Genomic DNA, 53,886 nt, shown 5'->3' with positions numbered 1-53,886 from the left:
GCCGTCCGCACCCGTTGACCACCAGGGCCGCCGCCCGTCACCAACTCCCGTAGCTCCGGCGGCCCCACGTACCGGTACGCCCGCCCGAAGCCCTCCTCGACCTCCGCCGCGACACCCCGCTCACCCGGTCGCACCCGCCAGTACGCCATCTCGACGGCCGTTCCGCTCGGCCCGAACTCTCGGAGCTCCGCCAGCAGTTCACGAGACCGCCCGAGCGACACCCCCGCCCCTCCCGCAGCACCCGCAGCGCGGCCACCGGATCGCCGAGCGGTCCCGCGAGCCGCAGCCGGGCCGGGCCGTGAGCGATCGGCAACGCCTCGCGGACGTCCGCCGGCGCCGCCTCCGGGCCCGCGTGCTCGCACTGGGTGATGCCGCAGGACGGGCACGGCGTTCGGCGTCCCACCACAACTCCCGCCCACCGTGCAGGAACTGCCCGACGCTCCGGACGGCAGCGTCCCCGCAGTCCGCACACCGGACGGTCACTATCGCGCCCTGACCCGCCCACGTCATGCCGGCCCGCCGGCCTCCCGGGCGGCCTGCTCCACGCGGTCGCGGTGGGCCTGCCACCAGTCCTTGTCGCCCGGGGCGGTGTTGGCGCCGTCCGAACGCTGGCCGGTGGCGCCGTCGATGAGTTCACGGACCAGGTCGGCGTGGCCGACGTGCCGGTGGGTCTCGGCGATCATGTGGACGAGCACCCGGTGCAGGGTCTGCTTGTGGCGGTCGCCGAACGGCACCTGGCCGACCGCGTCCAGCGGCAGCGCCTCGATGGTGGCGTCCGAGTGTGCCCAGACCCGCCGGTAGCGCCCGATGATCTCCTCGGTGCTCTCGTCCGCCCGGGCCCACAGGTCGCCGTTGGGCTCGGCGGTGCCGACGATCCACAGCGGGGTCGGCTCGGGGAAGGGCCGCCCGAAGGTGTCGCCGAAGTACAGCGCCTCGGCCCCGGTGACGTGCTTGACCAACCCCAGCAGGTTGGTCCCGGTGGGGGCGAGCGGGCGCCGGAGGTCGTACTCGGAGAGGCCGTCGAGTTTCCACAGCAGGGCGTCGCGGGCGTCCTGGATGTAGATCCGGAGATCGTTCTTGTCGTCTGTCTCGCTCATGGGATCAGTCTGTTGATCGCAGGGAGGCTGTCCATCGAATTCGCCTCCTGACGATGGATCGGGCCGTGTCATCATCGGGACCGCAGATCGAACCCCCACGACAGGAGATCGGGCATGACCGACGACTGGACCTGGGACGAGACGCTGTTCGCCGGAACGTCCGCCCACTACACGCGCGGCCGACTGCCCTATGCACCCGGCCTGGCGGAGGCCCTGACCGAGGCGCTGGGCCTGGACGGCACGGGTCGGCTGCTCGACGTGGGGTGCGGACCGGGGACGCTGGCACTGGGGCTGGCGCACCTGTTCGCCGAGGTCGTCGGGGTGGACCCGGACGACGGGATGATCGCCGAGGCGCGCCGGGCGGGCGCGGGGGAGCGCCGGGTCACCTGGGTGCGGGCCCGGGCCGAGGAACTGCCGCCGGGCCTCGGCACCTTCACCGTGGCGACCTTCGGCCAGTCCTTCCACTGGATGGACCGCGGCCTGGTGGCGGCGGCCGTCCGGCGCCTCCTGCGTCCGGGCGGCGCGGTGGCGCACATCTCGGACCTGAAGGCCGAACCCCGCCCCACCGAGGGCCTGCCGCACCCGCCGGTCCCGTACGCCGCGATCGCCGGACTGGTCCGGCAGTACCTCGGCCCGGTCCGCCGCGCCGGCCGGGGTCTGCTGCCGCAGGGCACCCCGGCCGGTGAGTCCGCCGTCCTCGCCCGGGCGGGCTTCACCGGGCCCCGGCGGCTGGTCGTCCCCGGCGGGCGGCCGCTGGAGCGCTCGGCGGACGACGTGGTCGCCGGGGTGTTCTCCCTCTCCTCCTCGACCCCGTACCTCTTCGGCCCCGACCGGGACGCCTTCGAGACCGACCTCCGCCGCCTCCTCGGGCCGGGACCCTTCTCCGAGCGCCAACCGAGCACCGAGGCCGTCATCTGGCGCACCGAAACCGGGCGCTGACCACCGGGCGCTGACTACCGGGCGCTGGCCATTGGGCTCCGACCACCGGGCGCTGACCCCGGGGCGCGCAGGAAGCCCTCGGCCCTCCTGGGCCACCTGGTCGGCTCAGCCCGTTCGAACCGGACAGCGTGTGCGGGCTGCCCGGCAGCGGTGTGATCACGTGCCCCCGTTCGTGTCGCCCAGCCCGGTACCCGCAGCCGCTGTCGCGGGGGGAGCGGGCCCGGCGGCAGCCCGTCAGTGGCCTGTAGTGGCCCGTCGGCGGCCGGACGGCCTGCCGTGACCGGCACGGAGAGTGACGGGCGGGGTGGAGGGAGCGGACTTGAATCTTTGCGAACAGATGTTCGATCCTGGGGCTGTGCCCGTTTTCGAATCTGTTTTCGAATCTGCCGCCGAGCAGCCCGACCGCCCCACGTTCCGGCCGGTGGCGCTCCCGGCTGCCCTGGCGGGGCAGCAGGGAGCGCCGGGGGAGCAGGGGGAACCGGGGGAGGCAAGGGCGAAACCGGTGACACTCCGGCCGGTGGCGTCGGCCGTCGCCCCCGAGGGCGGGCAGGCGGCGGTGCGTGGGCTGGTGCCGGTGGTGCCCGCGTTGCGGGAGGTGCTGCTGGACGGCGGGCTGCGGCGGGGGACGGCGGTGTCGGTGGCGGGCGGGGACGCCGGGCTGCTGCTGGCGCTGGCCGCCGGGGTACGGGAGACCGAGGGCGGCTGGGCGGCGGCGGTCGGGCTGCCGGACCTGGGGCTGGCCGCCGCCGAGGGGTACGGGCTGGACCTGCGCCGCCTGCTGGTCGCGGACGACCCGGGGGCGCACTGGCCCGAGGTGGTGTCGGTGCTGGCCGGCGCGGTGGAACTGATCATGCTGCGCCCGGACGGCCCGGTGCCGCCGAAGCTGGCCGCCCGGCTGGCCGCGGTGCTACGGCGCAGCGGCTGCGTGCTGCTGGTGGCCGGGCCGTGGCCGGGGGCGGTGCTGCGGCTGGGTGTGCGGTCCGGGCGCTGGTTCGGGCTGGGCGACGGCTACGGGCAGCTCGCCGGGCGGCAGGTGGAGGTGGTGGCGGAGGGCCGAGGTTCGGCGGTGCGCGGCCGGTCGGCCCGGCTCTGGCTGCCGGACGAGCACGGCGCGGTGCGCCCGGTCCGGGAGCAGCCCGTCCAGGCGGAGCGCCCACAGGCAGTGGCGGCGGTGGTGTGACGTGCCGACGATGTCCGACAGTGACCGAACCCCCCGGGTGCTGGTGGTCTGGTGCCCGGACTGGCCGGTGGTGGCCGTCACCGGCGACGACCCGGTGGCGGTGACCGAGGGCGGGCGGATCCTCGCCTGCTCGGCGGGCGCCCGGGCGGCCGGGGTGCGGCAGGGGCAGCGCCTCAAGCTGGCCCAGCGGCTCTGCCCGGAGCTGGAGCTGCGCGACCGCGACCCGGAGGCGGAGACCCGCCGCTTCGAGCCGGTGGTCGCGGCGGTGGAGGCGTTCACGCCCCGGGTGGAGGTGATCCGCCCGGGTCTGTGCGCCATTCCGGTGAAGGGGCCGGGCCGCTACTTCGGCGGCGAGGAGGCGTTGGCGGCCAAGGTCGGTGCGGCGGTGGCGGAGGCGCTCGGCCGGCCGCCCGTCCCGGACGCCGTCCCCGGCGCGGTGGCGGTCCCCGAGGCGACCGTCGAGTCCTCCACGGAGCCGGCAAAGCCAACAGGACCGACTGAACCAGCGGGACCAGCGGGACCAACAGGACCGACAGAACCACAGACCGTCCCCCAAGCCCGGATCGGCGTCGCCGACGGCCTGTTCGCCGCCGTGCTCGCCGCCCGCGCCGGGGTGCTGGTGCCCGCCGGTCGCACGGCGGAGTTCCTCGCCCCGTACCCGGTGGGCGCGCTGGGCGACGAGGCGCTGGCCGAGCTGCTCGGGCGGCTGGGCCTGCCCACCGTCGGGGCCTTCGCCGCGCTGCCCGCGGAGGCGGTCGCGGACCGTTTCGGCCCGGCCGGAACGGTCGCGCACCGGCTGGCCCGCGGCCTGCAGCCGCGCCCGCTGGTGCCGCGCGACGAGGAGCCGGACCTTTCCGTCGAACAGCGCTTCGACCCGCCGGAGCCGCTCGCCGAACCGCTGGTGTTCGTCGCCCGCACGCTGGCCGAGCGGCTGCACCAGCGGCTGGCCGGGGCCGGGCTGACCTGCCGCCGGGTGGCCGTCGAGGTGGCCTGCGCGGACGGCCGGACGGCTTCGCGGCTCTGGCGGCACGAGGGCCGGCTGTCGGCGACGGCGCTGGCCGAGCGGGTCCGCTGGCAGCTCCAGGCCTGGCAGAGCGCGGGCGCCTTCGAGGAGGGCCGAACAGGCGGCCGACCCGGCGACCGAGCAGACGGCCAGGCGGGCAGCGGCCAGGAGGGCTTCACCCTGCTCCGCCTGGCCCCCGACGGCCTCTCCCCGGACCAGGGCCGCCAGCTCGCCCTGTGGGGCCAGGCCGTCGCGGACGACCGGGTGGAGCGCGCGGTGGCCCGGGTGCAGGCGGTGCTCGGGCACGCCGGGCTGCGCCGGATCGAGCCGGCCGGCGGGCGCGGCCCGGGTGAGCAACAGGTCAAGGTGCCGTGGGGTGAGCCGTACGAGGCGGCGGCCCCGGCCGACGCGCCCTGGCCGGGACGGCTGGCGGACCTCTGGCCGGCCGTGGTGCTGCGCGAGCCGGCGCCGGTGCGGGTGCTGGACGAGACCGGGCAGCCGGTCACGGTGGACGGCCGGGCGGGGGTGTCGGCCCGGCCGGCCCTGGTCGTGGTCCGGGGCCGGGAGGAGCGGGTGTCGGGCTGGACCGGGCCCTGGCCGGCGGTCGAGTACTGGTGGGACCAGTCGCTCGCCCGCCGCCGGGCACGGTTCCAGATGGTGGTGGACGGCGGCCGGGCGCTGCTGCTCACCGTGGAGGGGGGTGCGTGGTACCTGGAGGCCGGCTACGACTAGCGGCCCCGGAACCCGGGAGCAGGGGGGAGCAGGACGAGCACGAGAACGACGAAGGCAACCCCCGATGGGCTTCACCAGCCACCCCACCCTCCCCTGGAGCGAGCTGCACCGACGGCTGACCGGCGCTGCGCCGGACCGTACGGTCGTCCCGCTGCGCCGCCCCGCCGGGGAGCGCCCCACCGAGGAACTCCCCGCCGTAAGGACCGACAGCGACGAACCCTGGGCCGAACTGCACGTCCACTCCGCCTTCAGCTTCCTGGACGGTGCCAGCGACCCGGAGGACCTGGTCGCCGAAGCGGCCCGGCTGGGTGTGGAGACCCTCGCGATCACCGACCACGACGGCCTGTACGGCGCCGTCCGGCTCGCCGAGGCGGCCCGGGGGACGGGCGTGGCCACCGTGTTCGGCGCCGAGCTGACCATCCGCCACGAATCCGCCGGCACCGAACACCTGTTGGTCCTCGCCCGCGACCCGGCCGGCTACCGTCGCCTCTCCGCCGCGATCGCCGCCGCCCAGCTGGCCGGCGGCGCCAAGGGCCGCCCGGTGTACGACCTCGCGACGCTGGCCGGGGCGCACGACGGCCACTGGGCGGTGCTCACCGGCTGCCGCCTCGGCCGGGTCCCCGCCGCGCTCAACGGAACCGCGCTCAACGGAGCCGCGCCCAACGGAGCCGCACTCAACAGAATGCAGCGCCCAGAACACCAACTCCACACCCTCGCCGAGGCGTTCGGCCGGGAGAACGTCCACGTCGAGCTGATCGACCAGTGGCTGCCCGGCGACGACCGGCGCAACGACGCCCTCGCCGCGCTCGCCGCCGAGGCACGGCTGCCCGTCGTCGCCTCCACCAACGCCCACCACGCCGGCCCCGCCCAGGGCCGTCTGGCGCAGAGCCTGGCCGCGCTGCACGAGCGCCGCACCCTGCAGGAGGCGGCCGGCTGGACCCGGGCGGCCGGCACCGCGCACCTGCGCTCGGGCCGGGAGATGGCCGCCCGGCTGGCCCGCTTCCCCGGGGTGCAGCGGGCCACCGTCGAACTCGGCCGGGCCTGCGCCTTCGACTTCGCCAAGCTGGACCCGGAGCTGCCCGGCTACCCCGTCCCCGAGGGCGAGACCGAGATCAGCCACCTGCGCGCCCTGGTCGCGGCCGGCGGCCCGGCCCGCTTCGGCCCCGGCAACGCCGCCGCCCGCCGCCAGCTCGCCAGGGAACTGGACGTGATCGAGGACCTCGACCTGGCCGGCTACTTCCTGATCGTGCACGACATCGTGGACTTCTGCCGCCGCGAGGACATCTGGTGCCAGGGCCGTGGCTCGGCGGCCAACTCGGCGGTCTGCTTCGCCCTCGGGATCACCGCCGTCGACCCGGTCCACTACAAGCTGCTGTTCGAACGCTTCCTCTCCACCGCCCGGGACGGGCCGCCCGACATCGACCTGGACATCGAGAACCGCCGCCGCGAGGAGGTCATCCAGTACGTCTACCGCCGCTACAGCCGCGAGCACGCCGCCCAGGTCGCCAACGTGATCACCTACCGGCCCCGGCTGGCGATCCGCGACGCCGCCCGGGTGCTCGGCTACCCGCAGGGGCAGGTGGACGCCTTCAGCCGGCAGACCGACTTCCGCTCCGCCCCCGGCGCGGACGCCGTCATTCCCGCCGACGTGCTCTCGCTCGCCACCCAACTCCACGGCCTGCCGAGGCACCTGGGCATCCACTCGGGCGGCATGGTGCTCACCAAGGAGCCGATCGGCGAGATCTGCCCGACCGAGTGGGCCCGGATGCCCGGGCGTTCCGTCCTGCAGTGGGACAAGGAGTCCACCGCCGGCGCCGGGCTGGTGAAGATCGACCTGCTCGGCCTCGGCATGCTCGCCGCACTGCACGACGCCTGCGACCTGGTCGCCGAACACCACGGCCTGCGCTACGACCTGGCCACCATCCCGGACGACGACAAGGGCGTGTACGCGATGCTGCGCCGCGCCGACACGGTGGGCGTGTTCCAGGTCGAGTCCCGGGCGCAGATGGCCACCCTGCCCCGGCTCAAGCCGGACCACTTCTACGACCTGGTGGTCGAGGTCGCGCTGATCCGCCCCGGCCCGATCCAGGGTGGCTCCGTCCACCCGTACCTGCGTCGCCGCGCCGGGGTGGAGCCGCCCGGCTGCCCGCACCCGCTGATGGAGAACGCCCTCGGCAAGACCCTCGGGGTGCCGCTGTTCCAGGAGCAGATGATGCAACTCGCCATCGACTGCGCCGGGTTCACCCCGTCCGAGGCCGACCGGCTGCGCCAGGCGATGGGCGCCAAGCGCTCGCACGAGCGGGTCGCCCGGCTGCGCGAGCGGCTGCTCGGCGGAATGGCCGAGCGCGGCATCCCGCCCGAGGTGGCCGAGGACGTCTACGGCAAGATCGAGGCCTTCTCCAACTACGGCTTCCCGGAGAGCCACGCGATCAGCTTCGCCTACCTGGTGTACGCCAGCGCCTGGCTCAAGTACCACTTCCCGGCGGCCTTCACCTGCGCCCTGCTGGCCAACCAGCCGATGGGCTTCTATTCGCCGCTCAGCCTGGTCACGGACGTCCGGCGGCACGGCGTGCGGGTGCGCGGGGTGGACGTCAACGCCAGCGGGCCGCGCCCCACCCTGGAACCGTACCGGGGCCCGACGCCCAAGCCGCCGCTGACCGCCGGCCGCCCGCAGCCGGCGATCCGGCTCGGCCTGGAGACGGTGCGCGGCATCGGCACCCCGCAGGCCGAGGCGATCGCGGCCGGGCAGCCGTACGCGGACCTGGAGGACTTCGCCCGCCGCACCGGCCTGCCCGCGCCCGTCCTGGAGGCACTGGCGACGGCCGGGGCCTTCGACTGCTTCGGGTTGACGAGACGTCAGGCGCTGTGGGCTGCAGGAGTGTTCGCCGGAATCTCGGCCGATCTGCTCCCCGGCACCACGCCCGGCACCGAGGCGCCGGAGCTGCCCGAGCTGAGCCCGGTCGAGGCGACCATCGCCGACCTGTGGGCCACCGGCACCTCCGCCACCAGCCACCCGCTCCAGCACCTGCGCACCCACCTGGAACGCGGCGGCGCGCTCTGTGCCGCCCAACTCCCGGACGTGCCACCGGGAACCGCGGTGGTGGTCGGCGGCCTGGTCACCCACCGGCAGCGGCCGCCGACGGCCGGCGGGGTGCTCTTCCTCAGCCTGGAGGACGAGACCGGCCTGATCAACGTGGTCTGCAACCGTCCGGTCTGGGAGTCCCAGCGCCGCACCGCCCTGGACCGGGCCGGCCTGCTGGTGCACGGCCACATCGAGCGCGACCGGGGCGCCACCAACCTGATCGCCACCCGGCTCACCCCGCTCCGGATCGGCCTGTGAGCACCTTCGTCAGCTCAACGGATAGCCGATCTCGACGAGGTCCTCGGCCAGTTCCTCCAGCTCCGTGGCCGGGTTGAGCGCCGCCACCACGGCCGCCGTGAGCGGGCGCAGCGCCAGGACGTGCCCGATCGCGCCGAGGTCCAGCTCCTGCTCCGGCTCGAAGTAGTCCTCGGCCCAGGCCCGGTAGGCCTCGGCCGAGCCGTCCAGCAGTAGCTCGAAGAGCTCTCCGCCGCCCGGTGAGGCGGACGCGCCCTGCCAGGCCCGGTCCCCGGACGCTCGCCAGAAGCAGGCGGTGACGGTCGGGCCGTCCACGTCCCCGAAGGCCGGTTCCTCGGTGAACCTGCGGAACACCGACGGGACGGCGTCCAGCAACTCCGGGGCGTTGGGCGCCTCGTGGTCGAAGCCCCGCCCGTAGACGCCGGCGGGGGAGAAGACGACGAACCAGTCGTCCCCTTCCTCGTTGCGCACCCAGCTCAGTTCCTCGCCGGGCGCCCAGGCGGCGGTGAAGGTGTGGTGCCGCGACTCCCAGTCGTCCGGGCTGAGGATCGCGTCCAGCGTGGCGAGGGCGCGGCAGCGGTCACGCAGGTCGGGGACGGCGGGCAGGCGGCTGAGCAGGTCGTTCATGACCGCCATTGAACCCCAGGGGTCCGACAGCCCCTACGCCTGGGGCTGTCGCCCCGTGCCGGGCGGTCCGGCGAAGGCCTGGGCGATCGGGAGCCAGGCGGCGGCGACCGGGCCGGTGGCGGTGAGGGCGAGGTCGTCCCGGTGGCGGCGCTGGGTCACCAGCAGGCAGAAGTCCAGTGCCGGGCCGGTCACCACGTCCGGCGCGGCGGCCGGGCCGAGGGCCCACAACCCGCCGTCGGGGGCGGTCAGTTCGAGCCGCACCGGGTGCTCCGGCGCGGGCAGCCCGTGCGCGGCGAAGGCGAAGCCCAGGGTGCGTAGCCCCAGGTGGGCGATGTGCCGCAGCCGGGCGCTGGGTTCCCGGGTCACGCCGAGCGCGTCCGCGACGTCCTGGCCGTGCGCCCAGGTCTCCATCAGCCGGGCGGTCGCCATCGAGGCGGGCTTCATCGGCGGGCCGAACCAGGGCAGCCGGGCGTCGGCCGGGGCGGCGGCCAGCGCGGCCAGCACCTCCTCCCGCCCGGCTCGCCAGCGGGCGAGCAACTCCGCGGGCTCGGCGGCCGCGCCCGCCCGCGCCCCTTCCTCGACCGGGTCGGCCCCGGAGGCCAGCAGCTCGGTGAAGCGGCTGCCGAGCGATGCGGTGAAGCCCTCCGGGTCGCGTGCGGCCAGCGCCGTCCAGTCGTCGGTCCACGCAAGGTGGGCGATCTGGTGGGCGACCGTCCACCCCTCGGCGGGGGTCGGCCGGGCCCAGTCCCCGGCCGCGAGGTCGGTGACCAGGCCGTCCAGGACGGCGCTCTCGGCCCGCAGGTCCGCCAGCAGCCCGCGCAGGACGTCGCCCGGGGCGTTCGGGTCGGTCATCGGCTTCCCCTCCCGAGGAGTTCCGTCAAGGCAGTTGCTACCCGCCGGTAGCACATGGCCGCACCCTACGCCGAGCCGGCCGCGGGCGTCCGCCACTCCACGAAACACGCATGTCAGGACTCTCGCCACCGGCCCCACCGCGTGTGACAATTCCGCGATGACCAGGGCCGCGGACCCCCACCTTGCGCAACCCGTCGACGGCGCCGGCCGAGCCGATGACGCCGTGCGACCCGATGACGCCGTGCGCCCCGACGGCGTTGTGCGCCCCGACGACCCCGAACTCGCCGCGCGCGCCGCCGAGCTGGTCCGGGACGCCGTGCTCGGCGACCTCGCCCGCCGAGTGGTGGCCGAGTGCGGCGCCGACGTCGGCCTGGTCGGCGTGCTCGAGCCGCTGCCCGGGAGCCGCCCCGGCAGCGAGGGCATGGTGCTGCGCCACTGGGCCGGCACCCGGGCGGACCTGCTGCACGACGTGCCCGTCCCGGCCGGAATCGGCCTCGGCGGTCGGGCGCTCGCCGAGCGTGCGCCCACCTGGGTGCCCGACTACCGTGCGGCGACGACCATTTCGCACCACTACGACGCGGCCGTGGCCGCCGAGGACCTGTACGCGATGCTCACCGTCCCGCTGATGGACGGCGGCACCGTGCACGGCGTGGTGTACGCCTCGCTGCGCACCGTCGTCCCGTTCGGGGACGTCCGGATAGCCGCGGTCGGCAAGCTGGCGGCGGCCGCCACCCTGGCCCTCGCCGGAGCGGCGGCCTGGAACCGGACGATGCCCCGACCGGACGCTCCGGTAAGGCCGTTGACCCCGCGCGAGCACGAGGTGCTGCGCTGGGCGGCGACCGGCCGGACCAACCCGGAGATCGCCGCCCGACTGGGTCTGACCCGCAACACCGTGACCGGCTACCTCAAGGCCGCGATGCACAAGCTCGGCGTCCGCAACCGGACCGAACTCGCCCTCGCGGCCCGGGAGTCCGGCCTCCTCGGCTGAGCCCCCACCTCAGTTGACCTGACGCTCCCGCCCTGTCCAGTACGGCTCGCGCAGCCGGAACTTCTGCAGCTTCCCGGTGGCGGTGCGCGGCAGCGCGTCCCGGAGCTCCACCGAGGTGGGCGACTTGTAGCCGGCCAGCCGCTGCTTGCAGTGCGCGATCAACTCCGCTTCGGTGACGGACCCGTGGCCCTCCCGGAGCACCACCAGCGCCTTGACCGTCTCGCCCCACTTCTCGTGCGGCACCCCGATCACCGCCGCCTCGGCGACCGCCGGGTGGCTGTACAGGCAGTCCTCCACCTCGATCGAGGAGACGTTCTCCCCGCCGCTGATGATGATGTCCTTCTTCCGGTCGGAGATGGTCAGTTGGCCGTCGGTGAGGGTGCCACCGTCGCCGGTGTGGAACCAGCCGTCCCGCAGCGCCTCGGCCGAGGCCTCGGGCTGCCGCCAGTAGCCGTCCAGCACGGTGTTGGAGCGCACCAGCACCTCGCCGGAGGGGTCCACCCGCAGCTGGGTGCCGAGCGACGGGGCGCCGGCCTGCACCAGCTTCTCGGCCCGCTCGGCGGCCGGCAGGGCGTCCCACTCGGCGCGCGAGCGGTTGACCGTGACGATCGGGGAGGTCTCGGTCAGGCCGTAGAGCTGCATGAACTCCCAGCCCAGCTGCTCCTCGACCTGCTGCACCACCGAGGTCGGCGGCGGCGCACCGGCCACGATCATCCGCACCCGGTCCCGGCCGGGCACCGGGCCGTCCCAGTCGGCGGCCGCGTCCAGCACCATCTGCACCACGGCGGGCGCGCCGGACAGGAAGGTCACTCCGTGCCGCTCGACCCGGCGCAGGATCTCCGCGCCGTCCACCTTGCGCAGCACGATGTGCCGGGCGCCGAGCGCGGTGAGCGAGAACGGCAGGCCCCAGCCGTTGGCGTGGAACATCGGCAGGGTGTGCAGGTACACGTCCCGGTCGTTCGCGCCGTAGTGCAGGCCCATCAGCGTCGCGTTCAGCCAGATGTTACGGTGGGTGAGCTGAACGCCCTTGGGGCGGGCGGTGGTTCCGCTGGTGTAGTTGATGGTGGCGGTGTCGTTCTCGGACATCGCGTACCGGCGGGGCGCCTTGTCGAAGTCGTAGAGCACGGCGTCGCTGTCCGCGCCGAGCACGAACTTGTGCTTGGCCACCACCCCGTCCAGCGCGTCGGCGAGTTCGGGGTCGACCAGCAGCACGGAGGCGCCGCTCTGCTCGACGATGTACGCGACCTCCTCGGCCTTCAGTCGGAAGTTCACCGGCACCAGTACCCGGCCGTACCCGCTCACCCCGAAGAAGGCGGTCAGCAGCCGGGCCGAGTTGTGCGAGACGATCGCGACCCGCTCGCCCGGCCCGACGCCGAGCCGGTCCAGCCCGGCCGCCTGGGCCCGGGCGAGCTCGGCGATCCGGCGGTAGCTCAGTTCGCCCCAGGATTCGGCCGGTTGCACGGGTTCGTCGACGATGCCGACCCGGTCGCCGTAGACCAGCTCGGCCCGGTCGAGGAAGTCCATCACGGAGAGTGGAATCTGCATGCGCCCACTGTCCTATCCCGTGCGCCCCCTGCACACCCCCGATCGGGGGTGTCACCCGTCCGTAGGACTCCCGGCGGCCGCCAGCGCCGCCACCAACCGGTCCCGTGCCTCGGTCTGGGCGGCGATCCGGCGCTCCAGCACCGCCAGCCGCTCCCGGACGATCCGCAGCACCCGCTCGGACGGCGGGTGCGCGAGCACGTCCCCGTCCAGGCAGCCCAGCAGCGGCCGGAGGTCCGCCAGGGTGAGCCCGGCGCCCACCAGCGCGCGGATGTTGCGCACCCGCACGACCGTGGACTCCCCGTACTCCCGGTAGCCGTTGGCGGCGCGCTCGGAGTCGATCAGCCCGGCCTGCTCGTAGTGCCGCAGTGCCCGGGCGGTACTGCCCGCCCGCCGCGCCAGTTCACCGATCCGCACCCGTACCCCGCCCGCCCCACTGCCTAGCCCACCAGGGCACCCCCGTCGACCGACAACACTACGCCGGTCACGAAGGAGGCCTGCGGCGCGGCGAGTCGGGTGATCGCCCAGGCCACCTCCGCCGGTCGGCCGATCCGGCCCAGCGGGGTGTGCTCGATCTGCCACTTGCGGATCGCCGCGAGCTGCTCGGGGCCGTACCCGGAGTGGTCGCCGATCGGGGTGTCGATCGCCCCGGGCGCCACCGCCACCACGCGGACGCCGCGCGGGGCCAGTTCGACCGCCCAGCTGCGGGTGACGGTTTCCAACGCGGCCTTGCTCGCCGCGTACACCGAGTTGGTCGGCCAGCCGCGCTGTCCGACGGCGGTGCTGACGTTGACCACCACGCCCCGGCTCTCGGTCAGCGCCGGGAGAGCGGCCTGCCCGAGCAGCACCGGGGCGACCAGGTTGACGGCCAGCAACGCCTCGACACCCGCCGCGTGGTAGCTGCCCAGGCCCTGCCCGCTCGGCACGATCCCGGCGTTGTTGACCAGCACGTCCAGCCGCCCGTACGTCTCCAGCGCCGCCCCGACGATCGCCTCCGGCGCGTCCGGCCCGGTGACGTCCGCGACCAGCGGCTCGATCAGGCCCGGGTGGGCGGTCGCCGTCTCCGCCAGCGGCCCGGGCCGGCGCCCGACCGCCAGTACCCGCGCCCCCTCGGCCGCGAAGGCCCGCGCCGTCTCCCGCCCGATCCCCGTCCCGGCCCCGGTGACCACCACGACCCGCTGCTCCACCGCGTTCTCGTTGCTCATGCGGACAACCCTCCGACCCTGCCGTCAGCGTCAGGGTCAAGCCGGGCTCGTCGGAGCCGCGAACGACGGGCCCGGAACCGCGGTGGAGCCGCCGACCGTCCGTCAGGAAGATCGCAACGCACGGTTCCGAACCCAGGGGGAGACACCACCCATGAGCGACCAGCGGCCCGACGCCCTCCACCGGGAGGGCCTCCGATGACCCTCGCCGTGACCACCCACCCGACGGCCGACGGCCTGCTGCTGCGCCCCTTCGAGGACACCGACGCCCCGGCCCTGATCGAGGCCTACCGGGACGAGACACTGCGCCGCTTCACCCGCACCCCGGTGACCGACGCCGAGCAGGCCGCGCACTGGCTGGGCCTGCAGTACGAGGGCTGGGCGGCCGGCACCCGGTACAGCTTCGCCGTCCTCGAAGCCGGTGAACTGGCCGGCAACGTCGCGCTCAAGCGCGGCGCCCCGGGCGGGGAGTCGGCCGAGGTGGGCTACTGGACGGCGGCCCCGGCGCGCGGCCGGGGCGTGGCCCCGCGCGCGGTGGAGGCCCTCACCGCCTGGGCCTTCGACACCTTCGCCGACGACGGACTGCTCCGGATCGACCTGCTGCACGAGGGCGACAACGACGCCTCCTGCCGGGTCGCGGAGAAGAGCGGCTACGCCTTCGCGGAGATCGTCCCGGCCTTCCCGCCGTATCCGCTGGACGGCCACCGGCACTCCCGAAAAAGGCTGGACGCGTCCGAACGGCGCAGGCCAGAGTAGGCGCATGGCTTCTCTGGTACGACATGTGACGATCGACTGCGCCGACCCGTTCGCCCTGGCGAGCTTCTGGGCGCAGGCGCTGGACGGGACCCTGGCCGACGACGACAACCCGGGAGAGCCGGAGGCGGTGGTGGACTCCGCCGGGGCCTCGCTGCTCTTCATCAAGGTGCCCGACGGCAAGTCGGTGAAGAACCGGGTCCACCTCGACCTCCAGCCGCAGGACCGCGACCGGGACGAAGAGGCGGAGCGCCTGGTCGCACTGGGCGCCACTGTGCTGGCCGACCACCGCCGGCCGGACGGCACGGGCTGGATCACCATGGCCGACCCCGAGGGCAACGAGTTCTGCGTGGAGCGCAGCAAGGCCGAGCGCGTCGCCACCGCGCACGCCTGAGCGAGCGCCCTGCTCCGACCACCCGCCCACGGCCGCCCGCCGGTTCCACGAGGACGCGCGCGGGCGGCCGGGCCGCCGCTGCGCGTGATCACTCCTTCGACGGGCTGTCGCACGAGACGGACCGTCACACGAAAGGCCCAGGCCCCGAGCCGCCACCGGACGCAAGTCCGATAATCGACCCTGTCTGACGCCATCCCCCCGACACGAGCAACCAGGCAGGTACCCCATGGCCAGAATCGCCGTGATCGGCGCCAACGGCAGCATCGGCAACGCCGTCGTCGCGGAGGCGGCGGCCCGTGGGCACGAGCTCACCGCCGTGGTCCGCGACCCGGACCGCTACCGGGGCGAAGCAGCCTTCGTGGAGCGCGCCGACGTGCTGGACCCGGCCGACGTGGCCCGGGTCGCGGGCGGCCAGGACGTCCTGGTCAGCGCCGTCGGCGGCGGCGACGGCCCCGGCCACCTGGCGCTGATCGAACCCGCCGCCCGCTCCCTGGTCGAGGGCCTGCGCGCGCTCGGCGACGGGGCGCCCCGGCTGGTCGCGGTCGGCGGCGCGGGCAGCCTGGAGACAGCGCCGGGCGTTCGGGTCTGGGACACCCCGGGCCTGCCGGAGCCGCTCCTGCAGATCATGCACGCCCACGGCGCGGCGCTGGACTACTACCGGACGGTCTCCGACATCCGCTGGACGGTGCTCAGCCCGTCCGCCGAGATCGGCCCGGGGGAGCGGACCGGCCGCTACCGGACCGGCCTGGAGCAGCTGCTCACCGATTCCGAGGGCCGCAGCCGGATCTCGGTGCCGGACTACGCGGTCGCCCTGGTGGACGAGATCGAGCAGCCCGAGCACATCGGTGAGCGCTTCACCTGCTGCTCGCTGTAGCCCTCGGTCAGCCCAGCTGGATCGACCGCTTGGCCAGCCCCATCCAGAACCCGTCGATGACGCTGCGCTGGCTGCCGAGGTCGGCCTCGCCGGCGCCGAGGGTGACGAACAGCGGGGCGAAGTGCTCGGTGCGCGGGTGGGCCAGGCGCCCGGCCGGGGCCTTGTGCTCGAAGTCGAGCAGCGCGTCCAGGTCGTGGGCGTCCAGGGCGCGCCTGCCCCAGTCGTCGAACTCGGCCATCACCGAGGCGACCCGGCCGTCGTTGCTGAGCGCCCGCAGGTTGTGGGTGAAGAAGCCGCTGCCGATGATCAGCACGCCCTCGTCACGCAACGGGGCGAGCCGGCGGCCGATCTCCAGCAGGCGCTGGGGGTCGAGGGTGGGCATGGAGATCTGCAGCACCGGGATGTCGGCCTCCGGGAACATCTCCACCAGCGGCACGTACGCGCCGTGGTCGAGGCCCCGGTCGGGGATGTCCTGGACGGGTGTGCCGGGGGCGCGCAGCAGCTTGCGCACGCGTTCGGCGAGCTCCGGCGCGCCGGGGGCGGCGTACTGCACCCGGTAGTAGTGCTCGGGGAAGCCCCAGAAGTCGTAGACCAGCGGGACGGTGGTGACGGCGCCGACGGCCAGCGGGGCCTCCTCCCAGTGGGCGGAGACCATCAGGACGGCCTTGGGGCGCGGCAGGTCGGCCGACCAGGCGGCCAGCTCGCCCGGCCAGACCGGGTCGTCGGCGAGCGGCGGCGCGCCGTGCGAGAGGTACAGGGCGGGCATGCGCTCGGGGGCCGCGGCGCTCATGGCGTCCTCCTCGGGATCGGACCGGGACCGGACCGGGACCGGACCGGGAATCGGGGCTCGAATGACGGGGATAGTTCAAATTTGAACCTCTGCGTTCGACGGTACACCTTCGTTCGAATTTGAACAACAGGAGTAGGCTTCACCCATGTCCTCACTGAACGAACCCCGCTGGCTCGACCAGGACGAGATGGCCGCCTGGCGGGGCTTCGTCGTCGCGAGCAACCTGCTCAACCGCCGGCTGGAGCGCCAGCTCAAGGACGACTCCGGCCTCTCGCACCAGCAGTACGAGATCCTGGTGCACCTGTCCGCCGCCCCGGGCGACTCGCTGCGGATGACCGAGCTGGCCGACAAGCTGGTCACCTCCAAGAGCGGACTGACCTACCAGGTCACCCAGCTGGAGCGGATGGGCCTGGTCGCCCGCCGCTCCTGCCCCAGCGACGTGCGCGGCGTCATCGCCGAACTCACCGACCAGGGTCGGGAGATGATCCGCCAGGCCGCCCCCGGGCACGTCGCCCTGGTGCGCGAGCTGCTGATCGACGTACTCACCCGCGAGCAACTGGCCGTCCTCGCCGAGGGCCTCGGCGCGGTCAGCGCCCGACTGCGCCAGGACGAAACCCCGTAGTTCCCCGGCGAGTCGGCTCCTCGGTGAGTCAGTCTCCAGCGGGTCGGTTCCCCAGCGAGGCCGCCCGCTCCCGCAGCAGCTCCCGCTCCCGCTCGTTGCGGGTCAGCCCCGCCGCCCGCTCGAACTCCGCCCTGGCCTCCGCCGCCCGCCCCAGCCGGGCCAGCAGATCACCCCGTACGCTCGGCAGCAGGTGGTAGTCGCGCAGGGCCGGTTCCGCTGCCAGCGCGTCCACCAACTCCAGTGCGGCGGCCGGTCCCTGGGCCATCGAGACGGCCACCGCCCGGTTCAGCGCCACCACCGGCGAGGGCGTCAGCACGAGCAGCCGCCCGTACAGTGCGGCGATCGTGGCCCAGTCGGTGTCCTCGTACCGCCGCGCCTTCGCGTGGCAGGCGGCGATCGCGGCCTGCACCGAGTACGGCCCGGCGCCCGCCCGCTGGAGCGCGTCGAAGCCGCGCCGGATCAGCAGCCCGTCCCAGCGGGCCCGGTTCTGCTCGGCCAGCAGCACCGGCCGCCCGTCCGGCCCGGTCCGGGTGGCCGTCCGCGAGGCCTGGAACTCCAGCAGCGCGGCCAGCCCGTGCGCCTCCGGCTCGGCGGGCATCAGCGCGGCCAGCACCCGGGCCAGCCGCAGCGCGTCCTCGCACAGCTGCGGGCGCAGCAGGTCGTCCCCGGCGGTGGCCGAGTACCCCTCGTTGAAGATCAGGTAGATGACCTCCAGCACCGAGGAGAGCCGTTGCGCCCGGTCGTCGCCGTACGGCACCTCGAAGGGCACGTCCGCCTTCGCCAGCGCCCGCTTCGCCCGGACGATCCGCTGCGCCACCGTCGCCTCGGGCACCAGGAAGGCGCGGGCGATCTCCGGGGTGGTCAGCCCGCCGAGCAGCCGCAGGGTGAGCGCGATCCGGGCCCGCGCCGACAGCACCGGGTGGCAGGCGGTGAAGATCAGCCGCAGCAGGTCGTCGTCGATGTCGTCCGGCTCGACCGGCTCCGGCGGCGGCACGTCCTCCACCGACCGCCCCACCTCGGCGAGCTTGCGGGCGTAGACCTCCCGGCGGCGCACCAGGTCGATCGCCCGCCGCTTGGCGGTGGCCGTCAGCCAGGCGCCCGGATTGTCCGGGACGCCGTCGCGCGGCCACTGCTCCAGCGCGGCCACCAGCGCGTCCTGCGCCAGCTCCTCGGCGATGCCCACGTCCCGGACGATCCGGGCGACCCCGGCGATGATCCGCGCGGACTCGATCCGGAACACCGCCTCGACGGCTGCCGCCGCCTCCCTCTCCGTCACGGCCACCCATCAGAGCAGTCGGCGGAGAGGGAGGCAAACACTGCCACGGCGGTTCCAGGTGCCACGGCGGTTCCGGCTCCCACAGCGGTTCCGGCTCCCACGGCGGTTCCGGCGATTACTGCGGGGGCTGCGGCATCTCGTCGATCTGCCGGACCTCCGCCTCGACGGCCCACGTCGCCGGGTGGGTCCGCAGGAAGCGGCGGGTCCACTCCAGGGCCTCGGCCTTGTCCTTGCACTGCAGGATCGCGTAGCCGCCGACCACCTCCTTGGTCTCGGTGAACGGCCCGTCGGTGTAGTCGATCTTCCCGTCGGCCCAGGTCAGCCGGGTGCCCTGGGCGGTCGGGGTCAGTCCGGCGGTCTCCAGCATCACCCCGGCCTTGGTGATCTCCTCGAACAGCGCCCCCATCCGCTGCTCGAAGCCCGGGTCCGGCTCCCAGCCGTCGCGGGCGTTCTCGTCGATGCGGATCAGCGTCATGAAGCGCGGCATGGTGACTCCTCGGTCGTGCGGGCGGGGTCCCTCCCCGCCTCTCACCCCTGCGTCGATCGGGCGGGCGACGGATCGACACCCGCCGGGAAGAATCTTCCGCCGGTTTCCGGGGTGGGGTCCGTGGGCTGCGCCGTCCGTGGTCGAATGATTCGAACGCGGAAGCGACGGAGGGGGAGAGAGATGCTCGATGAGATCCTCGGCGTGGTGACGGCTGCTCTGCTGCCCACGGGTTCGGGCGAGCGGACGCAGCAGCACCCGGAGGCGTTCGAGGACGGGCGGGTGCTGGTCTTCGAGGGCTGCGTCATCGGAGCCCGGCCGTACTGCCGCCCGGAGGCGGCCTTTCTGCACGTCTCGCTCACCGCGCTCGCGATCTCGCCGGTCCGGGAGACGAGCGCGCTGGCCCGCTACCTGCCGAGGGGCGGCCTGGAGCTGGTCGAGGTGCGCAGGTGGCGCGAGGGCGACCCGGGGGCGATCAAGAAGTACTGGGACGTGATGGAGTGTCGGGACGGCGAGGACGTCGTCCTGATCGGATGCCACCTGGGTGCCACGGGCTTCATCCGCGAGGCGCTTCAGCTCGACGCGGTCTGAGGCGCGCACAGCAGCGCCGCCCGCAGGTCGGTCCGGTCCCGCAGCCGGGCCAGGTTGCGGCCGGTGAGCTCCTCGATCCGGCGGATCCGGTAGTGCACGGTATTGACGTGGATGTGCAGCGACTCCGCCGTCCGTGCCCAGGAGCCGTCGTGGTCCAGGAACACCGCCAGGGTGCCCAGCAGCGAGACGCTGTTCTCCTCGTCGTGGGCGGTCAGCGGGGCCAGCAGCCGGGCGTGGAAGGCGGCCGTCACCTCCGCCGGGATGCCGCGCAGCAGCCCGTCCAGCGTGTCCAGTTCGGCCGCGCTGGCGACCGGACCGGCCGTGCCCGCCAGGAGGTACCGGGCCTGCACCAGCGCGGCCCGCAGCGGCTCGGGGTCGGGCGGGGCCGCCGGGCCGACCCCGATCCGCAGGGTGCGCCGGCCGGTCAGCCGGGCCTGGAGCGCGGGGCGGGCCCGGCGCAGCCGCTCGGCGACCCGCTCCACGGGCGCGGCCACCAGCGCGGCGGTCAGCCCGGTGCGGTCGGTGCCCGCCGCGTAGGGCGCGTCGAGCGGGTGCAGCGCCTCGGCCAGCGCGTGCGCCGCCCAGCCGGCCGGCACCTCGTCGCCCGACCGGCCGGGCTCGATCCGCGCGCTGACCGCCACCAGCGGCCCGGCGCCGTCCAGCCCGCAGGCCGCCAGCGGCTCGGCGAGTCGGCCTTCGTCGGCGAGTGCGTCCAGCAGGCGTCCGGCGGTTCGGCGCCGGGCGCCCGCCGCGGCCTGGGCGCGGGCGGCGAGCGGGGCGAGCAGTTCGGCCAGGCCCTGGAGCGCCGGGTCGGCGGCCGGGGTGCGCGGGTGGGCCCGCAGCCGCCAGCCGTCGAAGGGGGAGCCGTCCTGCGGGCCGACCGGCAGCCCGGCCTCGCCGCGCCCGGCGGGCGGTACGGACGGTACGGGTGGGGCGCCGGGGGCGAGGGGGCGGCCGCCGGCGGTGGTGAGCGAGCAGTCCGGCAGTCCGAGCCGGCCGACCGCGTGCGCCAGCACCTCGCCGGGCCCGGCCTCCGCGCGGACCAGGTCGAGCAGCTCACGCCGGACGGTCTCCGGGATGGCCGCGGTGTCCTGGGCCCCGGCCCGCAGGTCGCCCCAGAGCCGCAGGTAGACCCGGTCGGTGACGGCCCGGAAGCTCACCCCGGCGGGCACCGCGAGCAGCGGGATGCCGTGGGTGCGGCAGGCCTCGGCCAGGCTGTCCGGGATGCTGCCGTGGGTGCCCTCGCCGGCCAGCAGCGCCGCCACGCCCGCGCTGCGCAGGGCCGTGGCGAAGCGCAGTGCGCCGGAGGTGTCGGCGGGCTGCCACCAGACCAGTCCGGTGAGCACCAGCTCGCCGGGCTGGAGGTAGCGGGCCGGGTCCTGGAGGTCGGTGGAGCTCACGCCGGTGACCGGGCGGTCGAGCAGCTCGGGGGTGCCCCAGGCCAGCCGGATGGACAGGTCGTCGAGGTGCAGCAGGTCTCCGACGATCATCTCTCGCTCGCTCTCGCCCGGGTGTCGCGGTGGTACGTCGCACCCACATCTATCGCACATGCGAGGACGAAGGCGTTGATCGCATCGTAAATGCCAGCCGAGAGACCGTGAACCTTCTTGTCGGATCATCCAGCGAAAGGGCGTGCGGCTGGTGCCCGGAACCAGTCGTCCACCCGATTGCCGGGCTGCTCCAATGGGTGCGGGGCGCGCCGAGCCGTCTCCTCCGGCGCGCCCCGCACGAGGACTCGCAGTTGCGAGCTGAAAGACCTTCGAGTCATCGCAGCTGCCGATGAAAGAAGGCATTCAGCGTCGCAACTGCGAATGCCCGGGCTCCCCCTCGGGTACCCATCTCCCGGGCCGCAGCGACGCGGCCCGGGAGGAGGGAGCACCATGACCCCGGCGAGACCCACCGTCCGGCTGCACGGCTACCTCGACGAGCCCGCCGAGCTGACCGTCGAGCAACTGCGCACCCTCCCCGCGCACCGGGTCGAGGTCAGCTTCGACTGCCGGACCGAGGGCGAGCAGCGCCACGGATACGAGGGCCCGGCCCTGCTGGACGTCCTGCTCGCCGCCAAGCCCCGGATCGACTTCTCCGGCCGCAAGCAGCGGCTGCGCTTCCTGCTCAACGTGGTCGGCGCCGACGGCCACCGGGCCGTGGTCTCCTGGGCCGAGATCGACCCGGACTTCGGCGGCCGCCGGATCCTCCTCGCCACCAGCATGGACGGCGCCCCGCTGGACACCACCGGCCCGCAGCTGGTCGTCCCCGACGACCACTGCGGCGCCCGCTACGTCAGTGCCGTCACCGCCGTCTGGCTCGGACCGCTCGGCGACCCGGCCCAGGCCCAGCCCGCCGGGTAGCCCCCAACGCCCTTACGGGCGCCGCCCCGGGCCCACCCCGCCGGTCGGGCCCCAACGCCCTTACGGGCGAGCCGCCTTGGGTCGCAGCTCCGGCGGCAGCGGCTGCGCCCCGGAGAGCCGCACGGCCGCCCCGCGGGCCAGCTCGAAGGCGGCCACCGGGTCGTCGGCCTCGGTCCACGGCTTGCAGCCGCAGTACGGGCCGATCGCCCGGAACTGCTCCAGCGCGACGTCGTACAGCTCCGCCCGGCCCGCGTAGGCGGCGAGCAGGTGCCGCAGCATGGTCAGCCGCTGGTCGTCCGGCCGGACCTGCGCCAGCGAGGCGGCCACCTGCTTCAGTCGGCGCCGGGTCGCGTCGCTGGTCAGCCCGCCGAGGGTCTTGCGCAGTTCCAGCTCGTGCAGCGCGAACAGGTAGACGCCGGCCAGCGGGCTGCCGGCCGGGGCCGCGTCCATCGCCTTCTCGGCGAAGGCCGTCATCTTCCGGTCCGAGCCGAACCACTTGGCGCACCAGTACTGCAGTGCCTGGAGGTGGCCGGCGTAGTGGAACGGCGCACGCTCGATCAGGCCACGCCACAGCTCCTCGAACTGCTCGGGCTGGTACTGGGCGCCGCGCGCCGCGGTCACCATGACCACCCAGGGCGCCGGGTTGGCCGGGTCGAGCAGCGAGGCCCGCTTGGCCGCCTCGATGGCGGCGGGCAGCATCGTCCGGAAGGCGTTCATGTCCTCCTCGGGCACCTCGTGGGCGTACTTGCTGCCCCGGATCTCCCACGCCGCGTGCACCATCCGGCTGGCCTCCAGGGCCGCCGCGTCGCAGTGGCCCGGGTCGGCCGCGCGCCAGGCCTTGAGCCAGGCGTCGTCCTGGCCGGCGATCGAGTCCAGCAGCTCCAGCCGGGACCAGCGCTCGTCCCAGTCCTGCCCGGCGGCCTCGACGTACTCGGCGGCGGGCCGCCAGTTCCCGGCCCAGGCCGCGTCGGCTATCGCCTGCGACTCCTTGCGGCGGTGCGGGGCCGGCGGCGGGCCGCCCCGGTGCGGGTCGAGCCGCTCGCGCGGGACGAGGCCGTAGGCCGCGGCGTCGAAATCGCTCTGCGCCCAGGTGGTGGCCTTGGACTTCCTGGCCCTGGTCACGGCGGCGGAGATCGCCACGACCAGGACGATGATGATGAGGTGTGTCACGGCGGAGCATCATCCCTGGTCGCGTGGGGTGCGGGCAACGCGGTCGAAGGCCCGGGCGGCGTGGTCAAACCGCTCGCCGCGGAACGGATTCCGTGCCAACATGCCCCATATGGGGACGATTCTGCACGGCACCCTGGTCACCCTCCGCCCGGCCACCGAGGACGACATCCCGGCGCTGGTGGCGATCCGCAGCACGCCCGAGGTGTTCGCCCGTTGGCGCGGCGGCGACGACCTGGCCGACGAGGTCGCGGGGGACCTGGAATCACCCGACACCGAGACCTTCGCGATCGACCTGGGTGGCAAGGTGGTCGGCGCCATCCAGTGGTACGCCAACAACGACGACGAGTACCGGCACGCCGGGATGGACCTCTACCTGGACCCGTCGGTGCACGGCCTGGGCCTGGGCACCGACGCCGTCCGCGTGATGGCCCGGCACCTGGTGCACGACCACCACTACCACCGGCTGGTGATCGACCCGGCCGCGGACAACGCGGCCGCGATCCGCTGCTACGCCAAGGTCGGCTTCCGCCCGGTGGGCACCATGCGCCAGTACGAGCGCGGCCCGGACGGCAGTTGGCACGACAATCTGCTGATGGATCTGCTCGCGGACGAACTGTTGGACGGCTGACGGCGGTTCATCGGACCCCGATCGCCAGGTGCGAGGGTGTACAGACATCTTGTCGTCCACCCGTCCAGAGCTGTACAGACATCTCATGGCCACACGATCTGCCGGAACTGATCGCCTGGCGTTCTTCCCGTAGTACCGAGCGGTAGCTAGCGTTCCCCCGCCAATCCCCGGCGGCCGGTCACCCCGGCGCCGGGCCCCACCGGATTGACGGATCCCCCAGGAGAACGCCCATGCTCTCGCGTCGCACGGCCACCGCCCTCACCTCGGCGGCCGCCGCCGCACTGCTGCTCGGTGGCACCGCCCCGACTGCCTCCGCCACCACCTCGGCGGGCCCGACCGCGCTGTCCGTCTTCGCCTTCAACGTCGACCTCGGCACCGCCATCGTCGACAGCACCCAGAACGAGCAGGCCGCCCGCCGCACCCCGGTGGTCGAGCAGATCGTCCGTCAGCACAACGCCGATGTGGTCATCCTGGACGAGCAGTTCAACAACAGCTCGACCGCCGACATCAACAGCAAGCTCGCCGACCTCTACCCGTACCGCACCCCGGTGGTCGGCCAGACCTGCTCCGGCGGCGGCTGGACCGGCATCAGCGGCAACTGCTCCAGCTCGTGGTTCGTCATCAACGGCGGCACGATGATCCTCTCCAAGTACCCGATCACCGCCCAGTACGCCCACGTCTTCAGCAACTCCACCTACGGCACCTGGGACTACCACGCCAACAAGGGCGCGGCGCTGGTGCAGGTCAACAAGGGCGGCAACACCTCCTGGGTGGTCGGCACCCACCTGCAGGCCGACGAGTCGGACGTCTCCACCGACACCACCCAGTCCACCCGGCTCGGCCAGCTCGCCGAGATCCGCGCCTGGGTCGACGGGATCGTCGGCAGCAGCGCGCCGGTGCTGATCGGCGGCGACCTCAACGTCGAGTACTTCCACGGCCAGAGCCGCGGCGACTACACCAACGCCCAGAACGCGGTGAACGGCGTGCTCGGCACCCCGGCCACCGACGCGAGCCAGGACCGCACCACCATGGACTGCCCGGTCTCCTCCTGGTGCCAGTACATGGCGGGCGTCGAGACCTTCCCGACGGACTACCGGGACGACCTCGACTACATCGGCTACCTCAACGCCCCGGGCCGCCCGGTGCCGGCCGGGATGTCCAGCGTCAAGGTCGACTTCGACCCCCAGGCCGGCTGGACGCCGGGCCAGCTGGACACCAACGCGCCCAGCGACCACTACCCGGTCGAGGCCACGTTCCAGCTGAACTGACCTACCGGTCCATGGCTTTGACGTTACGTCAGGCTCGCTGCCCGGTCGGGGGCCGGGCAGCCGCAGGAGCGTCGCACCACCAGCTCGGCCGGGAAGGTCCGGGCCCCGGCGGCGCGGCGCTCCGGCCCGCCGAGGACGAGTTCCAGCGCGGCCCGGGCCATCGCGTCCTGCGCGGTGGTGACGGTGGTCAGCGCCGGTCCGGCGATCACCGCCTCGGCGATGTCGTCGAAGCCGGCCACCGCGAGGTCCTCCGGCACCCGGATGCCGAGGTCGTCGGCGGCCCGCAGCAGGCCTATCGCCTGGTCGTCCGTCGCGCAGAACACGGCGGACGGCCGGTCGGGCCGGCTCAGCAGGGTGAGCGCCTCGGCGTGCGCCCGGACCCGGTCGAAGGGTGCCTGGGTGAGCCGCCCCTCGGGGGACAGTCCGGCGTCGGCCAGCGCCGCGGCCCAGCCGGCCGTCCGCCCGGTGACCGGGTCGAGCGGGCTGAGCGCCAGGGTGCCGCCGAAGCAGTGCACCTCGGCGTGGCCGTGGTCGAGCAGGTGGCGGACCACCGCGCGGGCGCCGCCCTCGTCGTCCGCCACCACGGCCACGCCGTCGGCGCTCTCCGCGCGGTGGTGCAGCAGGACGATCGGGGTGCCGTCGGCCGAGTCGAAGCCGGTCAGCCCGGAGGTGGCCGGGTCCTGGGTGACCAGGATCAGGCCGTCCACCTGCATGCCGAGGAAGGCGCGGATGTAGTGCGCCTCACGCTCGTCGGCGTAGTCGGAGTTGCCGATCAGCAGCAGCCGGCCGTGCTCGGTGGCGGCCTGCTCGACGGCGTGGGCGAGCCCGGCGAAGAAGGGCTGCCGGGCGTCCGGCACGACCATGCCGAGCAGATCGGTCCGCCGCCGCGCCATCGCCTGGGCGACCCGGTTGGGGCGGTAGCCGAGCTCCTCGACCGCCGCGAGCACTCGGGCCCGGGTGGCCGGCGCCACCGGCCGGGGTCCGTCGTTGATCACATAACTCACGACCGCCGTAGACGTCCCCGCCGCCCGAGCCACATCGTCCCGTGTCACCCTCACCATGGGTATTGAGCCTACACAGCACCTCCGACCAGCGGCTTTCCCGAGCTCCGGGCAGGCCTCGACCGGCCCGCCCCGGTTGCGGGGGAGGGGGCGACGTGCGGACGCTGGCGGGATGGGCGGCAGCGGGTGCCGCCGCCGACCGTGGGAGCAGGTCGATGAGTACGCCGCCGCAGCGCCGGACACCGCCGTACCGCCGGGTGGTCCGGCCGTCGCGCCCCACGGCCCGCCCCCGGGTCCGGATCCACGCCCGGACGCGTGGTTCCGTCGCGGGCGCCGTCCGGCCGAAGGTCCGGCCCTGGCGGGCGTACGCCGTGGTGGTGGCGATCGCGCTGTCGGTGGCCGCCGGGCTGCTGCTCTACTTCAACGAGCGCTCCAGCCGCAGCCACGCCCAGGTGGCGGGCGCCACCGCGCCCGGCCCGGACTTCCTGGAGGTCGACGTGGTGCTCCAACGGGTGGACGCGGCCGCGCAGACCGTCACCGCCAAGGTCGTGGTGCAACCCCACGGCGCCCTGCAAACGGCGGAGAACCTGCTGGTGCCCGCCGGGGACGTGGTGCTGGACACCACCTCGCTGGAGCAGACCACGCTCAGGTATCCGGCGGGCCAGCCGATCGGCTCCAGCGCCGTGACGTTCAACCTGTTCGACGGACGGGTCTCGGACTACCCCTTCGACCACTACGGCGCGATCATCGGCTTCCAGGCCACCGTCGGCGGGCGGCCCGTCCCGCTGGTGATCGGGCTGGAGGAAGGCGACCCCTTCTTCGCCTTCAAGCAGACCGCGACGCTGAACGAGGGCAACGGCGTCGCGGTCACCGAGCGGATCAGCCGCTCGCGCAGCACCTTCATCCTGGCCTGGTTCATGATGGCGGCGATGTGGGCGCTGGCCCTGGCGGTGCTGCTGGCGGCCTGGCTGATCGTGCGGCAGCGGCGCGGCATCATCTGGCCCGCGCTGGGCTGGATGGCGGCGACCCTGTTCGCCCTGGTCGGCATGCGCAACGCCGCACCCGGCTACCCGCCGATCGGCTCGCTGCTGGACTACGCGGCGTTCTTCTGGGCGGAGCTGCTGGTCGCGGTGGGCCTGACCATGGTCGTGATGCGCGGCGCCAGGGTCGAGGGCACGCACGGCCCCCGCTCCTAGCCTGCTCACGGGCGCTTCCTCCAGTAGACGTAGCGCCTCTAGTAGACGTAGCGCGCGCAGGCGTCCGCCGAGAGGCGGAGGGCCTGCTCCGCGCGCGGCCCGCGCAGTGCCAGCAGGGTTTGGGCGAGTGCGTCCACGGCGGCCAGGTGGGCGAGCCGGCTGGCCGTGGTCTCCAGGCCGAAGACCAGGTCCTGCCCGCCCGCGATCAGGGCGCAGGTCGCCGTCTCGGTGAGTGGCGAGCGGGCGTAGCTGGTGAGCGCCAGCACCTCGGCCCCGGCCGCCCGGGCGCTGCGGGCGGCGTCCACCACGCTGCGGGTGGCGCCGGTGTGGCTGACGGCCAGGCAGACGGCGCCCGGCGGCAGTCCGTCGGCCACCAGCTGGGCGGTGATCGAGTCGGCCGGGGCGTCCACCGGCAGGCCGAGCGCGCGCAGCCGGTAGGCGAGGTCGAGCACCACCGCACCGGACAGCCCGGTGCCGACCAGGAGCACCCGGGGGGCGTTGTCCAGCAGCTCGGCCGCTACCCGCAGGTCGTCCGGGCCGAGCGTGGCGGTGATGCCCTCCAGGGCCGCCCGGGCGGCGCGCAGGGTGTCGGCGAGCGCCCGGGCGGCCGGGTCGTCGGAGTCCGCGGCCGGCCCCGGGGCAGGGGCGGGGGCGGCGGGGGCGCGCAGGGCGGCGGCGATCTTCAGTTCCTGGAAGCCGCGGAAGCCGAGCCGCTGGCAGGCCCGGACCACCGAGGAGGGGGCCGTTCCGGCCAGTGCCGCGACGTCGCTGACGCTCAGGTGCACCAGTTCGGCGCCCCGGTCCAGCACCACCTGGGCGACCCTCGCCTCGGTGCCGCGCAGCTCGCCGAGCCGGGCCCGGATCTGCGCGGCCAGCCGGGATTCCAGGGGCGTGAAAAATTCGGAACGTTCTTCCATGAAGCTAGGGTAGCGTGGAATTCGGTTCCAAGCCTGCCGGAAATCCGGTGGGCTGACGGGAGGGGAGCTTCGCCATGTCTGAAATCGGGTCGGCCGTGCCGCTGGTCGTGCTCACGGCCGCCGTGCTGCACGCCGTGTGGAACGGGCTGGCGCACCGGATCCCGGACAAGATGGTCGGCTTCACGCTGATCAACCTGACCTACACCGCGTGTGCGCTGGTCCTGGTCGCGGTCAACCCGCTGCCGGCCGCTGCGGCCTGGCCGTACCTGCTGGCCTCGACGGTGGTCCAGACGATCTCGACGGTCCTGCTGCTGCGGGCGTACCAGCTGGGCGACTTCGGGCAGATGTACCCGATCGCCCGCGGCTCGGCGCCGATGCTGGTCGCGCTGCTGTCGGTCACCCTGCTCGGCCAGCACCTGGGGGCGGGTGAGCTGGTGGGCGTGGTGGTGATCTCCTGCGGCCTGATCGGGCTGGCCTTCGCCCGGGGCATACCCGGGCGGGCGCAGCTGCCCGCACTCGGGGCCGCGGCCGGTACCGGCGTGATGATCGCCGGGTACACGGTGCTGGACGGCAGCGGTGTCCGGCACGCCGGGACGGTCGGCGGCTATGTGGCCTGGCTGTTCCTGCTCCAGGGGCCGACGCTCGCGCTGATCGTCTGGGCCCGGCGCGGCCGCACCCTGTTCACCGGGGTGCGCAGGGTGCTGCCGCTGGGGATCACGGGCGGGGTGCTCTCCCTGACGGCGTACGGCCTGGTGGTCTGGGCGCAGTCCCGGGGCAATCTGGCGACGGTCGCGGCGCTGCGCGAGACCAGTATCGTGATCGCCGCGCTGATCGCCACGGTGGTGTTCCGGGAACGCCTCGGGCGGCTGCGGCTGACCGCCGCGATCACCGTCCTGGGCGGGATCGCCGTCCTGGAACTCGCCCGGCCCTGAGCCGTGGGCCGTTGCGGCCCCGGGCTTGGCAGCCCTGGAGCCCAGAGTCTCGGGTGCTAGCCGGCGTCGGGCACGATCACGGTCAGCGAGGTCTCCTGCAGCAGGAAGCCCAGCGACTCGTAGACGCGGCGGGCCGGGTTGCCCTCGGACACTGTCAGGTGCACGTCGGCCAGCCCGCGGTCGGCGGCGTCGGCGATCGCCCGGCGCAGCAGCTCGGCGCCGAGGCCGCGGTAGCCGCGCCGGGGGTGGCGGAAGACCTCGGCGACCCACGGCAGGCCGTCGCGGTCGGTGAGCACGGCCCCGGCGACCACCCGGTCCTCGGCGTCCACGGCGAGCAGACTGGAGGGCAGCACCGGACCGATGGCCTTCCCGGCGAGCAGCGGGCCGATCCGCTCGGCGAGCGCCCGGGTGTCGTCACCGCGGAAGTGGTCCACGTGGTCGGGGTGGAAGGCGGCCCGCCAGGACTCCAGCAGTTCCTCGGGCGCGCGGTCGCAGGGCACCGCCCGCAGGTCCTCGCGCAGCGGCGCTCCGGCCCAGTCGGCGGGCGGGGGGTCGGCGCGCAGGTCGCGCCGGAAGGTGTGGGCGTGCCGCAGCCGCCGGGCGCCCCGCTCCAGCAGGCGCTCTCCGAGCCCGGGAGGGCCGGAGACCACCCACCCGGGCAGCTCGGCGCGGACGAACTCCGCCGCGTCCACCGAGTCGTCCAGGACCTCCAACAGGTCGGCCCAGGGCCGCCCCTCCCGCTCTCCCGGCTGGTAGCGCACCACCGGTACGCCGTCGCCGTTCCGCCTGGTCACCCAGTCCGTTTCGGGCATGGCCCACCCCACTTCACGAGATCGTTCGTCGGCGGCCCATGCTCGCCAGGACGGGAGCGTCCAGGCAACAGGTTTTCGACCAGCGGGTTCACCGCCGGGCACCGCTCAACCCACCACCGCCGCGCGGACGCAGAGCACGTCCGGCAGGTGGGAGATCAGCAGCGACCAGCTCTCGCCCTCGTCCCGGCTGCCGTACACGTCGCCGGTCCGGTTGCCGAAGTAGATCCCGGCCGGTTCGGCGTCGTCGGTGCGCAGGGCGTCGCGCAGCACGATGCCGTAGTGGTCCTCGCCGGGAAGCCCCTCGCCGAGCTGCTGCCAGCTGGTGCCGCCGTCGATGGTGCGGAAGACCCGGCAGCGGCGGCCGGGCGGGATCCGGTCGTCCGAGCCGCCGAGCGGGAAGAGGTAGGCGGTGTCGCCCCGGCGCGGGTGGGCGGCGACGGCGAAGCCGAACTCGGCGGGCAGCCCGTCCACGATGGAGCGCCAGCTGCCGCCCCAGTCGTCGCTGCGGTACACGCCGCCGTGGTTCTGCAGGTAGAGCCGGTCCGGGTGGACCGGGTCCGGGGCGATCTTGTGGACGCACTGGCCGAACTCGGGGTACTGGCTGTCCGGCGGGAAGAACTCGGCGCGCAGCCCGGTGTTGGAGGGCTCCCAGCTGTCCCCGCCGTCCTTGCTGCGGTAGACGCCGCCGCTGGAGACGGCGACCAGCAGCCGCTGCGGGTCCCGCGGGTCGGTCAGGACGGTGTGCAGACCCTGGCCGCCGTAGCCGGCACCCCACTCGCTGCGCTGGGGGTGGTTCCAGAGCGACTCGACCAGGGCGAAGGTCTCGCCGCCGTCGGTGGAGCGGAACAGCGCGGCGGGCTCGGTGCCGGCGTACACGACCCCGGGGGCCTCCGGCCCGGCGGGCTGGAGCTGCCAGACCCGGGTGAGCGAGGCGCCGGTGGACTCGGGGAAGCGGATCGCCGGCCGCGGCGGCTCGTACCAGTCGGCGCCGAGGTCGTCGGAGCGCCAGACCGAGGGCCCCCAGTGGCTGCTGTCGGCACCGGCGAGCAGTCTGGTGCGGCCGTCGCGGCGGTCGATCGAGACGGAGTAGATCGCGTTCATCCGGAAGTGCGGCCCGCTGAACTCCCAGTCCAGCCGGTCGCGGCTGCGGCCGAGAAAGAGGCCCTTCTCGGTTCCGACGGCCAACAGCACCTCGGTCATGCCTCACACCACCTGGTCACGAGCACGGCCCCCCGGGACGCCCCTCCCCGACTGCCAGTGTCCCGCCGCCCACCGGAGGCCACACCTCGCCGCGCCGCTCACCCGGAAGGTGGCGGCTACCCCCGGCAGTCCTCCAGCAGCCGCAGCCACACCTCGCTGATCGTCGGGTACGCGGGGACGGCGTGCCAGAGCCGGTCGATCGGAACCTCGCCGACCACCGCGACGGTGGCCGAGTGCAGCAGCTCGGCGACGGCGGGCCCGACCAGACAGGCGCCGACGATCACCTCCCGGTCCAGGTCGTAGACCACCCGGGCGCGGCCGCGGTAGCCATCGGCGTACAGCGAGGCCCCGGCGACGGCGCCGATCTCGTGGTCGACGGCCTTGACCCGCAGCCCGAGCCGTTCGGCCGCCGCCAGGGTCAGGCCGACGGCCGCGACCTCCGGATGCGTGAACACGACCTGCGGCGCGCCCGCCAGGTCGGCGGACGCGGAGTGCGCGCCCCAGCGAGAGGTGTCCAGTGCGCGCCCCTGGGCGCGGGCGGCGATCGCCGCGCCGGTGATCCGGGCCTGGTACTTGCCCTGGTGGGTGAGCAGCGCCCGGTGGTTGACGTCCCCGGCGGCGTAGAGCCACTCGCCGTCGACTCCGAGCACCGTGCAGCTGTCGTCCACCTCCAGCCAGTCGCCCGGCCGCAGTCCGACCTGCTCCAACCCGATGTCGGCGGTGCGCGGGGCCCGGCCGGTCGCGTACAGCACCTCGTCGGCGGTCAGCCGCTCGTCGCCGGAGAGCGTCAGCGTGACGGGCCCGGTGGCCCCGGCCCGCTCCACCGCGGTGACCACGGCGGCGAACCGGAGGTCCACCCCCGCCTCCCGCAGCCCCTCGGCGACCAGCTCGCCCGCGAAGGGCTCCATCCGCGGCAGCAGCGCCTCCCCGCGCACCAGCAGGACGACCTCGGCGCCGAGCGCCCGCCAGGCGGTGGCCATCTCCGTCCCGACCACCCCGCCGCCGACCACCGCCAGCCGCCCGGGGACGGCGGGCGAGCCGGTCGCCTCCCGGTTGGTCCACGGGTGCGCCCCCGCCAGACCGGACACCCCGGCGGGCAGCACCGGTCGGCTGCCGGTGCACACGGCGACGGCGTGCCGGGCGGTGAGCACCCGCTCGGTGCCGTCCTCGGCCTCCACCGTGACGGTCCGCACCCCCGCCAGCCGGCCGTGGCCGCGGACCAGCTCGATGCCGGTGTCCCGCAGCCACTGCACCTGCCCGTCGTCCTTCCAGTGCGAGGTGAAGGAGTCCCGCCGGGCCAGCACCGCGGCCGCGTCCAGCCGCCCGCCGCCCACCGCCTCCCGGGAGCCGGCCACCGAGCGGGCGTCGGCCAGCGCGGCGGCCGGACGCAGCAGCGCCTTGCTCGGCATGCAGGCCCAGTACGAGCACTCCCCGCCGACGAGTTCCGCCTCCACGATCACCGTGCGCAGCCCGGCGGCGACCGTCCGGTCGGCCACGTTCTCGCCGGTCGGGCCCGCGCCCACGACGATGACGTCGTACTCCTCGGCGGTGCTGCTGGTCATGTCCCGTCCTCCGTGGTCTCGATGGCCACCCGGCCCCCGGGGCGGGGGCCGGGTCTGCCCGTGCTCCCGTACCCGCCACCCGTAAGCGGGCGCGGCGTGGGGCCCATCCTGCGACCTGGACGCGCCTTCGCGCGGGCGAACACGCGGATGGGGTCAGATTGCCGCGAGCTCCGCCAGCAGCGCGGCGGTGTCGGCCGGGCGGGAGAACATCGGCCAGTGCCCGGTGGGCAGTTCGCGCAGCTCCCAGTTCGGCCCGTCCAGTCCGACGAACCAGGGGTGGCCGGCCGCGATCATCGCCCGCACCTGGTCGAGCGGGAAGGAGCAGGACACCAGCGCCTGCGGGAGCGCGGCCCCGGCGCCGGTCAGCCGCAGCCGGTCCCGGTACGTCCCGGCCGGCTGCGGGGTGACCCGCGCGCCGACCCGGGCCAGGGTGGCCTCGTCCAGGCCCTCGATGCTGGCGCCGTGGGCGGCGATCACGTCCCAGGGCGGCATCGGGAGGCGGCCGTCGACCACCGTGCCGTCGGCGGCCTCGCGGTAGTCGGGCTGCCAGAGGTCGTACAGCGAACCGCCGTCGATCATCGGGCCGCTGTCCAGGTAGACCACCCGGCGGATCCGCTCCGGCATCCGGTCCGCGACCCCGCCCACCGGGGCGCAGGCGCCGCTGTGCGCGACCAGCACGACGTCCCACAGGTCCTCGCGCACCAGCAGCTCGGCCAGGTCGGCGATGTGGTCCTCCAGTCCGAAGTCGCCCTGCTCGCAGGCTCGTTCGGCCACGCCGGGCAGGGTCACCGGATGGACCTCGTGCCCGGCCGCGCGCAGCGGCCCGGCCACCTCGTCCCAGGCCCAGGCGCCGAGCCAGAACCCGGGGACCAGTACGAACGTGCTCATGGTGGATCGCTCCTTCGTGGGTGGGGCCTCCGTCACCGCCGACTCTAGGATCGAATCCGGACAGATCCCGCCCGGATGTCGCGGCCAGGAAGGAGCACCCCGGTGGAACACCCGGTCAGCCGTGTGCTCGCCCTGCTGGAGCTGCTCCAGGACCGCCCCGGCCTGACCGGCGCCGAACTGGCCGCCCGGCTCGGCGTCGACGAACGCACCATCCGCCGCTACGCCGCGCGCCTCGCCGAACTCGGCATCCCGGTCCGAGCCGAACGCGGCCGCTACGGCGGCTACCGCCTGCTGCCCGGCTACCGGCTCCCGCCGCTGATGCTCAACCCCGAGGAGGCCGCCTCGGTGGTCCTCGGCCTGCTGGCCGGGCGCAGTTCGGGCCTGTCGGTGGGGGAGCGGGCCGCCGAGACCGCCCTCGCCAAGATCCAGCGGGTGCTTCCCCCGCCGCTGCGCGAACGGATCGCCGCCGTCGAGCAGACCCTCGGTGTGACCGCCACGCCCGCCGCCGGCCCCAGCCCGGCCGCGGCCGCGCTGTTCACCCTGGCCGAGGCGGCCCGCCGCCGGCGCCGGGTGCGGCTCGCCTACCGGGACCGCGAGGACCGGCCCAGCGAGCGCGAGTTCGACCCGTACGGTCTGGTCTTCCACTCCGGCCGCTGGTACACCACCGGGCTCGACCACCGCAGCGGCGAGCCGCGCACCTTCCGGCTGGACCGGATCGAGCGGGTCGAACAGGGCGAGGCGGACTTCGAGCCGCCCGAGGACGTCGACCCGGTGCAGCGGGTGGTGGAGTCGCTGGCCGGGGTGCCCTGGCGGCACCGGGTGGAGGTGGAGCTGGAGACCACCCTCGCCGAGGCCCGCCGTCGACTGCCGCCCGCCGCGGGCACGCTCACCGAGCTCGCCGAGGACCGGGTGCTGCTGCGGGCCCGGGCGCAGAACCTGGACGGCGTCGCGGTCATGCTGGCCGGCCTGGGCTGGCCGTTCGCCGTCCGCGAGCCCGCCGAACTGCGGGCGGAGGTCCGGGCGCTCGCGGCCCGGCTCGCCGCCTGGGGCGCGGAGGACGGGCGGGAAGGGGCCGGTTGGGAAGACGGCGGGCGGGAAGGGAGCGGGCCGCCGGCATGACGAGGGCCCGGGTAGACACCGCTCCCCGGGCCCGTCAGGTCCGTTCGGATCAGGCCTGGCCGCCGGCCGCCTGCTCCTGCGCCACCTTGCGCTTCACCTCGGCCATGTCCAGCGTGCGGGCCTGGCCGATCAGGTCCTCGAACACCGCCTCGGGCAGCGCGCCGGGCTGCGAGAAGACGAGCACGCCCTCGCGGATGATCGCCAGCGTCGGGATCGACTGGATGCCGAACGCGGCGGCCAGCTCCTGCTGCGCCTCGGTGTCCACCTTGGCGAAGACCAGGTCCGGGTGGCGCTCGGCGGCCTTCTCGTACACCGGGGCGAACTGGCGGCACGGCCCGCACCATCCGGCCCAGAAGTCGATGAAGACGAAGTCCTTGCCCTCCGGGCCCGGGACGATCTCGTCGAAGTTCTCCTTGGTCAGCTCGACCATGTTGCTCATCTCGCGAATCCTTCCCTTCCGAAGGTGGCGGTACGGACCGTCTGCCGGGCACAACGGTGATGCCCGACGGGGTATTCCGGGGGCCTTCCGGATCGAGTACGCGGCCACCACGGACCGTACAGAAGGATGTCCGGTCCGTTCACCGAGGTGGGAGGCTCCCCGTGCGCAGCGCCCCCGCGGGGCCGGGGCGTAACCGGCACCCGGTTCGCGCCGACCCCGACCGGCGGCAACCAGCCGCCCAGCACCCCGGGTTGCTGACCGATGACCGATGACCGTTGACCGATGGCGACCGCCGCCCTCGACCAGCAGGCCCGGGTGCGCAACGATGAAGAAGTGGTGACCGAGGAGCACCCCGCCGGCGGCAGTGCCGCGCACGGTACGGGGGCCGCGGACGAGGAGCTGATGCGGGCCCTGTACCGCGAGCATGCCGGTCCGCTCTACGGCTTCGTGCTCCACCTGGTCGCGGGGGACCGCCAGCACGCCGAGGAGGTCGTCCAGGAGACGCTGGTCCGAGCCTGGCGCAACATCCACCGGCTCGACCCGCAGGCCGGCTCGCTGCGTCCCTGGCTGGTCACCGTCGCCCGCCGGATCGTCATCGACGACCACCGCAGCGCCCGCGCCCGGCCGCGCGAGGTGGACGCGGCTGCGCTGGAACAGCTGCCCGCCGAGGACGAGATCGACCGGGCGCTGCGGATGATGACCGTCGCGGACGCGCTCGGCGACCTGTCGCCCGCGCATCGCGAGATCATCGTCGAGACCTACCTCAAGGGCCGCACCGCCAGGGAGGCGGCCGCCGAACTCGGCATCCCGGCCGGCACCGTACGGTCGCGGGTGTTCTACGCACTGCGCTCGCTCAGGCTCGCGCTGGAGGAACGGGGAGTGACATCGTGACCGAACGCCCCGGCGCCGACCCCGGTGGACCGGACCGCGTCCCCGACACCGACGTGCCCGACACCGACGTGCCCGACACCGACGTGCCCGACACCGACGTGTCCGACGCCGCCGAGCACGTCGACGCCGGTGCGTACGTCCTCGGCCTGCTGGAGCCCGCCGAGCGCACCGCCTTCGAACGGCACCTCGCCGACTGCCCGCAGTGCACCGGGCAGGTGGGCCGCCTCGGCTTCCTGGAGCCGGCCCTGGCCGAGTACGTCGAGTCGGCCAGGGCCGTCGGGCTCGACCCGGCCGAGCCCGTACCGAGCCCGAACCCGCGGCTCCTGGACCGGCTGACCGCCGAGGTCACGACCGTCCGGCGGCGGGGCCGGGTGCGGCGGCTGGTGCTGGCCCTGGCCGCGACCGCGATGGTCGCGGCGGGCCCGGCAGTCACCGCCGCGGTGCTCACCGCCGACAGCGGCCCCGCCGTGGTCGCCGTCGCCGAGCAGTTCAGCGCCACCGACCCGAGCACCGGCGCCAAGGCCACCGTCGGCGTGGACGGGAAGACCTGGGGCAGCCAGGTCAGCCTGAAACTCAGCGGCGTCCAGGGCCCGTTGACCTGCCGCCTGGTCGCCGTCTCGCACACCGGCGAGCAGCAGACGGTCACCACCTGGAGCGTCCCGGCGGGCGGCTACGACGAGTCCGAATACCGGGGCACCTCTTTGCAGACCACCGGCGGCGCGGCCTTCCAACCGGGCGACATCGACCACTTCGAAGTACGGGTCCAGAACACCGGCGCCCTGCTGGTCGCGATCCCGGCGCACAAGGCCTGAGCCGGCGGGCCTCCCACCGTGTTCGACCGGCGTCGGTCAGGTACCCGGAGGGCCCTCCTCGTCGCGGTAGTAGTGCAGCACGCCCGAGTCCCAACGCATGGTGTACGACTCCAGCCGCCCGATCCGGGCCGTGCCCAGGTGGGTGGGCCAGTGCGGGTTGGGTCCGCCGGTGCCGGTCATGTGCTCCCGGCGCCAGGTCCGGCTCCAGCCGATCCGCAGCTCGGGTTCGAAGCTGTGCCACTGCTCGCACGGGCACGGCACCAGCACCCGGGCGCAGGAGCGGCACAGCTCGGCCCGGTCGTGGCCGGTCGACACCGACAGCGCCGGCCCCTCCTCCCCGCAGGCCGGGCAGCCCGGCAGCTCGGCCCCGTCCAGCAGCGCGTTCTGCCGCCGGACGTAGTCGGGCAGGCTCAACCGTGGATGCAGGAACGGGTCGTTGCGCCAGGCCGAATCCGGTGAGGCCCACCAGGGCCGGTCCCACCACGCCGGCTGCGCGGGGTGCCGTTGCCCGGCCCGCTTCGCGGCCCTCCGCTGCGCCGCGTACTCCTCGGCCCGGGCCAGCCACAGCTGCCGCGCCTCGTGCAGCTCCTCCACCGCCCGCACCAGCGAGTCCGGGTCGGCCTCCAGCAGCCGGGGCATCCGGGCGCTGACGGTGAGGTGGTGGTAGGTGGCGCGGAAGCCGTAGGGGGCGAAGCGGGTGAGACAGGTGCGCAGGGCGCCGTGGCGCCGGTACGGCGGGAGGGTGGTGTCGTGGACGAGGGCGCGGTGGGTGAGGAAGCTGGTCACGCCGGATCCTCCAGGTCCAGCGCCCGGGCCAGCGCGGCGGTGACGGCGGCGCCCCGCTCGGGGAGCTGCAGCTCGGCCCAACCGCCCGCCAGCCGGACGAAGTCGCGCAGGTCCTGCTCGGCCCCGGCGATCAGTCGGCGCAGCTCCTCCACCGGCAGTTCGATCACCGGGCTGTTCGCCTCGCTGGTGTCCGCCGTCAGCCGCACCACGCGGCCCAGACGCTCGGCCCCGGCGTCGGGGTCGTGGCCGAACCCGGCCTCGCCGCACCCGTCCGTCACCTCCAGCCAGTCACGCCACTCCTCCAGACCGTTGCAGCAGCCAGGTTCGAGGACGGCGCCGGTGGTGGTGTCGGTGACCCGGAAACCGCCGGGGGCGAACAGGTACTCCATGGTGAGCAGCCCGTGCAGGAGGGCGCCCAGGGGATCGTCCGGGCGCGGGCCGCGATCCTCGCCCTCCTCCGGGTCGACGTCATTGGTGGCGGCGAGCAGCCAGACCGCGGTGCCGACCTCCTCCGGCGTCAACGTCCCGTCCAGTACGAGGAATTCGTACGGCTTGTGGGCGCCCGTGGGCCACAGTGTGAAGCCGTCGGGGGTGCGGATCTCCAGCACTGGCTGCATCGATATCACCCGCCGATGATGCCGGGGTCGCGGCCCACGGCACCAACCGGTTTACGCCGCGTCCGCCGCTGCTACGCCGCGTCCGCCGCGATCGCGGCCAGCACCCGCCCGCAGCGCCGGGCGAACGCGCCCTGGAGGAGCGGGAACAGCGGCCCGGCCAGCCGGGCCCACCAGGCGACCGGCCGGCTGAACGCGGTGACGCTGAACCAGACCGCCCCGTCCGGCGCCAGCTCGACCAGGAAGGTCTCCTCGCCCCGGCCCAGGTGCCCGTGCCTGGTCCCGTACGTGAAGCCGTACCGGTCCGGGCCGGTGACGGCGGCCAGCACCCGGTTCGGCGCGCCCGCCCGCAGTGGGCCGACACCGATCGCGCAGCGCACGGCGACGCCCGCTGCCGCCTCCTCGGCCTCCGCGTCGATCCGGATGCCCGCGAGGCGGTGCATCCGCCGGCCGAGCAGGGCGGCCCCGGTGACCTCCAGGGCGGCGCGCCCGTGGCCGATCAGCGCCTGGTGGCGCAGGTGGCGGTACCCGGCGGGCAGCTCGCCGGTGCGGCTGGCGCCCTGCTCGGGGTAGCTGTAGTCGTTCATCGGGAGATCTCCGCGGCGTTGATCCGGCGCCAGGCGAGGAGCGCGCAGAGGGCGAAGCCGAGCGCGTTGCCGAGGCCGTGGGTGGCGGCCATCCAGGCCAGGGTGGGGTGGGGGAGTCCGGCGGCGCGGCCGAAGGCCCACCAGAGGGCGAGCAGCATGGTGAGCGCCAGTACGGCCGAGGAGGCGGCCAGCAGCCGGGCGGTGACCGCGTCCCCACCGCGGGGCCGCAGTTCGCGCCAGCTGACCAGGCCGACCAGCCACATCCCGGTGGTCAGCACGACCGCTCCGGCGAACTGCCACCAGTCGCCGAGGAAGTACCCGGCCAGGACCAGCAGGGTGCCCGCCTTGACGCTGAGCGCCGCGCAGCGGGCCGGCCGGGAGGCGTGGTCGGCCCGGCAGACCAGCCCGGCGACCAGCGCGGCGGTGAATCCGGCGTAGTGGAAGTGCGGGACGGTCAGCGCCAGGATGTGCGGCTCGAAGCCGAACAGCGGGTAGCCGGAGCGCTCGGCGACCAGGGCGACCCCGGCCACCGAGGGCGCGGCGAGCGCGGTGAGCACCGCGACCTCGGCGGGGGCGAGCGAGCGGGTCCGGGCCAGCCGCAGCGGCGCGTGCAGGGCGACGGCCAGGGTGCCGAGCGCGTGGACGACCGCCGGTCCGGTGGCGAGGGCGCCGCGCGGCAGCCAGAGCGAGAGCGCCCCGGGGACGGCGGCGAGCGGCCAGAGCCGGCGGATCCGGGCCGGCCCGGGTTCGTCGATCAGCGCCAGGCCGAGCGGCAGGACGGCGCCCATGCCGAGCAGGACCAGTAGGTCCACCAGTTCCGTCGTGCCCTTGCCCACGGCGGGTGCACCCCCTCTTGAACGTGTTCAAATATGCCGTCGTCGCCGACTCTACGTCGTCGAGTTGAACGCGTTCAACTCGCCCCCGGTCCGGCTGCTCTGGTGTTCACGTTGGGTGCGGCGCACTCTGGAGGAGTAACCGATGGAGGTGATCCGCCATGCAGACTCTGGTCGGTTGGCACATCGAGATGGAGTTCCGCGAGGACGGCCCCCGGACGACCGCGGCCGCCATGCTCCGGCTCAGCGACGGGACCGAACTGCGCGCCCACGGCTACAGCAGCCGCCACCCCTCCGACCCGGAACAGCTGCGGGTCGGGGAGGAGATCGCGGGCGCCCGTGCGCTCAACGACCTCGCCTCGCAGCTGCTCACCAAGGCCCACGGCGAGATCCAGCAGGTCAGCCCGGTCCCGACCCACCCGCTGACGTGATCGCCCCGGACCCGGGCGCGGACCAGGCCGGACGGGAATCGCACCGCCCGCGCATCCCGCTGATCTGCCCGCGCTGCGGGCACGAGCAGCGGGTCGTCCCCGGCGGCCCCGAGCGCACGATCAAGGTCGTGCACGTGGCGACCGGCCGGGAGGCCTGTGAGCCGGGGGACCTGGCCCGGGCGCCGGACGACGGGCTCTGACCCCGGCGGGTGCCGGTGACGGGCAGGTGCCGGTGACGCCGAGTACCGGGCCCCGTTCCCAGGGGTCCCGGCACTCGGCGGGCACGAGGCCGCCCGCAGGCACGAGGCCGCCCGCGGGCTCGACGGAGCCCCGGCGGCCGTCAGTTGACGCAGTACGTCTCAGTTGGCGCAGTACGTCGTCGGCGGCCGCCACTCCGGCCCGACCAGCCGTTGCTCCAACTCGTTCAGCGTGATCCGGATCCCGACCGTCCCCGCCAGCCCCACCCGGAACCGGCTGCGGGCCAGCGCGATCAGCGCCGTCAGGCCGTACTTGTTGATCAGCGAGGTGCGGTAGCGGGCCGTCGCATCGGGGTCGCAGAGCCGTGCGCGGGCCGGGAGTTGCCGGCCGGTGGGGCGCCCGTGGGCGTCGCAGGGGCCGATCAGCACCCTGGGATGGCGCCGGATCCGCTCGGCCTCGCCGGAGTGGGCGGGGGTCCAGACACCGAGCGCGGTGCCGTCGGACACCACCCAGAGCTGCGAGTCCAGCCGGGTTCCGTCGTCACCGAAGGTGGTCAGCAGGAGGTATCTGCTGTCGGCGAGCTGGTCGGTTCGGTCGTGCACGATGTCCTCCCGCTGGCGTGGGGGGCGGGTCAGTGCCCGTGGCCCTCGGCGAGCTCGCGGTACTCCTCGGCGGTGGGCTCGGGGATCCGCGCGTGCTCGCCGTGGAACCCGTGGGACAGCCTCGCACGGGTGCGGGTGAGCGCACCCGCCGGGTGGGCGACTCCATTCTCGTCCACCACGGGCGGCAGTTCGAGGGGGCGGGGCTGCTCGTGCGCCGTGAGCCGGTGCAGTTCGGCGGGCGCGAGCCCGGCGTGCAGCTCGGTGAACTCGCCGTGCGGCAGCCGTTTGATCACGCCGGTCTCCCGCCCGTGCAGCACCTTGTCCCGGTCCCGCCGCTGCAGGCCGAGGCACCAGCGCTTGGTGATCACGAACACGGCCACCGGGACGACGAAGACGCCGATCCGCACCGCGTAGGTGATCGCGTTGAGTGACAGGTGCAGGTGGGTGGCGATCAGGTCGTTGCCGCCGCCCGCGAGCATCACCAGGTAGACGCTGATCCAGGCCGCGCCGAGCGCGGTGCGCACGGGCGCGTTGCGGGGGCGGTCGAGCAGGTGGTGCTCCCGCCCGTCGTTCGTCACCCAGCCCTCGATGAACGGGTAGACCGCGATCGCGCCGAGGATCAGCGGGAACAGCGTGAAGGGGATCAGCACCCCGAGGTTGAGGGTGTGCCCCCACAGCCCGATCTCCCAGCCGGGCATCACCCGGATCAGGCCCTCCGCGAAGCCCATGTACCAGTCCGGCTGGGCGTCGGTGGAGACCTGGTCCGGCCGGTACGGGCCGTAGGCCCAGATCGGGTTGATCGTGGCGACCGTCGACATCAGCGCGACGATCCCGAACACCAGGAAGAAGAACCCGCCGGCCTTGGCCAGGTAGACCGGCATCAGCGGCATCCCGACCACGTTCTTCTCGGTCCTGCCCGGGCCCGCCCACTGGGTGTGCTTGTGGTAGAAGACCAGGATCAGGTGCGCCACCAGCAGGCCGAGCATGATGCCGGGGATCAGCAGCACGTGGATGGTGAAGAACCTCGGGATGATGTCGTGCCCGGGGAACTCCCCGCCGAACAGGAACATCTGGATGTACGAGCCGACCAGCGGCACGGCCAGCAGCACGCCCTCGATGAACCGGATGCCGGTGCCGGAGAGCAGGTCGTCCGGGAGCGAGTAGCCGAAGAAGCCGTCCAGCATGCCGAGGAACAGCAGCAGGAAGCCGAACACCCAGTTGATCTCGCGCGGCTTGCGGAACGCGCCGGTGAAGAACACCCGCATCATGTGCACGAACATGGCCGCGACGAAGACGATCGCCGCCCAGTGGTGGATCTGACGGATCAGCAGCCCGCCGCGCACCTCGAAGCTGATGTTCACGGTGGAGGCGTAGGCCTCCGACATCGAGATGCCCTTGAGCGGGACGTACGAGCCGTCGTAGATCACCTCGCCCATGCTCGGCTTGAAGAACAGGGTCAGCCAGACGCCGGTCAGGATGATGATCAGGAAGGTGTAGAGGCAGATCTCGCCCAGCATGAAGGACCAGTGGTCCGGGAAGATCTTCCGCAGGTTGGCCCTGGCCAGGGAGTAGATCCCCAGCCGGCCGTCCGCCCAGTCGGCGGCCCGCTGCCCCCGCCCTGGGTTCTGATTCCGGGTCATGTGCACGCACCTCGGTCCGAAGGAAGCGGGGATAGTTCCCCGATTCGCACTGGGGTCACCATAATCGGGGAGAGATCCCCACTTCCAGTGGGGGTGGCTCCCCAGCTCCCCAGCTCCCCGGCTGCCCGTCGGCTGCCCGTCCGCCGCCGTCGCGCCGTCGACGCAGAACGCGCGGGCCCGGGACATGCGAGCGGCCCGCCCGGTGCCGTGGAGGACACCGGACGGGCCGCGTACGCACCCGAGTCGCCCGGATGACGGGCGGCACCCCGAGAGGGTCAGTGCACCAGCACCGGCACCTCGTCGCTCTTCACCGAGCCCGAGCCCGCCCCGGCGCCCGCACCCGCGGCGCCGGGCCGACCGGCGTTGATGAAGGTGAAGGCGACCGCGGCGGCCGCCACCAGGATCCCGAAGGAAACCCAGATCGCGGTCGTGAACCCGTGCACCATGCCGCCGAACTGCAGCGCCTTGGCGGCCTCCGGGGAGGCGAGGGCCGCGGCGGTGGCGTGCGAGGTCAGCCAGCTGGTGGTGGCGCTGGCCGCGATGGTGTTCAGCAGCGCGGTGCCGATGGCGCCGCCGACCTGCTGCGAGGTGTTGACCATCGCCGAGGCCACGCCCGCGTCGCGCGGCTGGACGCCGTGCGTGGCGAGGCTCATGGCCGGCATGAACGCGGTGCCCATGCCGAGGCCCATCAGGACCAGGCCGGGCAGGATCAGCGCCGGGTACGAGGTGTCCAGGCCGATGTGGGTCAGCAGGAACATGCCGGCCGAGGCGGTCAGGAAGCCGGGCGCCATCAGGTAGCGCGCCGGGACCCGGGTCATCAGCCGGGCGCCGATCTGGGTCGAGCCGGTGATCATGCCCGCCACCATCGGCAGGAAGGCGACGCCGGTCAGCACCGGGCTGTAGCCGCGCACGATCTGCAGGTAGTAGGTGAGGAAGAGGAAGAGGCCGAACATGCCGATCACGGCCATGCCCAGCGACATGTACACCCCGCCGCGGTTGCGGTCGAGCACCACGCGCAGCGGCAGCAGCGGGGCCTTGACGCCGCGCTCCACCAGGGCGAAGGCGGTCAGCAGCACGACGGCCGCGGCGAACAGCGCCAGGGTGCTGCCGGCCGTCCAGCCGCTGGACTCGGCGCGGGTGAAGCCGTAGACCAGCGAGACCAGGCCGGTGGTCACCAGCACCACGCCGGGGATGTCCAGCTTGTTGCGGTTGCGGCCCTCGGCGGGCTCGCGGATCACCATGACGGCACCGGTGGCGGCCAGGATGGCGAACGGGATGTTGACGAAGAAGGTCCAGCGCCAGTTCATGTACTCGGTCAGCAGGCCGCCGAGGATCAGACCGATGGCGCCACCGCCACCGGCGATCGCGCCGTAGATGCCGAAGGCCTTGGCGCGCTCCTTGGCCTCGGTGAAGGTCACCGCGAGCAGCGACAGCGCGGCCGGCGCGAGCAGCGCGCCGAACACGCCCTGCAGGGCGCGGGCGCCGAGCAGCATCGCGGTGTTGGCCGCGGCGCCGCCGAGCGCGGAGGCGAGGGCGAAGCCGGTCAGGCCGACCACGAAGGTCCGCTTGCGGCCCCAGAGGTCCGCGATCCGGCCGCCGAACAGCAGCAGGCCGCCGAAGGCCAGCGCGTAGGCGGTGATCACCCACTGGCGGTTGCCGTCGGAGATGCCCAGGTCCTTCTGGGCGGAGGGCAGGGCGATGTTCACGATGGTGGCGTCGAGGACGACCATCAGCTGGGCGAGGCCGATGAAGATCAGCGCCTTCCAGCGCCGGGGATCGGGCGGCGTCGCCGGGCGGGCGTCGGTTTCAGGCATGGGGGTACTCACTTCACGGTGCGTGGCGTGCGAGAACGGTCAACTGCCGTACGGGAACGGACGGTTGCCGCAAGGGCTCAGGTGCGGGTGCGGGTGCGGGCGCGCGAGGGCGTCCGGAGCCGGCGCCGGTCAGCGGCGCGGCGGCAGGGTGCTGGGAGGTCGGATCAGTGATGTGGGTCCAGGTAGTGGGTCAGCCCTGGGGTCGGAAGTCCTCGAAGGTCGCGGGTCGGCCGGGCAGGACGGAACGCGCGGGCGCGCGCAGGCCGTCCAGGAACAGCTGCAGGTGCCGGTGGACGAACTCGTCGAGCAGTCCGCAGGAGGTGCCCGGCAGTGGCCGGGTGAGCTGGCTCATCGCGATGAACAGGTCCCCGTGGTCCACGTCGGACCGCAGTTCGCCCGCGGCCCGGGAGCGCTCCATCAGTCCGCTCACGGCGGTCCGCAGGCGCTCCCGGATCTCGGTCAGCTCAGGGTCGTAGGGGTCGATGGTGCTGGTGAAGACGGCGCAGAGCCCGCCGACCTTCTCCGCCACGGTCGCGTGCGCGAACCGTTGCAGAGCGTCGAACGGACCGCCGCCCTCGCCCGCATCCGCCTCGGCCGTCGCCGTCTCGGCTAGGGCCAGGATGCGGTTCTTGACGAGCAGCGCCACCTCGCGGATCAGTGCCACCCGGTCCGGGAAGTTCCGGTACAGCGTGGCATTGCCGACCCCCGCCCGCTTCGCGATCTCGTCGAACGGCACATCGGCACCGTGCTCGACGAACGCGTCCCGGGCCGCCAGCACGATCCGCTCCCGGTTCCGGCTCGCGTCCGCGCGCAACTTCGGCGCACGCACACTCCCCGCGGCAGGGGCCGACTCGGCGACGACGGTGGTCATGGCGACTGCTCCTTCAGGATACCGGGGAAATTCTCCCCGCTTAAGCCAACGTAGTCGGAAACGGGGAATCTGTCCCCGCTATTTCCCGGCGCGATGTGACCTGCGTCACAACGCGTCCGTGGCGCCGTCGACCGGGGCGAGGTTGCGCAAGGTCTCCCGTGAGGCCTTGCGGAACGTCTGACGGAGCTATCGTCGGAAGCCGGACAGCCCGTAACCGCCCGCCGGTGTGCTCGTTCCTCCGGAGGGTGCCCAGGCGAAGGAGGAAGGCCCGTGACTGCGATCTCCGACCGCCCGCAGATGCTGCCCGAGGAGTTCGAGGAATTCGCTCGTCATCTGGCCGCGACCGCCGAAGGCATCCGGCCGGAGTTCATCAACGGGAAGCTGGGGGTCAAGCCCGTGCCGGACGGTGACCACGGCCGCATCATCCAATGGCTCAATCGGATCTGCATCCAGGCTCGGCCAGAGCTCTATCTTCACGATCAAGGACTCAAGCTGCAGGGCCACCGGGGTGGATTCGCTCGCCCGGACGGCACGCTGGCCGACGCGGATGCCTTCGTGGGCCACGGCGACTGGGCTGAGACCGAGCAGGTGCTCATGGTCGCGGAGGTCACCTCGTTCGACTCCGACACCGACCGGCGTGCCCGCATCGAGAAGCCCCGCGCCTGTGCCGAGACCGGCATCCCGGTCTACCTGCTGATCGACCGGGACTCCGCCGAGGTCGTCGTCCACAGCCGGCCCGACGGCGTCCGGTACGAGGCCGTCCAGATCCTCCCGTTCGGCAAGACCGTCCACCTCCCCGACCCGGTCGGCATCTCCCTGGACACCGAGCCGCTCAAGAACTGGGTGCGCTGAGCCCGGCCATGCCTTCACCGGGGTGGTACGCCCGTCGGCCTAGGCTGTGGGCGTCCCGGGCGGCCGGTGGGTCGTGGGAGTCGGGAGGGGCCCGGCGGCCGGGTGGGCGAGGAGGTTCGCGATGGGCAGCGGTGAGACGACCGCCAGGGTGCGCTGCGTGGCGGCCGTTCCGTGCTGGGTGAGCCTGATGGCCCGGGACCTGGAGGGCGCCAAGGAGTTCTACGGGCCGCTGCTCGGCTGGGAGTTCGAGCCCGAGCCGGAGCGCTTCGGCCCGTACCTGCACGCGGTGACCGGCGGGGAGGCGGTGGCCGGGCTGGGGGTGGCCGGCCTCGGGGCGGTGCCGCTCGCCTGGACCAGCTACTTCGGGACGGAGAGTGCCGACGCCGCCGCCGACGCGGTGCGCGAGCGCGGCGCGACGCTGGCCGTCGGCCCGCTGGCCTTCGACGAAGGGAGGGTGGCCTTCGCGGCGGACCCGGCCGGGGCGGTGTTCGGCATCTGGGAGGGCCCGCTGGGCCGCGCCCGGAAGCTGGACCTCCCGGGCGCGCCGGTCTGGATCGAGCTGCGCACCCCGGACCCGTTCGCGGCGGCGCTGTTCTACGGCCAGGTGTTCCGTTGGGACGGCCGTGACCCGGAGCGCTTCGAGGTCCGCTGGGAGCACGACCGGGTGGTGCTGCGCGCCGAGGGGCACAGCGTCGCGGCGCTGGCCAAGGAGCAGGCGGGCGGCCCGGCGGGCATGCCGCCGCACTGGGAGGTCTCCTTCGCCGTCCCGGACACCGACCGGGCGCTGGCCCGGGCGCTTGAGCTGGGCGGTTCGGCGGTCGGTCCGGCCTTCGACTCCCCGTACGGCCGGGTGGCCCGGCTGCAGGACCGCGAGGGCGCCCGCTTCGCGGTGATCAGCCCGAAGAGTTGATCAGCTGGACGAGTTGATCGGTCTGAAGGCCTTGACCGGCCCGAGAGCCCTGATCGGCCCGCCTAGTCGATCATTCCGTCCGGGCTGATCAGCCCGTCGAGCCGAGCTCCGCGCGCTCCGCCCGCAGCCGTTCGCCCAGCGCCGCCCGGGCCTCGGCGGGCAGGGCCTTGCGGGCGGCCGGGAAGAGCAGCTTCTCCTCGCCGCTCAGGTGTCGCCGGACGGTGTCGGCCAGGCCGCCCAGCAGCGCGTCGAAGCCCGGGTCGGCCGGGCCGAGCCCCTGCAGGTCGGCGAGGTACTGCCCGATCGCGAGGTGGTCGTGGATGCTGCTGAACACCAGGGCTCCGCCGTCCGGCACGTCGTGCTGGACGAGCGGGAAGAGGTGCTCCTCCTCGGCGGCGCAGTGGGTGAACAGCAGGTCGGTCAGCCGGGTGACCAGCTCGGCGCGCTCGGCGGAACCGGCCGGGGAGGCTTCGACCCGGTCGAGCAGCTCGGTGACCGCCTTGTGGTCGGCGGTGAACTCGCCGAGGATGTCCGGCCTGCGGCTCATGGCGCGCCCGCCTCTCGTACGGGATCAGGACGTACCCCCGTACTCTCCAGTATCCGGCGTGCCCGGATTTACCCGGTTCAGCCTCCGTCCCGCCGCCCGGTGAGCGCCAGCAGCCGGGCCTGCGGGCCCGCGTCCTCGGCGACGGGCAGCGGCGGGCCGAACAGCCCGCTGCCGGAGAGGTCCCCGTAGCCGCTGATCTCGCCGAGCGCGAATTCCACCAGCTCCGGCGGGATCCGGGTGTGGGTCCCGATGCCCTCGGCGAGGTCCCAGGTGTGCACCACCAGGTCGGTGGTGAGCTGGTCCAGGTAGTACTGCCCGGAGACGTCCGCGAAGGACAGGTGGACGGTGAGTTCGGTGGCGCCGGGGACCTCCCAGGCGTGCCGGGCGGCCTCGGCGGCGGCCGTCCAGGCGGCGACCGGGTCCGGGCCGAGCACGTCGCCGTCGAAGCGGCTGCCGACCTCGGTGATGGTGGCACCCATCAGCAGCTCGGGCACCCAGAGCTGCTCGCCGGTGAGGTGGTTGACCAGGTCGCGGACCGACCAGTCGGCGCACGGGGTGGGGGAGTCCCACTGGCCGGGTGTGACCAGCCGGACCCGCTCGTCGAAGGCGGCCAGCGCCTCGGGGTAGGGCGTGCCGGACTCGGCGGCCCGCCGGTGTCGCCTGCGTTGAGCCATGCCTCCACCCTGCCCCGGGCCGGGCGGGGCCCGCACCTCGCTCACTGACCGTCAGTTGTTCAAATTCGAACTCCAAGGTACGGTCGAAGAGCGGCCGGTTCAAATTTGAACAACAGGCGGGCCCACCACACTCCGCCCGGCCGCATCACCACACCCTGACGACCGACCCCGATCGATGGAGACGCGCATGCCGAGCAGCAGCCCGAGCACGACCGCCGCCACCACCCCCACCGTCCGCACCGCCCGGGACTTCTCCGGGCCCGCGACCACCTCCCCGCACGCCTATGACGCCGGACTCCTGCTCCTGCGCCTGGTGCTCGGCCTCACCATGGCCGCGCACGGCAGTCAGAAGCTGTTCGGCTGGTTCGGCGGGGGCGGCATCGACGGCACCGGTCAGTTCTTCACCATGAGCGGCTACCCGGCGGGCAACACCATGGCTGTGGTCGCCGGCCTCACCGAGATCCTGGGCGGACTCGGCCTCGCCGTCGGCCTGTTGACCCCGCTGGCGGGCGCCGCGATCGTCGGCACGATGGTCAATGCGATCGCCGTCACCTGGGGCGGCGGCTTCTTCGCCCCGAAGGGCAACGAGTACGAGCTGTTGCTGACCGCGGGCGCCGCCGCCCTCGCGCTGACCGGCCCGGGCCGCTACGCCGCGGACCGCTTCCTGCCGGTGCTGAAGGCGCACCGCCTGGCGTACGGTGTGGCCGCCGTGCTGGTCGGCCTGGCCACCGCCGGGGCGATCCTTTTGCTCCGCAAGTAGCCGCGACGGCCCAACTGTCGTGTTCTGAGGCCGTGGTGACCGATCGTCACCGCGGCCTCCGCGCGTTTCCCGCACGCCTGCTGCGACTTCCGGGCCGGCGCGCCTGCCGCCTCACTCGCCGATCCGCACCAGCGCCAGGGTGATGTTGTCCGGCCCGCCCGCCTCGATCGCGGCCTTCCACAACTCGAACGCGGCCCGGCCGTCGGCCCGTTCGGACCCTTCGTACGGCTGGGCGAGCAGTTCGGCCAGCTCCTCCTCGGGCACCGGGTCGGTCAGTCCGTCGCTGCACACCAGGTAGCGGTCGCCGGCGGCCAGCGGCGCGGCGCGGACGTGCGGTTCGACGAAGGTGAGCCCGAGCGAGCCGCCCAGGGTCTGGGTGACCACCGAGGTGGTGCGCCGGCCGGGCGGCAGCGGCGGGCTGTCGTCGACGCTGACCCGGCGCAGCCCGTCCCCGGTGACCCGGTAGACCCGGCTGTCGCCGACGTTGAAGGCCACCGCCTGCTCGGGCAGCAGCACCAGTCCGGCGATGGTGGTGCCCATCGCGGCCAGCTCCGGATCTCCGGCCGCGGCCGCGTGCACCGCCCGGTTGCACTCCTGCAGCTCCTCCCGGACGGCCTCCTCGCCGTCCAGCGCGCCCCCCGCGACGGCGAGCCGGCGGGCGACCAGGGCGCTGGCCACCTCGCCGCCGGGGTGGCCGCCCAGACCGTCGGCCACCGCGACCACGCAGGGCGGGCCGAGCGGGAAGAGCAGGGTCTGCGGGTTGGTGGTCACGGTGGCGCAGAGCGTCCACGGTCCGACCGTGAGGCTGTCCTCGTTGTGCTCCCGCACCAAGCCCTCGTGGCTCAGCGCGCTCACCGCGATGTACGGCGCCATCGGTTCGCCGCCCTTCCGGAGCCCTCCTCCCATTGTCGCCGTCCCGTCATCGCTTGTCGGCGGGAATAACGCCCCTCGGCCGGGTGCTAGTGTGGTTGAAAGTTGAACGACCTAGAACCGTCTGGAGTGTGGTGAGCGGCATGCAGTTCGGAATCTTCACCGTCGGCGACGTCACCCCCGATCCGACCACCGGCCGCACCCCGAGCGAGCACGAACGGATCAAGGCGATGGTGGCCATCGCGCGCAAGGCCGAGGAGGTCGGCCTGGACGTCTTCGCGACCGGCGAGCACCACAACCCGCCGTTCGTCCCGTCCTCGCCGACGACCATGCTCGGCTACATCGCCGCGCAGACCGACCGCATCATCCTGTCCACCGCGACCACGCTGATCACCACCAACGACCCGGTGAAGATCGCCGAGGACTTCGCGATGCTCCAGCACCTCGCCGAGGGCCGGGTGGACCTGATGATGGGCCGCGGCAACACCGGCCCGGTCTACCCGTGGTTCGGCAAGGACATCCGCCAGGGCATCCCGCTCGCGGTCGAGAACTACGCGCTGCTGCACCAGCTGTGGCGCGAGGACGTGGTCGACTGGCAGGGCCGCTTCCGCACCCCGCTGCAGGGCTTCACCTCCACCCCGCGCCCGCTGGACGACGTCCCGCCGTTCGTCTGGCACGGCTCGATCCGCAGCCCGGAGATCGCCGAGCAGGCCGCCTACTACGGGGACGGCTTCTTCGCGAACAACATCTTCTGGCCCAAGGAGCACTTCCGGAAGCTGATCAACCTCTACCGCGAGCGCTACGCCCACTACGGCCACGGCACGCCCGAGCAGGCGATCGTCGGCCTCGGCGGGCAGGTGTTCATGCGGCGGAACTCCCAGGACGCGGTGCGCGAGTTCCGCCCGTACTTCGACAACGCGCCGGTGTACGGGCACGGGCCCTCGCTGGAGGAGTTCACCGAGCAGACCCCGCTGACCGTGGGCAGCCCGCAGGAGGTCATCGAGAAGACGCTGACCTTCCGCGAGAGCTTCGGCGACTACCGGCGCCAGCTGTTCCTGATGGACCACGCCGGCCTGCCGCTGAAGACCGTGCTGGAGCAGCTGGACCTGCTCGGCGAGGAGGTCGTGCCCGTGCTGCGCGAGGAGTTCGCCAAGGGCCGCCCGGCCGATGTGCCGGACGGGCCGACCCACGCCGCGCTGGTCGCGGCCCGCGACGCCCGCGCGAACGACGAGAAGGCCGTGGAGGTGGCCAAGTGACCGTGTTCAGGCTGGCGGTGGTGAGCGCCGGGCTGAGCAAGCCGTCCTCGACGCGCCTGCTGGCGGACCGGCTCGCCGAGTCGACGGTGCGGCAACTCGCCCCGGACGGGCGGGAGGTGGAGGTCGTCGTGGTCGAACTACGGGACCTCGCCGTGGACATCGCCAACAATCTCGTCACCGGCTTCCCGGCCGCCGCGCTGCGCGAGGCGATCGGGGCGGTGACGGAGGCGGACGCGGTGATCGCGGTGACGCCGATCTTCACCGCCTCCTACAGCGGCCTGTTCAAGTCCTTCTTCGACGTGGTCGACCAGGACGCGCTGACCGGCAAGCCGGTGCTGATCGCCGCCACCGGCGGTACGCCCCGGCACTCGCTCGCCCTGGAGCACGCCGTTCGGCCGCTGTTCAGCTACCTGCGCGCGGTGGTGCTGCCGACCGCCGTCTACGCGGCCACCGACGACTGGGGCGGGGCGGGCGACGCGCTCACCGACGACCTGCCGGGCCGGATCGACCGCGCGGCGGGCGAGCTGGCGGCCCTGCTGGCGGGCCGCGGCCCGGCGGCGCGGAGCCGGCGCTCGACGGCCTCGCTGCCCGAGCAGGTGGTGCCCTTCGCCGAGCAGCTGGCGGCGCTGCGGGTCTAGCGCCCGTCCTCGCCTGCAGCAGGGGTGAATCACTCTGACGGCCCCGTCGGACCATCGTCCGGCGGGGCCGTCAGGCCTGCCATGCCGGGCCGTTCGGCTGGGTGTCGACCGCGCCGAATTGTCCGCTGTGCGATGTAATCGTTGGCATGATCAGATTGGCACTGATCCGTCACGCTCTGCACCCATCCTTGCGGGGCGCCCGTCGTGAGCCCGATGCGTGACGACCGGTGCGTGACAAGGAGCGCAGCCATGCAGCCCGAACCGCAAGCCGTGCTCTCCCCGCTGACCGGCGCGGCCGTCTTCCTGGTCCTCACCGTCGAACCCGGCGGCGAGGACGCCGTCCGCGAACTGCTGCCCGACCTCGCCGGACTGCGCCGGGCGGTCGGCTTCCGGGCCCCCGAGGGCGGCCTCACCTGCGTCACCGGCATCGGCTCCGAGCTCTGGGACCGCCTCTTCGACGGTCCCCGGCCGGCCGGCCTCCACCCCTTCCAGGAGGTGGCCGGTGCCCGCCACCGCGCCCCGGCCACCCCGGGCGACCTGCTGCTGCACCTGCGAGCCGAGCGGATGGACCTCTGCTTCGAGCTGGCGGGCCAGCTCACCACCCGCCTCGCCGGGGCGGCCACCGTGGTCGACTCCGTCCAGGGTTTCCGCTACTTCGACGACCGGGACCTGCTCGGCTTCGTGGACGGCACCGAGAACCCCGAGGGCCGAGCGGCCGGGACCGCCGCCGTGGTGGGCGAGGAGGACCCCGGCTTCACCGGCGGCAGCTACGTCATCGTCCAGAAGTACCTGCACGACCTGGACAAGTGGAACGCGCTGAGCGTCGAGGAGCAGGAGGGGGCGGTCGGCCGCACCAAGCTCACCGACATCGAGCTGGCCGACGACGTCAAGCCCGCCGACTCGCACGTGGCGCTCACCGTGATCACCGGCCCGGACGGCGAGGAGCGGAAGATCGTCCGCTTCAACATGCCCTTCGGCTCCTTCGGCCCCTCCGGATCGGCCGGGAGGGGCGGCGAGTTCGGCACCTACTTCATCGGCTACGCGCGCGACCCCGGGGTGACCGAGGAGATGCTCCGCAACATGTTCATCGGCAACCCGCCGGGCACCACCGACCGGCTGCTCGACTTCTCCACCGCGGCCACCGGCACGCTGTTCTTCGTCCCGACCGCCGACTTCCTGGACTCCCCACCGCCCGCGTCCGCCGCCGCGTCCGCGTCCGCGTCCACGCCCGCCGCCGGCCCCGCGTCCGCGTCCGCGTCCACGCCCGCCGCCGGCCCCGCGTCCGAGCCCGCCGCCGGCCCCGTGCCCGCGGACGGCTCGCTCGGCATCGGCAGCCTCAAACAGACCCACTGAAGAGGACCCCGCGCATGAACAACCTCCACCGGGACCTCGCCCCGATCTCCGCCACCGCGTGGGAGGAGATCGAGGAGGAGGCCCGTCAGACCTTCGAGCTGCACATCGCCGCCCGCCGGGTGGTCTACCTGCACGGCCCCGAGGGCACCACCCTCGCCGCCGTCGGCACCGGCCACCTGACCGGCATCGAACCGCCCCTCGACGGTGTCCGGGCGCACGCCCGCGCCAGCCGTCCGGTGGTCGAGCTGCGCGTCCCCTTCACCGTCGCCCGCGCGGCGGTGGACGACGTCGAACGCGGCTCCCGGGACTCCGACTGGCAGCCGGTCAAGGACGCCGCCCGCACCCTCGCCCTCGCCGAGGACCGCGCCGTCTTCGAGGGTTACCGCGCCGCCGCCATCGAGGGCATCCGGGCCGGCTCCAGCAACCCGCCGGTCCAGCTCCCCGACGACGTCCGCGAGTACCCCGAGGCCGTCAGTCGCGCCCTCACCGCGCTGCGCCTGGCCGGCGTCGGCGGGCCGTACTCGCTCCTGCTCGGGGCCGCCGCCTTCACCGCCGTCAACGAGACCAGCGACCACGGCTACCCCATCCACAACCACCTCGCCCGCCTCCTGGACGGCGACATCATCTGGGCCCCCGCCATCGAGGGCGCCTTCCTGCTCTCCACCCGGGGCGGCGACTTCGAACTCTTCCTCGGCCAGGACGTGTCCGTCGGCTACCTCTCCCACGACGCCGACTCCGTCCGGCTCTACCTCCAGGAGTCGCTGACCTTCAGCGTCCACACCGGAGAGGCGGCCGTGGCCCTCGGCGGACCGGCGGCGACGCCTGCGGACGGCACCAGGGCCCCGGGTCACCGGGAAGGGTACTGAGTGCCTTTACCAGGGGTACTGAGTGCCGTAAGCTCTCCGTGGAGCCTCTGACGCCAGTCGAAGAGAGCCGACACGGCATGCCGGTCCAGGTGGCGCTTGCGGCGCGCGGGCCGCGGCCGGGCCGGACTTGGCACTCAGTACCCTCGGCATGACCTGAGGCCATGGATCCAGTGCATCCGTGCACCCGTGACAGGAGATACCGCTCATGAGCTTGAGGATCGTCGTCTGTGTGAAGTACGTGCCGGACGCGACGGGTGACCGTCGTTTCGCGGACGACCACACCACCGACCGGGAGGGCGTGGACGGCCTCCTGTCGGA

The 53,886-nt window shown here is 73.8% G+C and carries 57 protein-coding genes and 1 pseudogene (1 of these 58 only partly in view); 28 read left to right on the top strand and 30 right to left on the bottom strand.

Features of this window, described 5'->3' with window-relative positions; translation table 11 throughout:
- Together ACGF12_RS25215 and ACGF12_RS25210 are read right to left on the bottom strand one after the other, a co-directional pair.
- A protein-coding gene (locus tag ACGF12_RS25215) for a hypothetical protein (RefSeq protein ID WP_393034270.1) crosses the window boundary here: on the bottom strand, window positions 1-221 show its start. It extends 538 nt beyond the left edge of the window; the window shows 221 of its 759 coding nt (coding positions 1-221); its start codon is at window positions 219-221; the stop codon falls past the left edge of the window.
- Between the two features lie 285 nt (window positions 222-506).
- On the bottom strand, window positions 507-1,097 hold the full coding sequence (locus tag ACGF12_RS25210; RefSeq protein WP_393034267.1) for a DinB family protein: 591 nt from the start codon (window positions 1,095-1,097) through the stop codon (window positions 507-509).
- Window positions 1,098-1,211: 114 nt separating this feature from the next.
- Between ACGF12_RS25210 and ACGF12_RS25205 the strand changes: the two genes are divergently transcribed.
- From ACGF12_RS25205 to ACGF12_RS25190, 4 genes are all read left to right on the top strand, one after another.
- Window positions 1,212-2,036, top strand: a complete 825-nt coding sequence (locus ACGF12_RS25205) for a class I SAM-dependent methyltransferase (RefSeq protein WP_393034264.1) — start codon at window positions 1,212-1,214, stop codon at window positions 2,034-2,036.
- Window positions 2,037-2,553: 517 nt separating this feature from the next.
- Window positions 2,554-3,216, top strand: a complete 663-nt coding sequence (locus tag ACGF12_RS25200) for a hypothetical protein (RefSeq protein WP_393034261.1) — start codon at window positions 2,554-2,556, stop codon at window positions 3,214-3,216.
- A 10-nt stretch (window positions 3,217-3,226) separates the two neighbouring features.
- The gene (locus ACGF12_RS25195) at window positions 3,227-4,951 is read left to right on the top strand and encodes a DNA polymerase Y family protein (protein ID WP_393034259.1); all 1,725 of its coding nucleotides are present in this window, start codon (window positions 3,227-3,229) and stop codon (window positions 4,949-4,951) included.
- Between the two features lie 64 nt (window positions 4,952-5,015).
- Entirely contained in the window at window positions 5,016-8,291 is a 3,276-nt protein-coding gene (locus tag ACGF12_RS25190; RefSeq protein ID WP_393034256.1) for an error-prone DNA polymerase, read from the top strand.
- A 9-nt stretch (window positions 8,292-8,300) separates the two neighbouring features.
- Here ACGF12_RS25190 and ACGF12_RS25185 read toward each other — a convergent pair whose 3' ends face one another.
- Both ACGF12_RS25185 and ACGF12_RS25180 read right to left on the bottom strand, forming a co-directional pair.
- Window positions 8,301-8,915: a hypothetical protein gene (locus ACGF12_RS25185; protein ID WP_393034254.1), complete on the bottom strand. Its 615-nt coding sequence runs from the start codon at window positions 8,913-8,915 to the stop codon at window positions 8,301-8,303.
- A 33-nt stretch (window positions 8,916-8,948) separates the two neighbouring features.
- Window positions 8,949-9,767, bottom strand: coding sequence for a TIGR03084 family metal-binding protein (locus ACGF12_RS25180; RefSeq protein ID WP_393034251.1), 819 nt, complete (start codon window positions 9,765-9,767; stop codon window positions 8,949-8,951).
- A 157-nt stretch (window positions 9,768-9,924) separates the two neighbouring features.
- Between ACGF12_RS25180 and ACGF12_RS25175 the strand changes: the two genes are divergently transcribed.
- The gene (locus ACGF12_RS25175) at window positions 9,925-10,755 is read left to right on the top strand and encodes a LuxR C-terminal-related transcriptional regulator (RefSeq protein WP_393034248.1); all 831 of its coding nucleotides are present in this window, start codon (window positions 9,925-9,927) and stop codon (window positions 10,753-10,755) included.
- A gap of 9 nt (window positions 10,756-10,764) precedes the next feature.
- Here ACGF12_RS25175 and ACGF12_RS25170 read toward each other — a convergent pair whose 3' ends face one another.
- Genes ACGF12_RS25170 through ACGF12_RS25160 form a run of 3 tightly spaced genes read right to left on the bottom strand, consistent with a single transcriptional unit; the run spans window position 10,765 to window position 13,502 of the window.
- Window positions 10,765-12,300, bottom strand: a complete 1,536-nt coding sequence (locus ACGF12_RS25170) for an AMP-binding protein (protein ID WP_393034245.1) — start codon at window positions 12,298-12,300, stop codon at window positions 10,765-10,767.
- A gap of 51 nt (window positions 12,301-12,351) precedes the next feature.
- Window positions 12,352-12,714, bottom strand: a complete 363-nt coding sequence (locus ACGF12_RS25165) for a MerR family transcriptional regulator (RefSeq protein WP_393034242.1) — start codon at window positions 12,712-12,714, stop codon at window positions 12,352-12,354.
- Window positions 12,715-12,737: 23 nt separating this feature from the next.
- Window positions 12,738-13,502, bottom strand: a complete 765-nt coding sequence (locus tag ACGF12_RS25160; RefSeq protein WP_393034239.1) for an SDR family NAD(P)-dependent oxidoreductase — start codon at window positions 13,500-13,502, stop codon at window positions 12,738-12,740.
- A 195-nt stretch (window positions 13,503-13,697) separates the two neighbouring features.
- On the opposite strand from ACGF12_RS25160, the gene ACGF12_RS25155 reads away from it, so the two are divergent.
- The 3 genes from ACGF12_RS25155 to ACGF12_RS25145 all read left to right on the top strand — a co-directional run bounded on the left by ACGF12_RS25155 (window position 13,698) and on the right by ACGF12_RS25145 (window position 15,520).
- The gene (locus ACGF12_RS25155) at window positions 13,698-14,255 is read left to right on the top strand and encodes a GNAT family N-acetyltransferase (protein WP_393034236.1); all 558 of its coding nucleotides are present in this window, start codon (window positions 13,698-13,700) and stop codon (window positions 14,253-14,255) included.
- A 4-nt stretch (window positions 14,256-14,259) separates the two neighbouring features.
- Entirely contained in the window at window positions 14,260-14,646 is a 387-nt protein-coding gene (locus ACGF12_RS25150) for a VOC family protein (protein ID WP_393034233.1), read from the top strand.
- A 226-nt stretch (window positions 14,647-14,872) separates the two neighbouring features.
- Complete coding sequence (locus tag ACGF12_RS25145) at window positions 14,873-15,520, top strand: NAD(P)-dependent oxidoreductase (protein ID WP_393034230.1); 648 nt, start codon at window positions 14,873-14,875, stop codon at window positions 15,518-15,520.
- 7 nt (window positions 15,521-15,527) lie between these two features.
- On the opposite strand, the gene ACGF12_RS25140 is transcribed toward ACGF12_RS25145, so the two are convergent.
- On the bottom strand, window positions 15,528-16,310 hold the full coding sequence (locus tag ACGF12_RS25140; RefSeq protein WP_393034227.1) for a dioxygenase: 783 nt from the start codon (window positions 16,308-16,310) through the stop codon (window positions 15,528-15,530).
- Between the two features lie 154 nt (window positions 16,311-16,464).
- On the opposite strand from ACGF12_RS25140, the gene ACGF12_RS25135 reads away from it, so the two are divergent.
- Entirely contained in the window at window positions 16,465-16,932 is a 468-nt protein-coding gene (locus ACGF12_RS25135) for a MarR family winged helix-turn-helix transcriptional regulator (RefSeq protein ID WP_380611815.1), read from the top strand.
- Between the two features lie 28 nt (window positions 16,933-16,960).
- Here the strand turns inward: ACGF12_RS25135 and ACGF12_RS25130 are convergent, their stop codons facing one another.
- Window positions 16,961-18,208: an RNA polymerase sigma factor gene (locus ACGF12_RS25130; protein ID WP_393034224.1), complete on the bottom strand. Its 1,248-nt coding sequence runs from the start codon at window positions 18,206-18,208 to the stop codon at window positions 16,961-16,963.
- 115 nt (window positions 18,209-18,323) lie between these two features.
- Window positions 18,324-18,695, bottom strand: coding sequence for a YciI family protein (locus ACGF12_RS25125; protein ID WP_393034221.1), 372 nt, complete (start codon window positions 18,693-18,695; stop codon window positions 18,324-18,326).
- Window positions 18,696-18,875: 180 nt separating this feature from the next.
- Here ACGF12_RS25125 and ACGF12_RS25120 point away from each other — a divergent pair, with 180 nt between their 5' ends.
- A complete protein-coding gene (locus tag ACGF12_RS25120; RefSeq protein WP_393034218.1) occupies window positions 18,876-19,283 on the top strand; it encodes a hypothetical protein in 408 nt (135 codons plus the stop codon).
- On the opposite strand, the gene ACGF12_RS25115 is transcribed toward ACGF12_RS25120, so the two are convergent.
- Window positions 19,265-20,773: a PucR family transcriptional regulator gene (locus ACGF12_RS25115; protein WP_393034215.1), complete on the bottom strand. Its 1,509-nt coding sequence runs from the start codon at window positions 20,771-20,773 to the stop codon at window positions 19,265-19,267. The genes ACGF12_RS25120 and ACGF12_RS25115 overlap by 19 nt on opposite strands.
- Window positions 20,774-21,163: 390 nt before the next feature.
- Between ACGF12_RS25115 and ACGF12_RS25110 the strand changes: the two genes are divergently transcribed.
- Window positions 21,164-21,631, top strand: coding sequence for a molybdopterin-dependent oxidoreductase (locus ACGF12_RS25110; protein ID WP_393034212.1), 468 nt, complete (start codon window positions 21,164-21,166; stop codon window positions 21,629-21,631).
- A 60-nt stretch (window positions 21,632-21,691) separates the two neighbouring features.
- Here ACGF12_RS25110 and ACGF12_RS25105 read toward each other — a convergent pair whose 3' ends face one another.
- On the bottom strand, window positions 21,692-22,801 hold the full coding sequence (locus ACGF12_RS25105; protein WP_393034209.1) for a hypothetical protein: 1,110 nt from the start codon (window positions 22,799-22,801) through the stop codon (window positions 21,692-21,694).
- Window positions 22,802-22,910: 109 nt separating this feature from the next.
- Here ACGF12_RS25105 and ACGF12_RS25100 point away from each other — a divergent pair, with 109 nt between their 5' ends.
- Together ACGF12_RS25100 and ACGF12_RS25095 are read left to right on the top strand one after the other, a co-directional pair.
- Entirely contained in the window at window positions 22,911-23,429 is a 519-nt protein-coding gene (locus ACGF12_RS25100; protein ID WP_380611731.1) for a GNAT family N-acetyltransferase, read from the top strand.
- A gap of 230 nt (window positions 23,430-23,659) precedes the next feature.
- On the top strand, window positions 23,660-24,697 hold the full coding sequence (locus ACGF12_RS25095; protein ID WP_393034205.1) for a sphingomyelin phosphodiesterase: 1,038 nt from the start codon (window positions 23,660-23,662) through the stop codon (window positions 24,695-24,697).
- Window positions 24,698-24,720: 23 nt separating this feature from the next.
- Here ACGF12_RS25095 and ACGF12_RS25090 read toward each other — a convergent pair whose 3' ends face one another.
- On the bottom strand, window positions 24,721-25,758 hold the full coding sequence (locus tag ACGF12_RS25090; protein ID WP_393034202.1) for a LacI family DNA-binding transcriptional regulator: 1,038 nt from the start codon (window positions 25,756-25,758) through the stop codon (window positions 24,721-24,723).
- Between the two features lie 155 nt (window positions 25,759-25,913).
- On the opposite strand from ACGF12_RS25090, the gene ACGF12_RS25085 reads away from it, so the two are divergent.
- A complete protein-coding gene (locus ACGF12_RS25085) occupies window positions 25,914-26,894 on the top strand; it encodes a DUF4436 family protein (RefSeq protein ID WP_393034199.1) in 981 nt (326 codons plus the stop codon).
- A 38-nt stretch (window positions 26,895-26,932) separates the two neighbouring features.
- Here ACGF12_RS25085 and ACGF12_RS25080 read toward each other — a convergent pair whose 3' ends face one another.
- On the bottom strand, window positions 26,933-27,811 hold the full coding sequence (locus tag ACGF12_RS25080; protein ID WP_393034196.1) for a MurR/RpiR family transcriptional regulator: 879 nt from the start codon (window positions 27,809-27,811) through the stop codon (window positions 26,933-26,935).
- Window positions 27,812-27,885: 74 nt separating this feature from the next.
- Between ACGF12_RS25080 and ACGF12_RS25075 the strand changes: the two genes are divergently transcribed.
- Window positions 27,886-28,743: an EamA family transporter gene (locus tag ACGF12_RS25075; RefSeq protein ID WP_393034193.1), complete on the top strand. Its 858-nt coding sequence runs from the start codon at window positions 27,886-27,888 to the stop codon at window positions 28,741-28,743.
- A gap of 56 nt (window positions 28,744-28,799) precedes the next feature.
- Here the strand turns inward: ACGF12_RS25075 and ACGF12_RS25070 are convergent, their stop codons facing one another.
- The 4 genes from ACGF12_RS25070 to ACGF12_RS25055 form a co-directional block, all read right to left on the bottom strand.
- Window positions 28,800-29,555 (bottom strand): GNAT family N-acetyltransferase, encoded by a 756-nt coding sequence (locus ACGF12_RS25070; RefSeq protein WP_393034190.1) that lies wholly within the window; start codon window positions 29,553-29,555, stop codon window positions 28,800-28,802.
- A gap of 105 nt (window positions 29,556-29,660) precedes the next feature.
- A complete protein-coding gene (locus ACGF12_RS25065) occupies window positions 29,661-30,755 on the bottom strand; it encodes a WD40/YVTN/BNR-like repeat-containing protein (RefSeq protein ID WP_393034187.1) in 1,095 nt (364 codons plus the stop codon).
- Between the two features lie 116 nt (window positions 30,756-30,871).
- Window positions 30,872-32,317 carry a dihydrolipoyl dehydrogenase family protein gene (locus ACGF12_RS25060; protein ID WP_393034184.1) on the bottom strand — a complete coding sequence of 482 codons (1,446 nt, stop codon included), beginning with the start codon at window positions 32,315-32,317 and terminating at the stop codon, window positions 30,872-30,874.
- Between the two features lie 153 nt (window positions 32,318-32,470).
- A complete protein-coding gene (locus ACGF12_RS25055; RefSeq protein WP_393034181.1) occupies window positions 32,471-33,205 on the bottom strand; it encodes an alpha/beta fold hydrolase in 735 nt (244 codons plus the stop codon).
- Between the two features lie 102 nt (window positions 33,206-33,307).
- Here ACGF12_RS25055 and ACGF12_RS25050 point away from each other — a divergent pair, with 102 nt between their 5' ends.
- Entirely contained in the window at window positions 33,308-34,324 is a 1,017-nt protein-coding gene (locus ACGF12_RS25050) for a helix-turn-helix transcriptional regulator (RefSeq protein ID WP_393034178.1), read from the top strand.
- Window positions 34,325-34,373: 49 nt separating this feature from the next.
- Here the strand turns inward: ACGF12_RS25050 and ACGF12_RS25045 are convergent, their stop codons facing one another.
- On the bottom strand, window positions 34,374-34,763 hold the full coding sequence (locus ACGF12_RS25045) for a thioredoxin family protein (RefSeq protein ID WP_393034175.1): 390 nt from the start codon (window positions 34,761-34,763) through the stop codon (window positions 34,374-34,376).
- 282 nt (window positions 34,764-35,045) lie between these two features.
- On the opposite strand from ACGF12_RS25045, the gene ACGF12_RS25040 reads away from it, so the two are divergent.
- Entirely contained in the window at window positions 35,046-35,654 is a 609-nt protein-coding gene (locus ACGF12_RS25040) for a sigma-70 family RNA polymerase sigma factor (RefSeq protein ID WP_393034173.1), read from the top strand.
- Window positions 35,651-36,466, top strand: a complete 816-nt coding sequence (locus ACGF12_RS25035; protein ID WP_393034170.1) for a zf-HC2 domain-containing protein — start codon at window positions 35,651-35,653, stop codon at window positions 36,464-36,466. Before ACGF12_RS25040 ends, ACGF12_RS25035 begins: the two co-directional genes overlap by 4 nt.
- A 36-nt stretch (window positions 36,467-36,502) precedes the next feature.
- On the opposite strand, the gene ACGF12_RS25030 is transcribed toward ACGF12_RS25035, so the two are convergent.
- From ACGF12_RS25030 to ACGF12_RS25015, 4 genes are all read right to left on the bottom strand, one after another.
- On the bottom strand, window positions 36,503-37,252 hold the full coding sequence (locus ACGF12_RS25030) for a hypothetical protein (protein ID WP_393034167.1): 750 nt from the start codon (window positions 37,250-37,252) through the stop codon (window positions 36,503-36,505).
- Window positions 37,249-37,869, bottom strand: a complete 621-nt coding sequence (locus tag ACGF12_RS25025) for a hypothetical protein (protein ID WP_393034164.1) — start codon at window positions 37,867-37,869, stop codon at window positions 37,249-37,251. The genes ACGF12_RS25030 and ACGF12_RS25025 overlap by 4 nt, the downstream gene beginning before the upstream one ends.
- Before the next feature lie 71 nt (window positions 37,870-37,940).
- A complete protein-coding gene (locus ACGF12_RS25020) occupies window positions 37,941-38,453 on the bottom strand; it encodes a DUF1990 family protein (RefSeq protein ID WP_393034161.1) in 513 nt (170 codons plus the stop codon).
- Window positions 38,450-39,241: a YndJ family protein gene (locus ACGF12_RS25015; protein WP_393034290.1), complete on the bottom strand. Its 792-nt coding sequence runs from the start codon at window positions 39,239-39,241 to the stop codon at window positions 38,450-38,452. Before ACGF12_RS25015 ends, ACGF12_RS25020 begins: the two co-directional genes overlap by 4 nt.
- 206 nt (window positions 39,242-39,447) lie before the next feature.
- On the opposite strand from ACGF12_RS25015, the gene ACGF12_RS25010 reads away from it, so the two are divergent.
- Window positions 39,448-39,717: a DUF1876 domain-containing protein gene (locus tag ACGF12_RS25010; protein ID WP_393034158.1), complete on the top strand. Its 270-nt coding sequence runs from the start codon at window positions 39,448-39,450 to the stop codon at window positions 39,715-39,717.
- Complete coding sequence (locus ACGF12_RS25005; RefSeq protein ID WP_393034155.1) at window positions 39,714-39,917, top strand: hypothetical protein; 204 nt, start codon at window positions 39,714-39,716, stop codon at window positions 39,915-39,917. Before ACGF12_RS25010 ends, ACGF12_RS25005 begins: the two co-directional genes overlap by 4 nt.
- Before the next feature lie 159 nt (window positions 39,918-40,076).
- Here ACGF12_RS25005 and ACGF12_RS25000 read toward each other — a convergent pair whose 3' ends face one another.
- From ACGF12_RS25000 to ACGF12_RS24985, 4 genes are all read right to left on the bottom strand, one after another.
- A complete protein-coding gene (locus ACGF12_RS25000; RefSeq protein ID WP_393034153.1) occupies window positions 40,077-40,517 on the bottom strand; it encodes a PPOX class F420-dependent oxidoreductase in 441 nt (146 codons plus the stop codon).
- Between the two features lie 29 nt (window positions 40,518-40,546).
- The gene (locus ACGF12_RS24995; RefSeq protein WP_393034150.1) at window positions 40,547-42,157 is read right to left on the bottom strand and encodes a cytochrome bc complex cytochrome b subunit; all 1,611 of its coding nucleotides are present in this window, start codon (window positions 42,155-42,157) and stop codon (window positions 40,547-40,549) included.
- A gap of 275 nt (window positions 42,158-42,432) precedes the next feature.
- Window positions 42,433-43,971, bottom strand: a complete 1,539-nt coding sequence (locus ACGF12_RS24990; protein ID WP_393034147.1) for an MFS transporter — start codon at window positions 43,969-43,971, stop codon at window positions 42,433-42,435.
- Window positions 43,972-44,161: 190 nt separating this feature from the next.
- On the bottom strand, window positions 44,162-44,842 hold the full coding sequence (locus ACGF12_RS24985; protein ID WP_393034144.1) for a TetR/AcrR family transcriptional regulator: 681 nt from the start codon (window positions 44,840-44,842) through the stop codon (window positions 44,162-44,164).
- A gap of 270 nt (window positions 44,843-45,112) precedes the next feature.
- Here ACGF12_RS24985 and ACGF12_RS24980 point away from each other — a divergent pair, with 270 nt between their 5' ends.
- Complete coding sequence (locus ACGF12_RS24980; RefSeq protein ID WP_393034141.1) at window positions 45,113-45,694, top strand: Uma2 family endonuclease; 582 nt, start codon at window positions 45,113-45,115, stop codon at window positions 45,692-45,694.
- Between the two features lie 121 nt (window positions 45,695-45,815).
- Complete coding sequence (locus ACGF12_RS24975; RefSeq protein WP_393034138.1) at window positions 45,816-46,604, top strand: VOC family protein; 789 nt, start codon at window positions 45,816-45,818, stop codon at window positions 46,602-46,604.
- An 88-nt stretch (window positions 46,605-46,692) separates the two neighbouring features.
- On the opposite strand, the gene ACGF12_RS24970 is transcribed toward ACGF12_RS24975, so the two are convergent.
- A complete protein-coding gene (locus ACGF12_RS24970) occupies window positions 46,693-47,151 on the bottom strand; it encodes a hemerythrin domain-containing protein (RefSeq protein WP_393034135.1) in 459 nt (152 codons plus the stop codon).
- Between the two features lie 77 nt (window positions 47,152-47,228).
- Window positions 47,229-47,825 (bottom strand): TIGR03086 family metal-binding protein, encoded by a 597-nt coding sequence (locus ACGF12_RS24965; RefSeq protein ID WP_393034132.1) that lies wholly within the window; start codon window positions 47,823-47,825, stop codon window positions 47,229-47,231.
- Window positions 47,826-48,012: 187 nt separating this feature from the next.
- Between ACGF12_RS24965 and ACGF12_RS24960 the strand changes: the two genes are divergently transcribed.
- Entirely contained in the window at window positions 48,013-48,585 is a 573-nt protein-coding gene (locus ACGF12_RS24960) for a DoxX family protein (protein WP_393034129.1), read from the top strand.
- Between the two features lie 111 nt (window positions 48,586-48,696).
- Here ACGF12_RS24960 and ACGF12_RS24955 read toward each other — a convergent pair whose 3' ends face one another.
- Window positions 48,697-49,458: a PP2C family protein-serine/threonine phosphatase gene (locus tag ACGF12_RS24955; protein ID WP_393034126.1), complete on the bottom strand. Its 762-nt coding sequence runs from the start codon at window positions 49,456-49,458 to the stop codon at window positions 48,697-48,699.
- A 140-nt stretch (window positions 49,459-49,598) separates the two neighbouring features.
- Here ACGF12_RS24955 and ACGF12_RS24950 point away from each other — a divergent pair, with 140 nt between their 5' ends.
- The 5 genes and pseudogenes from ACGF12_RS24950 to ACGF12_RS24930 all read left to right on the top strand — a co-directional run.
- Entirely contained in the window at window positions 49,599-50,711 is a 1,113-nt protein-coding gene (locus ACGF12_RS24950; RefSeq protein WP_393034123.1) for an LLM class flavin-dependent oxidoreductase, read from the top strand.
- Window positions 50,708-51,349 carry an FMN reductase gene (locus ACGF12_RS24945; protein WP_393034120.1) on the top strand — a complete coding sequence of 214 codons (642 nt, stop codon included), beginning with the start codon at window positions 50,708-50,710 and terminating at the stop codon, window positions 51,347-51,349. Before ACGF12_RS24950 ends, ACGF12_RS24945 begins: the two co-directional genes overlap by 4 nt.
- Before the next feature lie 249 nt (window positions 51,350-51,598).
- Entirely contained in the window at window positions 51,599-52,702 is a 1,104-nt protein-coding gene (locus ACGF12_RS24940) for a Dyp-type peroxidase (protein WP_393034117.1), read from the top strand.
- Window positions 52,703-52,716: 14 nt separating this feature from the next.
- Window positions 52,717-53,568, top strand: a complete 852-nt coding sequence (locus ACGF12_RS24935) for a family 1 encapsulin nanocompartment shell protein (RefSeq protein ID WP_393034114.1) — start codon at window positions 52,717-52,719, stop codon at window positions 53,566-53,568.
- Window positions 53,569-53,773: 205 nt separating this feature from the next.
- A pseudogene (locus tag ACGF12_RS24930) lies at window positions 53,774-53,886 on the top strand (electron transfer flavoprotein subunit beta); the annotation flags it as partial.

The sequence above is a fragment of the Kitasatospora sp. NPDC048296 genome (assembly GCF_043201815.1).
Lineage (GTDB): Bacteria > Actinomycetota > Actinomycetes > Streptomycetales > Streptomycetaceae > Kitasatospora.
Note: the sequence above shows the minus strand (reverse complement) of the source record. Positions and strands in the feature narration are given on the sequence as shown.

Bases quoted from the DNA above. Each gene is read 5' to 3' on its own strand.
- ACGF12_RS24965 (WP_393034132.1), bottom strand. From the start codon at position 47,825: ATGGCTCAACGCAGGCGACACCGGCGGGCCGCCGAGTCCGGCACGCCC.
- ACGF12_RS25055 (WP_393034181.1), bottom strand. From the start codon at position 33,205: ATGAGCACGTTCGTACTGGTCCCCGGGTTCTGGCTCGGCGCCTGGGCC.
- ACGF12_RS25190 (WP_393034256.1), top strand. From the start codon at position 5,016: ATGGGCTTCACCAGCCACCCCACCCTCCCCTGGAGCGAGCTGCACCGA.
- ACGF12_RS24995 (WP_393034150.1), bottom strand. From the start codon at position 42,157: ATGACCCGGAATCAGAACCCAGGGCGGGGGCAGCGGGCCGCCGACTGG.
- ACGF12_RS25025 (WP_393034164.1), bottom strand. From the start codon at position 37,869: ATGCAGCCAGTGCTGGAGATCCGCACCCCCGACGGCTTCACACTGTGG.
- ACGF12_RS25010 (WP_393034158.1), top strand. From the start codon at position 39,448: ATGCAGACTCTGGTCGGTTGGCACATCGAGATGGAGTTCCGCGAGGAC.
- ACGF12_RS25090 (WP_393034202.1), bottom strand. From the start codon at position 25,758: ATGGTGAGGGTGACACGGGACGATGTGGCTCGGGCGGCGGGGACGTCT.
- ACGF12_RS25160 (WP_393034239.1), bottom strand. From the start codon at position 13,502: ATGAGCAACGAGAACGCGGTGGAGCAGCGGGTCGTGGTGGTCACCGGG.
- ACGF12_RS25185 (WP_393034254.1), bottom strand. From the start codon at position 8,915: ATGAACGACCTGCTCAGCCGCCTGCCCGCCGTCCCCGACCTGCGTGAC.
- ACGF12_RS25075 (WP_393034193.1), top strand. From the start codon at position 27,886: ATGTCTGAAATCGGGTCGGCCGTGCCGCTGGTCGTGCTCACGGCCGCC.
- ACGF12_RS25205 (WP_393034264.1), top strand. From the start codon at position 1,212: ATGACCGACGACTGGACCTGGGACGAGACGCTGTTCGCCGGAACGTCC.
- ACGF12_RS25110 (WP_393034212.1), top strand. From the start codon at position 21,164: ATGACCCCGGCGAGACCCACCGTCCGGCTGCACGGCTACCTCGACGAG.
- ACGF12_RS24985 (WP_393034144.1), bottom strand. From the start codon at position 44,842: ATGACCACCGTCGTCGCCGAGTCGGCCCCTGCCGCGGGGAGTGTGCGT.
- ACGF12_RS25095 (WP_393034205.1), top strand. From the start codon at position 23,660: ATGCTCTCGCGTCGCACGGCCACCGCCCTCACCTCGGCGGCCGCCGCC.
- ACGF12_RS25060 (WP_393034184.1), bottom strand. From the start codon at position 32,317: ATGACCAGCAGCACCGCCGAGGAGTACGACGTCATCGTCGTGGGCGCG.
- ACGF12_RS25210 (WP_393034267.1), bottom strand. From the start codon at position 1,097: ATGAGCGAGACAGACGACAAGAACGATCTCCGGATCTACATCCAGGAC.
- ACGF12_RS25020 (WP_393034161.1), bottom strand. From the start codon at position 38,453: ATGAACGACTACAGCTACCCCGAGCAGGGCGCCAGCCGCACCGGCGAG.
- ACGF12_RS24955 (WP_393034126.1), bottom strand. From the start codon at position 49,458: ATGGCGCCGTACATCGCGGTGAGCGCGCTGAGCCACGAGGGCTTGGTG.
- ACGF12_RS25120 (WP_393034218.1), top strand. From the start codon at position 18,876: ATGCTCGATGAGATCCTCGGCGTGGTGACGGCTGCTCTGCTGCCCACG.
- ACGF12_RS25080 (WP_393034196.1), bottom strand. From the start codon at position 27,811: ATGGAAGAACGTTCCGAATTTTTCACGCCCCTGGAATCCCGGCTGGCC.
- ACGF12_RS24990 (WP_393034147.1), bottom strand. From the start codon at position 43,971: ATGCCTGAAACCGACGCCCGCCCGGCGACGCCGCCCGATCCCCGGCGC.
- ACGF12_RS25115 (WP_393034215.1), bottom strand. From the start codon at position 20,773: ATGATCGTCGGAGACCTGCTGCACCTCGACGACCTGTCCATCCGGCTG.
- ACGF12_RS25180 (WP_393034251.1), bottom strand. From the start codon at position 9,767: ATGACCGACCCGAACGCCCCGGGCGACGTCCTGCGCGGGCTGCTGGCG.
- ACGF12_RS25100 (WP_380611731.1), top strand. From the start codon at position 22,911: ATGGGGACGATTCTGCACGGCACCCTGGTCACCCTCCGCCCGGCCACC.
- ACGF12_RS25085 (WP_393034199.1), top strand. From the start codon at position 25,914: ATGAGTACGCCGCCGCAGCGCCGGACACCGCCGTACCGCCGGGTGGTC.
- ACGF12_RS24975 (WP_393034138.1), top strand. From the start codon at position 45,816: ATGGGCAGCGGTGAGACGACCGCCAGGGTGCGCTGCGTGGCGGCCGTT.
- ACGF12_RS25045 (WP_393034175.1), bottom strand. From the start codon at position 34,763: ATGAGCAACATGGTCGAGCTGACCAAGGAGAACTTCGACGAGATCGTC.
- ACGF12_RS24970 (WP_393034135.1), bottom strand. From the start codon at position 47,151: ATGAGCCGCAGGCCGGACATCCTCGGCGAGTTCACCGCCGACCACAAG.
- ACGF12_RS25015 (WP_393034290.1), bottom strand. From the start codon at position 39,241: ATGGGCGCCGTCCTGCCGCTCGGCCTGGCGCTGATCGACGAACCCGGG.
- ACGF12_RS25040 (WP_393034173.1), top strand. From the start codon at position 35,046: ATGGCGACCGCCGCCCTCGACCAGCAGGCCCGGGTGCGCAACGATGAA.
- ACGF12_RS25150 (WP_393034233.1), top strand. From the start codon at position 14,260: ATGGCTTCTCTGGTACGACATGTGACGATCGACTGCGCCGACCCGTTC.
- ACGF12_RS24960 (WP_393034129.1), top strand. From the start codon at position 48,013: ATGCCGAGCAGCAGCCCGAGCACGACCGCCGCCACCACCCCCACCGTC.
- ACGF12_RS24940 (WP_393034117.1), top strand. From the start codon at position 51,599: ATGCAGCCCGAACCGCAAGCCGTGCTCTCCCCGCTGACCGGCGCGGCC.
- ACGF12_RS25070 (WP_393034190.1), bottom strand. From the start codon at position 29,555: ATGCCCGAAACGGACTGGGTGACCAGGCGGAACGGCGACGGCGTACCG.
- ACGF12_RS25155 (WP_393034236.1), top strand. From the start codon at position 13,698: ATGACCCTCGCCGTGACCACCCACCCGACGGCCGACGGCCTGCTGCTG.
- ACGF12_RS25175 (WP_393034248.1), top strand. From the start codon at position 9,925: ATGACCAGGGCCGCGGACCCCCACCTTGCGCAACCCGTCGACGGCGCC.
- ACGF12_RS25065 (WP_393034187.1), bottom strand. From the start codon at position 30,755: ATGACCGAGGTGCTGTTGGCCGTCGGAACCGAGAAGGGCCTCTTTCTC.
- ACGF12_RS25195 (WP_393034259.1), top strand. From the start codon at position 3,227: ATGTCCGACAGTGACCGAACCCCCCGGGTGCTGGTGGTCTGGTGCCCG.
- ACGF12_RS24950 (WP_393034123.1), top strand. From the start codon at position 49,599: ATGCAGTTCGGAATCTTCACCGTCGGCGACGTCACCCCCGATCCGACC.
- ACGF12_RS25145 (WP_393034230.1), top strand. From the start codon at position 14,873: ATGGCCAGAATCGCCGTGATCGGCGCCAACGGCAGCATCGGCAACGCC.
- ACGF12_RS25170 (WP_393034245.1), bottom strand. From the start codon at position 12,300: ATGCAGATTCCACTCTCCGTGATGGACTTCCTCGACCGGGCCGAGCTG.
- ACGF12_RS25140 (WP_393034227.1), bottom strand. From the start codon at position 16,310: ATGAGCGCCGCGGCCCCCGAGCGCATGCCCGCCCTGTACCTCTCGCAC.
- ACGF12_RS24935 (WP_393034114.1), top strand. From the start codon at position 52,717: ATGAACAACCTCCACCGGGACCTCGCCCCGATCTCCGCCACCGCGTGG.
- ACGF12_RS25125 (WP_393034221.1), bottom strand. From the start codon at position 18,695: ATGCCGCGCTTCATGACGCTGATCCGCATCGACGAGAACGCCCGCGAC.